56 protein-coding genes, 1 tRNA gene, 1 other RNA gene and 1 pseudogene (1 of these 59 cut by a window edge) are annotated in these 55,426 nt (G+C 56.2%); 31 read left to right on the plus strand and 28 right to left on the minus strand.

The features are described from left to right. Window positions 1–200 precede the first annotated feature (200 nt). Entirely contained in the window at window positions 201–542 is a 342-nt protein-coding gene (locus tag FFB58_RS16740; RefSeq protein ID WP_138370478.1) for a DUF1971 domain-containing protein, read from the plus strand. Between the two features lie 219 nt (window positions 543–761). Here the strand turns inward: FFB58_RS16740 and FFB58_RS16745 are convergent. Together FFB58_RS16745 and FFB58_RS16750 are read right to left on the minus strand one after the other, a co-directional pair. Beyond that, window positions 762–837 (minus strand) — tRNA-Phe (locus FFB58_RS16745). 95 nt (window positions 838–932) lie between these two features. Next, complete coding sequence (locus FFB58_RS16750) at window positions 933–1,643, minus strand: DUF554 domain-containing protein (protein WP_039029786.1); 711 nt, start codon at window positions 1,641–1,643, stop codon at window positions 933–935. Window positions 1,644–2,041: 398 nt separating this feature from the next. Between FFB58_RS16750 and FFB58_RS16755 the strand changes: the two genes are divergently transcribed. Next, window positions 2,042–4,177, plus strand: coding sequence for an ornithine decarboxylase (locus FFB58_RS16755; protein WP_138370479.1), 2,136 nt, complete (start codon window positions 2,042–2,044; stop codon window positions 4,175–4,177). A gap of 38 nt (window positions 4,178–4,215) precedes the next feature. On the opposite strand, the gene FFB58_RS16760 is transcribed toward FFB58_RS16755, so the two are convergent. The 4 genes from FFB58_RS16760 to mutY form a co-directional block, all read right to left on the minus strand. Next, on the minus strand, window positions 4,216–5,472 hold the full coding sequence (locus FFB58_RS16760) for a nucleoside permease (protein ID WP_138370480.1): 1,257 nt from the start codon (window positions 5,470–5,472) through the stop codon (window positions 4,216–4,218). 236 nt (window positions 5,473–5,708) lie between these two features. Continuing rightward, complete coding sequence (gene mltC, locus FFB58_RS16765) at window positions 5,709–6,788, minus strand: membrane-bound lytic murein transglycosylase MltC (protein WP_039030108.1); 1,080 nt, start codon at window positions 6,786–6,788, stop codon at window positions 5,709–5,711. Between the two features lie 83 nt (window positions 6,789–6,871). Further along, window positions 6,872–7,144 carry an oxidative damage protection protein gene (locus tag FFB58_RS16770; RefSeq protein WP_039029789.1) on the minus strand — a complete coding sequence of 91 codons (273 nt, stop codon included), beginning with the start codon at window positions 7,142–7,144 and terminating at the stop codon, window positions 6,872–6,874. 25 nt (window positions 7,145–7,169) lie between these two features. Continuing rightward, window positions 7,170–8,222 (minus strand): A/G-specific adenine glycosylase, encoded by a 1,053-nt coding sequence (gene mutY, locus FFB58_RS16775; protein WP_138370481.1) that lies wholly within the window; start codon window positions 8,220–8,222, stop codon window positions 7,170–7,172. A gap of 144 nt (window positions 8,223–8,366) precedes the next feature. Here mutY and trmB point away from each other — a divergent pair, with 144 nt between their 5' ends. Genes trmB through FFB58_RS16790 form a run of 3 tightly spaced genes read left to right on the plus strand, consistent with a single transcriptional unit; the run spans window position 8,367 to window position 10,184 of the window. Continuing rightward, window positions 8,367–9,086 carry a tRNA (guanosine(46)-N7)-methyltransferase TrmB gene (trmB, locus tag FFB58_RS16780; RefSeq protein ID WP_039029791.1) on the plus strand — a complete coding sequence of 240 codons (720 nt, stop codon included), beginning with the start codon at window positions 8,367–8,369 and terminating at the stop codon, window positions 9,084–9,086. Then, complete coding sequence (locus tag FFB58_RS16785; RefSeq protein ID WP_039029792.1) at window positions 9,086–9,412, plus strand: YggL family protein; 327 nt, start codon at window positions 9,086–9,088, stop codon at window positions 9,410–9,412. Before trmB ends, FFB58_RS16785 begins: the two co-directional genes overlap by 1 nt. Window positions 9,413–9,464: 52 nt before the next feature. Then, window positions 9,465–10,184: a DUF2884 domain-containing protein gene (locus FFB58_RS16790; protein ID WP_138370482.1), complete on the plus strand. Its 720-nt coding sequence runs from the start codon at window positions 9,465–9,467 to the stop codon at window positions 10,182–10,184. An 81-nt stretch (window positions 10,185–10,265) separates the two neighbouring features. Here the strand turns inward: FFB58_RS16790 and FFB58_RS16795 are convergent, their stop codons facing one another. From FFB58_RS16795 to FFB58_RS16820, 6 genes are all read right to left on the minus strand, one after another. Next, window positions 10,266–10,604 carry an endonuclease domain-containing protein gene (locus FFB58_RS16795; protein ID WP_138370483.1) on the minus strand — a complete coding sequence of 113 codons (339 nt, stop codon included), beginning with the start codon at window positions 10,602–10,604 and terminating at the stop codon, window positions 10,266–10,268. A gap of 63 nt (window positions 10,605–10,667) precedes the next feature. Continuing rightward, window positions 10,668–11,810, minus strand: coding sequence for a radical SAM family heme chaperone HemW (gene hemW / locus FFB58_RS16800; protein WP_138370484.1), 1,143 nt, complete (start codon window positions 11,808–11,810; stop codon window positions 10,668–10,670). After that, window positions 11,803–12,396: an XTP/dITP diphosphatase gene (locus tag FFB58_RS16805; protein WP_138370485.1), complete on the minus strand. Its 594-nt coding sequence runs from the start codon at window positions 12,394–12,396 to the stop codon at window positions 11,803–11,805. Before FFB58_RS16805 ends, hemW begins: the two co-directional genes overlap by 8 nt. Window positions 12,397–12,399: 3 nt before the next feature. After that, window positions 12,400–12,696, minus strand: a complete 297-nt coding sequence (gene yggU / locus FFB58_RS16810) for a DUF167 family protein YggU (RefSeq protein WP_039029797.1) — start codon at window positions 12,694–12,696, stop codon at window positions 12,400–12,402. After that, window positions 12,693–13,259, minus strand: a complete 567-nt coding sequence (locus FFB58_RS16815; RefSeq protein WP_039029798.1) for a YggT family protein — start codon at window positions 13,257–13,259, stop codon at window positions 12,693–12,695. Before FFB58_RS16815 ends, yggU begins: the two co-directional genes overlap by 4 nt. Window positions 13,260–13,280: 21 nt before the next feature. Then, window positions 13,281–13,982 (minus strand): YggS family pyridoxal phosphate-dependent enzyme, encoded by a 702-nt coding sequence (locus tag FFB58_RS16820; protein ID WP_138370486.1) that lies wholly within the window; start codon window positions 13,980–13,982, stop codon window positions 13,281–13,283. A 17-nt stretch (window positions 13,983–13,999) separates the two neighbouring features. On the opposite strand from FFB58_RS16820, the gene FFB58_RS16825 reads away from it, so the two are divergent. Together FFB58_RS16825 and FFB58_RS16830 are read left to right on the plus strand one after the other, a co-directional pair. After that, entirely contained in the window at window positions 14,000–14,977 is a 978-nt protein-coding gene (locus tag FFB58_RS16825) for a type IV pilus twitching motility protein PilT (RefSeq protein WP_138370487.1), read from the plus strand. A gap of 93 nt (window positions 14,978–15,070) precedes the next feature. Beyond that, the gene (locus tag FFB58_RS16830; RefSeq protein ID WP_138370488.1) at window positions 15,071–15,760 is read left to right on the plus strand and encodes an IclR family transcriptional regulator; all 690 of its coding nucleotides are present in this window, start codon (window positions 15,071–15,073) and stop codon (window positions 15,758–15,760) included. 40 nt (window positions 15,761–15,800) lie between these two features. Here FFB58_RS16830 and ruvX read toward each other — a convergent pair whose 3' ends face one another. The 8 genes from ruvX to metK all read right to left on the minus strand — a co-directional run bounded on the left by ruvX (window position 15,801) and on the right by metK (window position 22,933). Continuing rightward, window positions 15,801–16,217, minus strand: a complete 417-nt coding sequence (gene ruvX / locus FFB58_RS16835) for a Holliday junction resolvase RuvX (RefSeq protein ID WP_103792614.1) — start codon at window positions 16,215–16,217, stop codon at window positions 15,801–15,803. Beyond that, window positions 16,217–16,777 carry a YqgE/AlgH family protein gene (locus tag FFB58_RS16840; protein WP_039029803.1) on the minus strand — a complete coding sequence of 187 codons (561 nt, stop codon included), beginning with the start codon at window positions 16,775–16,777 and terminating at the stop codon, window positions 16,217–16,219. Before FFB58_RS16840 ends, ruvX begins: the two co-directional genes overlap by 1 nt. A 211-nt stretch (window positions 16,778–16,988) precedes the next feature. Next, a complete protein-coding gene (gshB, locus tag FFB58_RS16845; RefSeq protein WP_138370489.1) occupies window positions 16,989–17,936 on the minus strand; it encodes a glutathione synthase in 948 nt (315 codons plus the stop codon). 19 nt (window positions 17,937–17,955) lie between these two features. Next, window positions 17,956–18,687, minus strand: a complete 732-nt coding sequence (rsmE, locus tag FFB58_RS16850) for a 16S rRNA (uracil(1498)-N(3))-methyltransferase (protein ID WP_138370490.1) — start codon at window positions 18,685–18,687, stop codon at window positions 17,956–17,958. A 114-nt stretch (window positions 18,688–18,801) separates the two neighbouring features. Beyond that, window positions 18,802–19,509, minus strand: a complete 708-nt coding sequence (gene endA / locus FFB58_RS16855) for a deoxyribonuclease I (RefSeq protein WP_039029805.1) — start codon at window positions 19,507–19,509, stop codon at window positions 18,802–18,804. A gap of 94 nt (window positions 19,510–19,603) precedes the next feature. Then, window positions 19,604–20,101 (minus strand): SprT family zinc-dependent metalloprotease, encoded by a 498-nt coding sequence (locus FFB58_RS16860; protein ID WP_138370491.1) that lies wholly within the window; start codon window positions 20,099–20,101, stop codon window positions 19,604–19,606. 71 nt (window positions 20,102–20,172) lie between these two features. Next, on the minus strand, window positions 20,173–21,570 hold the full coding sequence (locus FFB58_RS16865) for a sugar porter family MFS transporter (RefSeq protein WP_138370492.1): 1,398 nt from the start codon (window positions 21,568–21,570) through the stop codon (window positions 20,173–20,175). A gap of 208 nt (window positions 21,571–21,778) precedes the next feature. Continuing rightward, window positions 21,779–22,933: a methionine adenosyltransferase gene (gene metK, locus FFB58_RS16870; RefSeq protein ID WP_032613918.1), complete on the minus strand. Its 1,155-nt coding sequence runs from the start codon at window positions 22,931–22,933 to the stop codon at window positions 21,779–21,781. A gap of 137 nt (window positions 22,934–23,070) precedes the next feature. On the opposite strand from metK, the gene FFB58_RS16875 reads away from it, so the two are divergent. From FFB58_RS16875 to speB, 5 genes and pseudogenes are all read left to right on the plus strand, one after another. Continuing rightward, entirely contained in the window at window positions 23,071–23,286 is a 216-nt protein-coding gene (locus FFB58_RS16875) for a hypothetical protein (protein WP_138370493.1), read from the plus strand. Between the two features lie 103 nt (window positions 23,287–23,389). Then, window positions 23,390–23,506, plus strand: a pseudogene (locus FFB58_RS23090) (hypothetical protein); the annotation flags it as partial. An 87-nt stretch (window positions 23,507–23,593) separates the two neighbouring features. Further along, window positions 23,594–23,725: an acid stress response protein YqgB gene (gene yqgB, locus FFB58_RS16880; RefSeq protein WP_138370494.1), complete on the plus strand. Its 132-nt coding sequence runs from the start codon at window positions 23,594–23,596 to the stop codon at window positions 23,723–23,725. 8 nt (window positions 23,726–23,733) lie between these two features. Then, window positions 23,734–25,710 carry a biosynthetic arginine decarboxylase gene (speA, locus tag FFB58_RS16885; protein ID WP_138370495.1) on the plus strand — a complete coding sequence of 659 codons (1,977 nt, stop codon included), beginning with the start codon at window positions 23,734–23,736 and terminating at the stop codon, window positions 25,708–25,710. Window positions 25,711–25,970: 260 nt separating this feature from the next. Further along, on the plus strand, window positions 25,971–26,891 hold the full coding sequence (gene speB / locus FFB58_RS16895) for an agmatinase (protein WP_006811917.1): 921 nt from the start codon (window positions 25,971–25,973) through the stop codon (window positions 26,889–26,891). 44 nt (window positions 26,892–26,935) lie between these two features. Here speB and FFB58_RS16900 read toward each other — a convergent pair whose 3' ends face one another. After that, complete coding sequence (locus FFB58_RS16900; RefSeq protein ID WP_039029810.1) at window positions 26,936–27,694, minus strand: M48 family metallopeptidase; 759 nt, start codon at window positions 27,692–27,694, stop codon at window positions 26,936–26,938. A 279-nt stretch (window positions 27,695–27,973) separates the two neighbouring features. Here FFB58_RS16900 and tkt point away from each other — a divergent pair, with 279 nt between their 5' ends. The 7 genes from tkt (at window position 27,974) to FFB58_RS16935 (ending at window position 36,421) form a co-directional block, all read left to right on the plus strand. Continuing rightward, complete coding sequence (gene tkt / locus FFB58_RS16905; protein ID WP_039029811.1) at window positions 27,974–29,965, plus strand: transketolase; 1,992 nt, start codon at window positions 27,974–27,976, stop codon at window positions 29,963–29,965. A 357-nt stretch (window positions 29,966–30,322) separates the two neighbouring features. Next, complete coding sequence (epd, locus tag FFB58_RS16910) at window positions 30,323–31,342, plus strand: erythrose-4-phosphate dehydrogenase (RefSeq protein WP_039029812.1); 1,020 nt, start codon at window positions 30,323–30,325, stop codon at window positions 31,340–31,342. 49 nt (window positions 31,343–31,391) lie between these two features. Continuing rightward, window positions 31,392–32,555 (plus strand): phosphoglycerate kinase, encoded by a 1,164-nt coding sequence (gene pgk, locus FFB58_RS16915; RefSeq protein WP_039029813.1) that lies wholly within the window; start codon window positions 31,392–31,394, stop codon window positions 32,553–32,555. 89 nt (window positions 32,556–32,644) lie between these two features. Next, complete coding sequence (fbaA, locus tag FFB58_RS16920; RefSeq protein ID WP_039029814.1) at window positions 32,645–33,724, plus strand: class II fructose-bisphosphate aldolase; 1,080 nt, start codon at window positions 32,645–32,647, stop codon at window positions 33,722–33,724. A gap of 188 nt (window positions 33,725–33,912) precedes the next feature. After that, window positions 33,913–34,770 carry a small-conductance mechanosensitive channel MscS gene (mscS, locus tag FFB58_RS16925; protein WP_138370496.1) on the plus strand — a complete coding sequence of 286 codons (858 nt, stop codon included), beginning with the start codon at window positions 33,913–33,915 and terminating at the stop codon, window positions 34,768–34,770. A 140-nt stretch (window positions 34,771–34,910) separates the two neighbouring features. Beyond that, a complete protein-coding gene (argO, locus tag FFB58_RS16930) occupies window positions 34,911–35,546 on the plus strand; it encodes an arginine exporter ArgO (protein WP_138370497.1) in 636 nt (211 codons plus the stop codon). Window positions 35,547–35,638: 92 nt separating this feature from the next. After that, window positions 35,639–36,421 carry an oxidative stress defense protein gene (locus FFB58_RS16935; RefSeq protein WP_138370498.1) on the plus strand — a complete coding sequence of 261 codons (783 nt, stop codon included), beginning with the start codon at window positions 35,639–35,641 and terminating at the stop codon, window positions 36,419–36,421. A 60-nt stretch (window positions 36,422–36,481) separates the two neighbouring features. Here the strand turns inward: FFB58_RS16935 and argP are convergent, their stop codons facing one another. After that, window positions 36,482–37,375 (minus strand): DNA-binding transcriptional regulator ArgP, encoded by an 894-nt coding sequence (gene argP / locus FFB58_RS16940; protein ID WP_039029817.1) that lies wholly within the window; start codon window positions 37,373–37,375, stop codon window positions 36,482–36,484. A 150-nt stretch (window positions 37,376–37,525) separates the two neighbouring features. Here argP and rpiA point away from each other — a divergent pair, with 150 nt between their 5' ends. Then, complete coding sequence (gene rpiA / locus FFB58_RS16945; RefSeq protein ID WP_138370607.1) at window positions 37,526–38,185, plus strand: ribose-5-phosphate isomerase RpiA; 660 nt, start codon at window positions 37,526–37,528, stop codon at window positions 38,183–38,185. 267 nt (window positions 38,186–38,452) lie between these two features. After that, on the plus strand, window positions 38,453–39,685 hold the full coding sequence (serA, locus tag FFB58_RS16950; protein WP_039029818.1) for a phosphoglycerate dehydrogenase: 1,233 nt from the start codon (window positions 38,453–38,455) through the stop codon (window positions 39,683–39,685). A gap of 92 nt (window positions 39,686–39,777) precedes the next feature. Here the strand turns inward: serA and FFB58_RS16955 are convergent, their stop codons facing one another. From FFB58_RS16955 to zapA, 3 genes are all read right to left on the minus strand, one after another. Continuing rightward, entirely contained in the window at window positions 39,778–40,377 is a 600-nt protein-coding gene (locus FFB58_RS16955) for a 5-formyltetrahydrofolate cyclo-ligase (protein ID WP_138370499.1), read from the minus strand. A 25-nt stretch (window positions 40,378–40,402) separates the two neighbouring features. Continuing rightward, window positions 40,403–40,586, minus strand: a non-coding RNA gene (gene ssrS / locus FFB58_RS16960) — 6S RNA. Between the two features lie 41 nt (window positions 40,587–40,627). Continuing rightward, window positions 40,628–40,957 (minus strand): cell division protein ZapA, encoded by a 330-nt coding sequence (gene zapA / locus FFB58_RS16965; RefSeq protein ID WP_039029820.1) that lies wholly within the window; start codon window positions 40,955–40,957, stop codon window positions 40,628–40,630. Between the two features lie 167 nt (window positions 40,958–41,124). On the opposite strand from zapA, the gene FFB58_RS16970 reads away from it, so the two are divergent. The 8 genes from FFB58_RS16970 to FFB58_RS17005 all read left to right on the plus strand — a co-directional run bounded on the left by FFB58_RS16970 (window position 41,125) and on the right by FFB58_RS17005 (window position 51,172). After that, window positions 41,125–41,703: a YecA family protein gene (locus FFB58_RS16970; RefSeq protein WP_138370500.1), complete on the plus strand. Its 579-nt coding sequence runs from the start codon at window positions 41,125–41,127 to the stop codon at window positions 41,701–41,703. A gap of 21 nt (window positions 41,704–41,724) precedes the next feature. Then, window positions 41,725–43,038: a Xaa-Pro aminopeptidase gene (pepP, locus tag FFB58_RS16975; protein WP_138370501.1), complete on the plus strand. Its 1,314-nt coding sequence runs from the start codon at window positions 41,725–41,727 to the stop codon at window positions 43,036–43,038. Further along, window positions 43,035–44,213: a 2-octaprenyl-6-methoxyphenyl hydroxylase gene (gene ubiH, locus FFB58_RS16980; RefSeq protein WP_138370502.1), complete on the plus strand. Its 1,179-nt coding sequence runs from the start codon at window positions 43,035–43,037 to the stop codon at window positions 44,211–44,213. The genes pepP and ubiH overlap by 4 nt, the downstream gene beginning before the upstream one ends. Window positions 44,214–44,225: 12 nt before the next feature. After that, complete coding sequence (gene ubiI / locus FFB58_RS16985; protein WP_138370503.1) at window positions 44,226–45,428, plus strand: FAD-dependent 2-octaprenylphenol hydroxylase; 1,203 nt, start codon at window positions 44,226–44,228, stop codon at window positions 45,426–45,428. A gap of 428 nt (window positions 45,429–45,856) precedes the next feature. Beyond that, window positions 45,857–46,951, plus strand: coding sequence for a glycine cleavage system aminomethyltransferase GcvT (gene gcvT / locus FFB58_RS16990; RefSeq protein WP_039029825.1), 1,095 nt, complete (start codon window positions 45,857–45,859; stop codon window positions 46,949–46,951). A gap of 23 nt (window positions 46,952–46,974) precedes the next feature. Next, entirely contained in the window at window positions 46,975–47,364 is a 390-nt protein-coding gene (gcvH, locus tag FFB58_RS16995) for a glycine cleavage system protein GcvH (RefSeq protein WP_039029826.1), read from the plus strand. 123 nt (window positions 47,365–47,487) lie between these two features. Beyond that, window positions 47,488–50,361 (plus strand): aminomethyl-transferring glycine dehydrogenase, encoded by a 2,874-nt coding sequence (gene gcvP / locus FFB58_RS17000; RefSeq protein ID WP_138370504.1) that lies wholly within the window; start codon window positions 47,488–47,490, stop codon window positions 50,359–50,361. Between the two features lie 67 nt (window positions 50,362–50,428). Beyond that, window positions 50,429–51,172 carry an SDR family oxidoreductase gene (locus FFB58_RS17005; RefSeq protein WP_138370505.1) on the plus strand — a complete coding sequence of 248 codons (744 nt, stop codon included), beginning with the start codon at window positions 50,429–50,431 and terminating at the stop codon, window positions 51,170–51,172. A gap of 102 nt (window positions 51,173–51,274) precedes the next feature. Here the strand turns inward: FFB58_RS17005 and bglA are convergent, their stop codons facing one another. Together bglA and FFB58_RS17015 are read right to left on the minus strand one after the other, a co-directional pair. After that, entirely contained in the window at window positions 51,275–52,708 is a 1,434-nt protein-coding gene (gene bglA, locus FFB58_RS17010) for a 6-phospho-beta-glucosidase BglA (RefSeq protein ID WP_138370506.1), read from the minus strand. A 114-nt stretch (window positions 52,709–52,822) separates the two neighbouring features. Next, window positions 52,823–53,554: a MurR/RpiR family transcriptional regulator gene (locus tag FFB58_RS17015; RefSeq protein WP_039029830.1), complete on the minus strand. Its 732-nt coding sequence runs from the start codon at window positions 53,552–53,554 to the stop codon at window positions 52,823–52,825. A 52-nt stretch (window positions 53,555–53,606) separates the two neighbouring features. Between FFB58_RS17015 and yqfB the strand changes: the two genes are divergently transcribed. Together yqfB and FFB58_RS17025 are read left to right on the plus strand one after the other, a co-directional pair. Next, on the plus strand, window positions 53,607–53,918 hold the full coding sequence (yqfB, locus tag FFB58_RS17020; RefSeq protein ID WP_039029831.1) for a N(4)-acetylcytidine aminohydrolase: 312 nt from the start codon (window positions 53,607–53,609) through the stop codon (window positions 53,916–53,918). Between the two features lie 165 nt (window positions 53,919–54,083). Then, window positions 54,084–54,743 (plus strand): hemolysin III family protein, encoded by a 660-nt coding sequence (locus tag FFB58_RS17025; protein ID WP_039029832.1) that lies wholly within the window; start codon window positions 54,084–54,086, stop codon window positions 54,741–54,743. 130 nt (window positions 54,744–54,873) lie between these two features. On the opposite strand, the gene ygfZ is transcribed toward FFB58_RS17025, so the two are convergent. Further along, window positions 54,874–55,426, minus strand: partial view of a tRNA-modifying protein YgfZ gene (gene ygfZ, locus FFB58_RS17030; protein WP_039029833.1) — the 3' portion only. 428 nt of this gene lie beyond the right edge of the window; 553 of the gene's 981 nt are visible here — the last part of the coding sequence; its start codon lies beyond the right edge, outside the window — the gene reads right to left on this strand; its stop codon occupies window positions 54,874–54,876.

Raw genomic sequence — 55,426 nt, forward strand, 5'->3', positions numbered from 1 at the left:
CCAAGAGCCCGTCCGCAAGGACGGGCTTTTTGCGTTTGTGCCCGTCCTGCCCGGTGGCGCTGCGCTTACCGGGCCTACAAAAAACAATTCTCTGTCATATATCCTCCATTAATAATAGAAATGAGAGTTATTATCAAATGGGCTTTACAGGCTTATCATAAACATGTAATTTAAATGCATGTTTTAAGTCGGAGGTCATTATGAGCCATCAAAGAATCCCCAAAAACTGGACAATCAAACGTTCAACTCCCTTCTTCACTAAAGATAACGTTCCTGCAGCGCTTCTGAGCCACCACAATACCGCAGCTGGCATCTTTGGGCAGCTTTGTGTGATGGAAGGGACCGTAACCTATTACGGCTTCGCGAACGCAGAGGCAACAGAACCAGAAGTGAAGGTTGTGATTAACGCAGGTAACTTCGCGACCAGCCCACCGCAGTACTGGCACCGTATTGAGATGACGGATGACGCCCAGTTCAATATCAACTTCTGGGCTGAACCGACCTTCTCTGGGGAAGAAGTCTACAGCGCGAAAAAGGCGTAACGCCGTTTGTTAGCGAAGGGCGCTCTTAATCATTGACTGTATAGTGTCTGGACGGCCATAAGAAGCCAGATAGACGCAGGACTGTGTTGCAGAAGTTAAAACCTTCGCAACGCGTATGGGTAGCAAATTTAGGGCCATTAAAGAAGAGTTAATAGAGAGCGATGAAAGTTCGGTTCTGCAAAAGCAAAAACCCGCCTTTTGGGCGGGTTCTTTAAATAGTGGTGCCCGGACTCGGAATCGAACCAAGGACACGGGGATTTTCAATCCCCTGCTCTACCGACTGAGCTATCCGGGCAACGGGGCGCATTAAACCCGATCTACCCTCTGCCGTCAACGATATTTGTTAATTTCGCTACTGACCGCACACTCTGTCGCCATTTCGCTGCAATATCAGGCAAAAAACGCAGTCCACAGGGCAGAGAGCGGCATGGCGATCACCAGCGCAGGCAGCATATTCACCACCGCAAACATCTTGATCCCACAGATCCTCAAACCCGTCGCCAGCAGCAGCAGGCCACCGACGGCGGTGAAGTCAGCCATCATTGCCGGGGTTGTCAGCGGCAGTATCAGCGTGGCGCAGGTTGCCAGGGCGAGTTGGATAAGCAGCATCGGCACGCAGATGGCGGCGACGGCAATACCGAGTGTGGTCGCAAAGATGGTGGCGGTAAAGAAATCGAGAAAGGCTTTCGCGATCAGTATGCTCGGATCGCCGGTCATTCCTTCCTGCATCGAACCAAAAATCCCCGTACCGCTGGCGCAGAACAGAATAATGATGGCCACATAGTTCTGGATAAACGCGTCGTGACCGCCGCCTTTCTGTTTACCCCGCGAGAGCAGATTTTTCGCTCTGCTGACGGCACCATTAATACCCTTCTCCAGATAGCAAAACTCGCCAATCAGCGCTCCAAGCAGCGTTGCCAGCACCATTACCGGCAGGTTGGCGCACTTGATGACCAGCAGAATACCAATACCTAGTGAGGCCAGGCCGAAGATCGAGGGCATGGAGGAGCGAATACGCTCCGGTAATCGCTGGCTCAGCACGGCGCCCAGCACGCCGCCCAGCAGCACCGCACCTGCGTTAATAAATGGTCCAATAACCACTGCGAACTCCTGTTATTTACTCATTGATATTGCATTATTATTACTCTTTTCAGTGAGTAATCGCCAAATGTAATGACGTATTTTGCATAAAGATTCCTTCTTGCACCACCTTATGAAAGGTGACATTATTGCGCGAATTTTCTTCTCTCAGATACGGGGCCGCCCATGAACAGATCTTCTCTCGCTGTGCGAATGGCTGGCCGTATCGACACATCTTATTCTACGCTCACCATGCGGTGAGGGTAACGCAGGCTCACTGCAGGACAACAGTAAAACCAGACGCGTTCTGTTTTTACTGATGTCTGGCGGTCGGAGCTGAACTCCGGTCAGACACATTCGTTGGGCAGGGGGACTCCCTGTCCGGGGCTTTTTCTCGCCTTGCACGGGTATTTGCGCTTATGAAATCAATGAAAATTGCCGTCAGCCGCGAGCTGGCGTCCGCCTTATCCACGCACCGGGAAGTGGTGACGCTGGATAACACAGATTTTACGGATGTGGCGGCAGTCGTCATTACCGTCGCTGACAGTCACAGCGGCATCCTCGCGTTACTGAAACGCACCGGTTTCCATCTGCCTGTCTATATGTTCTCAACAGAGCCTGTAGAAGCCCCTGCGGGTGTCGATGCGGTGATCGACGGCAAAGCGCAGGAGTGGTTAGAGCTGGAAGCCGCCGCCTGTCGCTACGAAGAGAACCTGTTGCCGCCGTTTTTCGACACCCTCACTCAGTACGTGGCGATGGACAACAGCACCTTTGCCTGTCCGGGGCACCAGCACGGCGCGTTCTTTAAGAAGCACCCTGCAGGGCGTCAGTTTTTCGATTTCTTCGGTGAGAACGTCTTTCGTGCCGATATGTGCAACGCCGACGTGAAGCTTGGCGATCTGCTGATCCACGAAGGTTCCGCCAAACATGCGCAAAAGTTCGCGGCGAAAGTGTTTAACGCCGACAAAACCTACTTCGTTCTCAACGGCACCTCGGCCGCCAACAAGGTGGTGACCAATGCGCTGCTGACCCGTGGCGATCTGGTGCTGTTCGACCGCAACAACCATAAGTCCAACCACCATGGCGCCCTGATTCAGGCCGGTGCCACGCCGGTTTATCTCGAAGCGGCGCGCAACCCGTTTGGCTTTATTGGCGGCATTGATGACCGCTGTTTTGACGAGGCCTACCTGCGGGAGCTGATCCGTGAAGTCGCTCCGGAAAAAGCCCGTGAAGCGCGTCCGTTCCGCCTGGCGGTGATCCAGCTCGGCACTTATGACGGCACCATCTATAACGCCCGCCAGGTGATCGACAAGATTGGCCAGCTCTGCGACTACATCCTGTTTGACTCCGCGTGGGTGGGTTACGAGCAGTTTATCCCGATGATGGCGGACAGTTCGCCGCTGCTGCTGGAGCTGAACGCCAACGATCCGGGGATCTTTGTCACCCAGTCGGTGCACAAACAGCAGGCCGGGTTCTCCCAGACTTCGCAGATCCATAAAAAGGATAACCATATCCGCGGCCAGGCGCGTTTCTGCCCGCATAAGCGGCTCAACAACGCCTTCATGATGCACGCCTCTACAAGCCCGTTCTACCCGCTGTTTGCGGCCCTCGACGTGAACGCCAAGATCCACGAAGGGGAGAGCGGGCGTCGGCTGTGGGCAGAGTGCGTTGAGCTGGGCATTGAAGCGCGCAAGGCGATTATTGCCAACTGTAAGATGATTAAGCCGTTTATCCCGCCGGTCGTGGCCGGACGTCCGTGGCAGGATCACCCAACCCACGCGATTGCCAGCGAGCTGCGCTTCTTCAGCTTTGAACCGGGGGCGAAATGGCACGGCTTTGAGGGCTATGCCGACCAGCAATACTTTGTCGACCCCTGTAAACTGCTGCTGACCACGCCGGGCATCGACGCCGAAAGCGGGGAATATACCGATTTTGGTATTCCGGCGACCATTCTGGCGCACTACCTGCGTGAGAAAGGCATTGTCCCGGAGAAGTGCGATCTCAACTCCATTCTCTTCCTGCTGACCCCGGCGGAGAGCGCCGAAAAAATGGCGCAGCTGGTGGCGATGCTGGCCCAGTTTGAGCAGCACATCGAAGACGATACCCCGCTGGCGGATGTTCTGCCGACCATCTGGAACAAATATCCGGTGAGCTACCGCGACTACACGCTGCGCCAGCTCTGCCAGGAGATGCACGATCTGTATGTCAGCTTTGACGTGAAAGATCTGCAGAAGGCGATGTTCCGCAAAGAGAGCCTGCCCACCGTGGTGATGAACCCGCAGGATGCTAACCAGGCCTTTATTCGCGGTAACGTCGAGCTGGTGCGCATTAGCGAAGCCGAAGGGCGCATCGCGGCGGAAGGGGCGCTGCCATACCCGCCGGGCGTGCTGTGCGTGGTGCCGGGTGAACTCTGGGGCGGCGCGGTGCAGCGTTACTTCCTGGCGCTGGAAGAGGGCGTCAATCTGCTGCCCGGTTTTTCACCGGAATTGCAGGGGGTATACAGCGAGAAGGATGCGGACGGGATCAAGCGTTTATACGGCTACGTCCTGAAGTAAAAAAAAATCCCCCTCCGCAGGGAGGGGGACTTAACCGATTAATGCGCGACGGTTTGCGCACCTGTTGGGGTACGAACATGTTTGTACTTGAACAGCACCATGAACGCGAAAGCCAGTACCAGTGAGTAGCCTGCGAAGATCAGCCACACCGGCTGCCAGTTAGTAATACCGTTAGTGGTATACATCTCCACAACCTTGCCGCTCACCACGCCGCCGAGAATACAGCCGAAGCCGTTGGTCATCATCAGGAACATGCCCTGGGCGCTGGCGCGGATTTCCGGACGAACCTCTTTTTCCACGAACACGGAACCGGAGATGTTGAAGAAGTCGAAGGCGCAGCCGTAGACAATCATCGACAGAACCAGCAGCACGGTACCGAAGGCTGACGGGTCACCGTAGGCGAACAGACCAAAGCGCAGCATCCACGCGAAGATACTGATCATCATAACGTTCTTGATGCCATAGCGGCTCAGGAAGAACGGGATGGTCAGGATGAACAGCGTTTCGGAGATCTGGGAAATCGACATCATCACCGAGGCATGTTCAACGATAAAGCTCCCGGAGAACATCGGGTCGTTATCGAAGCTGTGCAGGAAGGTGTTGCCGAACATGTTGGTGATCTGCAGCTCCGCACCCAGCAGCATGGAGAAGATGAAGAAGATCGCCATGCGTTTGTTTTTGAACAGCGCGAAAGCGTCCAGGCCGAGCATGGAGCTCCAGCTCTGGTTTTTCTGCTGGTTAGAGACCGGAATGTGCGGCAGCGTCAGGGTGAACAGCGCCAGCACCAGAGACAGCGCAGCGCCAATATAGAGCTGCATATGGCTCAGTTCGAAGCCTGCGAAGCTCACGCCCCACATCGCCATGATAAAGCCGATGGTGCCCCAGATACGGATCGGTGGGAAGTCGGTCACGATATCCATACCGGCGTTTTTCAGACGGTAGTAGGAGATGGTGTTGATAAGCCCCAGCGTTGGCATATAAGCCAGCGAGTTAAGCAGGATCACCATAAACATCGCCCCTGGCGTGGTGACTTCGGCCGCCATAAACAGCGTACCTGCCCCCACCAGATGACAAAGCGTATAGACCCACTTCGCGCTTATCCATTTGTCCGCCACGATCCCGAGCAGCGTCGGCATCAGGACAGCGGCAATGCCCAAAGAGCTATAGACAGCGCCGATAGAGGCACCGTCGAATTTGAGCGTGACAAACATGTAGGAGCCGAGCGTGGTCAGCCAGCTCCCCCACAGACAGAACTGCAGAAACGACAAGATTTTAAGCTGCAGCTTAAGGTTCATGTTACTTTCCTCACAAGAGAGCGGGCTGTATGTTGGTGTAGAAACATTTGGGTTTTGGATTTGATGCAATTCTATCAGCGAGTGGCGTTATGTTTTGTTACCTCCCGCAAAAAAATGCAATCCACATTAATTTGCAGTTTGGATTGTGATGCAAATAACAATTTCGTATGGATAAGGCGGGCGGTCAGGAATGAAGGATTACCCTCTCCACAACGGAGAGGGTAAAAAAAGTCACACTACTTTCTACGATAGCTCTTCTGAGCCGTATTGACCTTATAGAGGTAGCGGCGGGATTCTGCGGAAGGGTGACGGGTGGTGAGGGTCTGATAAACATCCCCCGGCGACATGCTGTTGATGATGCTCGCCGCCTTGATTTTATCGTTGGAGAAGACGCGCAGCACGCTGCCTGCGCCACCGTTATAGGCGGTGATCACCGCGTAGCGACGCGAGGTCGGGTTATCAATGCCGCCCAGGTAAACGTTATTCAGCATCGCCAGATAGGCGGTGCCGGTATCGATGTTGCTTGCGGGATCGAACAGATAGCTGCGGCTCGGGGTGCCGGAACGCCCCTGCGAGCGGAACACGTCTTTGCCGGCGCTGTGCTGCACAACCTGCATCAGGCCCAGGGCGTCGGAACGGCTTACCGCGTAAGGGTTAAACGACGACTCCGTCTGCATAATCGCCAGGATCAGCGACTCATCCACACCGTATTTACGCGAGGCCTGGCGTACCATCCCGACATATTTATGCGCACGCTTATCGAGGTGGTTCGGCACCAGGTTAATGGTCACGCTGTAGATCACGCGCAGGCCGTTGCTGCGGCTTTTCAGGCGCGTCTGCAGCAGATAGTTGGCAAAGTTGTTGGCGCGGCCTTCCCAGCGGATGGACTGGCCGGTCTGATCCACCACCTGACCATAGAGGAACGGCTCTCTGGAGATAGTGATATCGTCGGTGTCGGAGTAGAGATCGATAGAGCCCGGATCGTCACCCATCAGCAGGGTTTTAACGATCGCCTGACGCAGTCGTCCGGCAGGATCGGTTCCGGCGATGGTCTCGACGGTGATAGTCCCTTCGTCAAAGTTGATGTGGCTGCGGGTCTGGTAGCCGTCGGTGTACTTAACGTAGTCCTTTGGACCGGCGATCAGAACTTCGTTAAAACCCCATATGTTTTCGATGTTATGGGCGAACTGCCCCATCAGAATGTCAAAACCGTTGGTGTCCTTTACCCAGGCTTCGTTATAGCTATCGCCTTTATTACTGGAGGAACACGAAACAAGTAACGGTGCAACAAGAGCAAGCGCTAAAAATTTTTTCATCATTCCGGGAGTGCGTGTTGTGTTTGTTCCGGGGCTGTTTTCGCCGGGCAAGCGTAGCGCCACCCGGCATCAGACGCTGGGTATTATTTTTCTGGCGGCGTATAACCTTCGATGTGCACCTCTTTCCCTTCAAACAGGAAATTGACCATCTCTTCTTCGAGCTGTTTACGGTGTTCAACGTTCATCATATTGAGCTTGCGCTCGTTAATCAGCATGGTTTGCTTGTGCTGCCACTGCGCCCACGCTTCTTTTGAGATCTCGTTATAGATGCGCTTACCCAGATCGCCCGGATAAAGCTGGAAGTCCTGACCTTCTGCTTCACGTTGCAGGAAGGTGCAAAAAATTGTTCTGGCCATACTGATTCCTCTTTGTCGCCCGGAGCTAAACCGTTGCTCCGACACGTAATTGCTGTAACAGGCGCTCTACGGGAGCCGCCAGACCCACTGATGGCGGTTGCGCTAAGTTATACCAGAGAGCGCTGCCTTCATCCATGCACGCCGTGAATGAGGACACGGGAAGCCACATCGGCACAATATCCAGATGGAAATGGCTGAAGGTGTGGCGAAACGCGGTGAGCTGCACAAGAGTATCGGCGCTAATGCCGCGCTGCGCCAGCCAGTCGCGAAGTCCGGCCTCATCCTCAAACTGCGGGAAGCAGAACAGTCCGCCCCATAATCCGCTTGGAGGACGCTGGGCGAGGTACACGGTCTTCTCGTGCTGCATCAGCAGAAAATAGCCGGTACGCTCTGGCAGGGTCTGCTTCGGTTTTTTACCGGGATACTGCGCCCACGACTGGTTAGCATAGGCCACGCACAGATGATTGAGCGGGCAAAGTTCGCATTTAGGTTTCGAGCGGGTGCAGACCATCGCCCCTAAATCCATCATCGCCTGGTTAAAACGTTCAACCCCTCTGGCGGGCGTCACCGCTTCACTGATTTCCCACAGGCGTTTTTCCACCTCTTTTTTGCCCGGCCAGCCGCCAACGGCGTAGCAGCGCGCCAGCACGCGTTTCACGTTGCCGTCGAGAATAGGGAAATGTTTGCCCAGAGAAAGGGAGAGGATCGCCCCGGCGGTGGAGCGACCGACGCCCGGCAGGGCGGCCACTTCATCGAAGGTTTCGGGGAAGATGCCACCGTGCAGCGACACCACCTGCTGGGCGGCTTTGTGCAGATTGCGGGCGCGGGCGTAATAGCCCAGCCCGGTCCACAGATGCAGCACTTCGTCCAGCGGGGCGTTAGCCAGATCGGTGACCGTCGGGAAACGCGCCATAAAGCGCTCAAAATAAGGGATAACCGTCGCGACCTGCGTTTGTTGCAACATCACCTCTGAGAGCCATACTTTGTACGGTGTTTTTTCAGTTTGCCAGGGCAGGGTTTTACGCCCGTATTTGTCGTACCAGTCCAGCACCTGGGCTGAAAATTGAGAGGCTTGCATGGTCTTCGCTTTGCGGTATCAGGGACGCAGATTGCAGCACAGCGGCATGCGGCTGTAAACCGGATCTTTCCCATGCTTGCATCCGGTCATTAACTTTGGATAATGCCCGTTTCCCGAACATTCTCACAAGCAGACTACTCTTTTATGAAAAACGACGTCATATCACCGGAATTCGATGAAAACGGCCGCCCGCTGCGCCGTATTCGCAGCTTTGTCCGCCGTCAGGGGCGCCTGACAAAAGGGCAGCAGCACGCGCTGGATAACTACTGGCCGGTGATGGGCGTTGAGTTCACCGAACAGCCGCTCGACTTTGTTGAACTCTTTGGCCGCGATGCGCCGATTACGCTGGAGATCGGTTTCGGTATGGGCGCTTCGCTGGTCACGATGGCCAAAGCGCGCCCGGAGCAGAACTTCCTCGGTATTGAGGTACACTCACCGGGCGTAGGCGCTTGCCTGGCGACGGCCCATGAAGAGGGCGTCGAGAACCTGCGCGTCATGTGTCACGACGCGGTAGAAGTGCTGCACAAGATGATCCCTGACAATTCTCTAAACATGGTTCAGCTCTTTTTCCCTGACCCATGGCACAAAGCGCGTCATAATAAACGCCGTATCGTTCAGGCACCGTTTGCCGAACTGGTCAAAAGCAAGCTGAAGCTGGGTGGTGTTTTCCACATGGCGACCGACTGGGAACAGTATGCGGAACATATGCTGGAAGTGATGTCAGGTCTCGACGGGTATAAAAACCAGTCGCAGAGCAACGACTATGTGCCGCGTCCTGAATCACGTCCGGTAACCAAATTTGAACAGCGTGGCCATCGTCTTGGTCACGGCGTATGGGACTTAATGTTCGAGAGGGTGAAATAATGGCAAAGAACCGTAGCCGTCGTCTGCGTAAGAAAATGCACATCGACGAGTTTCAGGAAATTGGTTTTTCGGTTGCATGGCGTTTCCCGGAAGGCACCAGCGTAGAAAAAATTGATGAAGACGTGGATGCGTTCATCAATGAAGTGATCGAGCCGAACAAGCTGGCGTTTGACGGCAGCGGCTACCTGGCGTGGGAAGGGTTGATCTGCAAACAGGAGATCGGCCAGTGCACCGAAGAACACCAGGCCATCGTGCGTAAGTGGCTGGAAGACCACAAATTCGAAGAGGTGCGCATCAGCGAACTTTTCGACATTTGGTGGGACTAATAGAGCATCAGGGGCCAGCAATTGCTGGCCCATTTTGTATGAGGGAGAAGATATGATGCGCAAAACGCTGCTCGCTGCGGCTTTAATGACCACGGCTCTGACTGCTCACGCAGAGTACAAATGCGAAGTCACGCCGCGCGACGATGTGATCCTCAGTCCGCAAACCGTGCAGGTAAAAGGTGAGAACGGCAATCTGGTGATCACCCCTGATGGCAACGTGATGTTCAACGGCAAGCAGTACCAGCTCAGCGCCGCCCAACGTGAACAGGCGAAAGATTACCAGGCCGATCTGCGCAGCGCGCTGCCGTGGATCGACGAAGGCGCGCAGACCCGCGTGGAAAAAGGCCGCGTCGCGCTGGATAAGATCATCGCTAAAGAGGTAGGGGAGAGCAGCAACATGCGCTCGCGCCTGACCAAACTGGACGCGCAGTTAAAAGAGCAGATGAACCGCATTATTGAGCATCGTACCGATGGCCTGACGTTCCACTACAAGGCGATCGATCAGGTGCGCGCCGACGGGCAGCAGCTGGTGAACCAGGCGATGGGCGGCATTTTGCAGGACAGCATTAACGAGATGGGTGCCAAAGCGGTGCTGAAGGGCGGCGGCAACCCGCTGCAGGGCGTGCTGGGTAGCCTGGGCGGTCTGCAAACCTCTATTCAGAACGAATGGAAAAACCAGGAAGCGGATTTCCAGAAATTCGGTAAAGACGTGTGTAAACGGGTGGTTTCGCTGGAAGAGAGCCGCAAGGGGCTGGTGGGATCGCTGAAGTAGGTTGGTGCGGTCTGGGCCCCTCACCCCGGCCCTCTCCCCATGGGAGAGGGAGTACGAGTTCCCTCTCCCATGGGGAGAGGGTTAGGGTGAGGGAATCAGGCATTGCAGATGTTGCAGAATAACCATCAATACGCCCTCTTCGTTCGCCCTGAATTCGTTATTCCAGAACCGAATCACACGCCAGCCACGCGAATTCAGATAAGCCGTTCTGCGTAGATCGTACTTTTCATCATCCTGATGCTGTCCACCATCCAGTTCAACAATTAATAGGGCCTTAAAGCACGCAAAATCAACGATGTAAGAACCAACCGGCATCTGGCGGCGAAACTTGAAGCCATAGAAATGCCGTCCCCGAAGTAGATACCAAAGGCGCACCTCTTCTGGCGTCATGTTTATTCGTAGCTGTTTTGATTTTTCCATCCCCACACTCTGCCAGCTTTTCCCTCAGCCAGCAGAACGGGATGCAAAATCCTGAATCAGGCTTCAGGATTCTTCGGCGAGGAATAGCTCGAGAAGGGAGTTTAAGAACAGTTTGCCATGCTCGGTGATCTGCCAGAAATCTGCGCACTCGGTCAGATACCCCTGCGCCAGCGCCTCGTCAATCTGCGGGCGAATCACCGACTCCGCTAACCCGGTATACAGCGTAAACTCCGCGCGCGGTGCGGCTTCCAGCAGGCGGAAGCGGTTCATAAAGAACTCGAACGGCTTATCTGCGGCTTCGACATCATGGCTGCGCTCAAGATAGCGTCCTTCCATATAGCCGCGCGGATGGCGCGTTTTGGCCGTGCGCAGAATACGCCCGTCCGGGAAGGTCACTTTGCCGTGTGCGCCACAGCCAATGCCCAGGTAGTCGCCAAAACGCCAGTAGTTCAGGTTGTGCTGACACTGATAGCCCGGCTTTGCATAGGCCGAGGTTTCGTACTGCTGATAACCGGCGGCGGTCAGCAGTTGGTGGCCCTGCTCGAAAATATCCCACAGCGCGTCATCATCAGGCAGTACCGGGGGGCGCGACCCGAACAGCGTGTTCGGCTCAATGGTCAGCTGATACCACGAGAGGTGCGGCGGATTCAGCTCAATGGCCTGGCGCAGATCGTCCAATGCCTCTGCCAGAGACTGATCCGGCAGGCCGTGCATCAGGTCGAGGTTGAAGCTGCGTAACCCCAGCCCGGTCGCGAGATGGGCGGCGCGCTTCGCCTCATCCGGGCCATGAATTCGGCCCAGACGCTTTAACTTCGGCTCGCTGAAGCTCTGCACGCCAATGGAGATACGGTTCACCCCGGCGCGCTGATACTCCACAAAACGGTCGGCCTCAACCGTTCCCGGATTGGCCTCCATGGTAATTTCTGCATCCGCTGCCAGATTAAGGCGCGCACGCACGCCATCCAGCAGCGTCTGCATCGCCGGGCCAGAGAGCAGGCTCGGCGTACCGCCACCGATAAAAATGGTCTTAACTTCACGTCCCTGCGCGTAAGCGACGTCGGCGTCCAGATCGGCAAGCAGATGCTGAACGTAATCGTCATGAGGCACTTCGCCTTTCAGCGCATGCGAGTTGAAATCGCAGTACGGGCATTTCTGCACGCACCACGGGATATGAATATAAAGACTCAGGGGTGGCAAATTAGCCATTACGTAATGCTTCCAGTAACAGTTTCAGGGCGCGTCCACGGTGGGAGATCGCGCTTTTTTCTTCGCGGGTCAGTTCCGCAGCGGTTTTGCCCTCGGTCGGGACAAAGAAAATCGGGTCATAGCCAAAGCCGCCGCTGCCAGCTGCCTCGCGGGCGATGACACCCGGCCAGCTGCCGTGGCAGACAATCGGCGTTGGGTCTTCGGCATGGCGCATATAGACCAGCACGCAGTGGAACTGTGCCTGGCGCTGTTCGTCCGGTACGTCCTTAAGCGCGTCCAGCAGCTTTTCAAGGTTCTGCTGGTCGCTGGCATCGACGCCGGAATAGCGGGCGGAGTAAATTCCAGGCGCACCGCCAAGCACGTCCACCGCCAGACCGGAGTCGTCGGCAATGGCCGGCAGGCCGGTGACCTGCGCAGCATGGCGCGCCTTCAGAATGGCGTTTTCGATAAACGTCAGGCCGGTCTCTTCGGCAGAGTCCACGCCCAGCTCGGTCTGGGCAACCACGTCCAGACCAAAATCATTTAACAGCGAGGCCAGCTCGCGCACTTTACCGGCGTTACCGGTAGCGAGAACAACTTTTTGCATGTGTTAATCCTGTTGTATCAGTGCCGCGACTTCCGTCGGGATATGTTGCGGATTAAGAATTTTGACCTGCTTGTGGCGTCCCAGTTCACCCTTCTCGATCAGCACATGGCCTTTCGCGACGCGAAACTGCTTAGCCAGATACTTCACCAGGTGGGCATTCGCCTGGCCGTCCACCGGGGGCGCGGTGATGGCGACTTTTACTTCGTCGCCATGCAGCCCGATAATCGAATCACGGCTGGCTTTCGGCTGAATATACAGCCGTAAAACCAGCCCGTCGGCGCAAGTGCTGACCGCACTCATAACGCCATCCACAGCCCCGGCAGCAGCACGTTGCCTGTGGACTGCAGCAGTTCAGCGATACCCATATTGATGACGTACAGCAGCAGCACGAGGATCATCGGGGAGAAGTCGATCCCGCCCATGGCTGGCAGCAGATTACGAATCGGGCGCAGCAGCGGGTCGGCGAGCTGAATCAGGGAGTATTCCACCGGGCTACGGCCCTGGCTTACCCAACTCATGATCGCCATCAGCAGCAGCACCCAGAAAATCAGCAGGCCGATGGTTTTTATCAGGATCAACACCGCTGCGATCCAGATGATCGGCTGGAAGGTGATGACCATAAACAGCACGATCGCTTTTACCACGCACAGGATCAGCGCAATCAGCAGAGAGGCGCTGTCAATAGGCCCCATCGGCGGGATCACCCGGCGCAGCGGCCCGACAATCGGTTGGGTGACTTTCACGACAAACTGCGAGAAGGGGTTATAAAAATCACAACGGGCCCACTGCATCCAGACGCGTAACAAAAGCACCATCGTATACAGTTCAATGACCGTTGAGAGCAGGAAGGTCAACGTCTTCATGGCGTTCCTCAGGTTTCCTTATTATTGGGTGTAATCGCGCGCGCCGAAAATAGCTGTCCCGATGCGCACCATGGTGCTGCCAGCTGCAATCGCGGCAGCCATATCGTCCGTCATGCCCAGTGAAAGCGTGTCGACCGTTGGGAAGCGTGTTTTAAGCGCCTCAAATGCTACAGCCATTTGCCGGGCTACGGCAAACTGCCTGTCGTAATCTGACTCCGGGGCCGGGATCGCCATTAACCCGCGAAGCGTAAGGCCAGGCATGGCTGCCACCTGTTCCGCCAGCTGATCAAGCGCTTCCAGCGCAATACCGGATTTGCTGTTCTCATCGCTAATATTGATTTGAATCAGCACGTTAAGCGGTGGCATTTCTGCCGGGCGCTGTTCGCTCAGACGGGTGGCGATGCGCAGTCGATCGACGGTATGACACCAGTCGAAATGCTCCGCCACCAGCCGGCTTTTGTTCGACTGCAGGGGCCCAATAAAGTGCCACTGCAGATCCGCGGCGCCTGCTTCCCGGAAGTGGCGAATCTTTTCCACCCCTTCCTGCACGTAATTTTCACCGAACATGCGCTGGCCTGCGTCAATCGCTTCTGCGATGGCGCTCGCAGGTTTGGTTTTACTGACTGCAAGCAACGTAACTTCTTCTGAAGCACGGCCGCAACGCGTTGCTGCGGCTGAGATTTTGTCCCTGACCTGTGCCAGGTTATGCGCAATGTCGTTCATTTTCCGGGGATCATTAAATGGATATGGAAGAAATTGTGGCCCTTAGTGTAAAGCATAACGTGTCGGATCTACACCTGTGCAGTAACGCGCCACCACGCTGGCGGCGGCGCGGGAAAATGGAATTCGCCCCTTTTCCGGGACCGGATGTCGCCATGCTGCTAAAAAGCTGGCTCAGCGATGAGCAGCAGGGAGCCTGGTGCGCCCAGGGACAGGTGGATTTTGCCGTCGCGCTGGAGCACCACCGGCTGCGGGCCAGCGCCTTTGCCCATACGCAAGGCTGTTCGCTGGCGCTGCGGCTGCTTGCAGAGCAGTGTCCGCAGCTGCGAACCCTGGGCACGCCGCGGGCGATACCCGAGCTGCTGACCAACGATAACGGCCTGATTCTGGTGACCGGGGCCACAGGCAGCGGCAAATCCACCACCCTTGCGGCGATGGTCGATTTTCTCAATCACCACAGCGACGGGCATATTCTGACTCTGGAAGATCCGGTGGAGTTTATCCATCAGAGCAAGCGCTGCCTGGTACAGCAGCGGGAGATTGGCCTGCACTGTCCGTCGTTTGCCGACGGGCTACGAGCGGCCCTGCGTGAAGATCCGGATGTGATCCTGCTGGGCGAACTGCGTGACAGCGAGACGATCCGCCTTGCGCTCACCGCCGCCGAAACGGGGCATCTGGTGCTGGCGACCCTGCACACCCGGGGAGCGGCTCAGGCGGTAGAGAGGCTGGTGGATGCCTTCCCCGCTCAGGAAAAAGAGCCGGTACGTAAGCAGCTGGCGGGCAGCCTGCGCGCCGTGCTGGCGCAAAAGCTCGAAAGGGATAACCAGCAGGGTCGCGTCGCGCTGTTTGAGCTGCTGGTGAATACCCCTGCCGCCGCGAATTTGATCCGCGAAGGTAAGACCTGGCAATTGCCCGGCGTGATCCAGACCGGGCAGCAGGCGGGCATGCAGAATTTCGATCAGAGCCTTGCCGAGCGCCGGGCGCAGGGGCGGCTGTAATGCGTTAGCGGCAGCAGAGAATGGCTTCGCGGCCTTGTTTCCTTCGGTACGGGCGCTAAAATCGACTTTCTGATTGCACTGATTGAAGCGGCTATGTCATCACAACCGAACCAAAGTCTTATCGACGGCATTCGCTGTCTGCAGTATCTGGTTTCCAGCGGCCGCGCCATCGGCTGCCGTGAACTCGCACGACTGATGGGGATTAACACCACCCGTGTTAACCGTTTGCTGATGACGATGGCCTCCATTGGCCTGACCATGCAGGACGATCATCGTCGCTATCTTCCAGGTCCTGGCATTCATGCCCTGGCGGCGCAGTCCATCCGTGGCTCTGAGCTCTTCTCACGTGCGCTGCCCCGGCTGGAGCGCCATGCGCCGCGCGACATCGTGGTGGCGCTGGGGGTTTTGTGGGAAGACCAGGTTATCTATATCTGGCACTCCGTTCCCGGCAGCCAGACCAGCCAGGCGCTGGCCGGTTTCCACATGCTGCCTGCCTGGCAATCGGTGATTGGCATGTCGCTGCTGGCGAGCGAAACGGATGAAGCGCTAATCCCTCGCTTTACGCCCGAGCAGTGGCAAAACCTGGCCCCACATGTGGCCCAGCAGCGCGAGCAGGGGCATGTGATCTGGCATCACGACGACGGTGAAGTGTCGATGGCGCTACCCGTGGGCGCGCATCATGCCGCGCTGGCGTTTGCCGGTATGTGGAATATTGAAGATGCGAGCGTCCGGACGCGTCTTACTGAACTGACCGCGCTCAACGCCACGCTGCTGGCGGAATAAACGTGATTTGCCCGGGGAACCGGGCAAAGGGAAGGGGGGATCAGTAACCCTGCTCGAAGAAACTTTCGAGGATAATCACGGCGGAGGCGGAATCGACGCTGCCTTTGTTAAGTGCGCGGAAACCGCCATGCTCAAACAGACCGGCGCGGGCTTCTACCGTGCTTAACCGTTCGTCGTGCAGCTTGATCGCCACCCCAAAACGGCCATGAATTTTATTGGCAAAATTGCGCGCCCGGGCAGTTAATGGCTGTTCGGTGCCATCCATATTCAGCGGTAAGCCGACAATGACGACATCCGGCTGCCACTCTTTCAGCAGTCGTTCAATCAGGTTCCAGTCCGGGGTGCCGTTTTGCGCTTTCAGCGCCGTCAATGGGCGAGCGGTGCCGGTAATGCGCTGGCCGATTGCCACGCCGATACTTTTGGTGCCGAAATCAAAGGCGAGAAGCGTGCCGCTCATCAGGCATGCCCCGCTACGCCAGGCATGGTCTGGATATCAATGCCAATCAGCTTAGCCGCATCACGCCAGCGATCGGCGATCGGGGTTTTAAACAGAATGTTCAAATCTGCCGGGGCGGTGAGCCAGGCATTATCCAGGATCTCCTGCTCAAGCTGACCTTTTTCCCATGAGGAGTAACCGAGCGCCACCAGCACATCGGCAGGCTGCTTTTCTGTGCCCAGCGTCTCCAGCACGTCACGGGAGGTGGTCACAACGGTATTGTCAGAGATACGGATGCTGGAGGAAAAACCTGGCGGCGTATGCAGGATAAAGCCGCGATCTTCTGCCAGCGGGCCACCGAGCATTACCGGTTTGTCGAGACGAATTTCAGGCACACGTTCGTCCTGGGAAATTTTCAATTTTTCCAGAATGCCTTCAACAGAAAGATTTTCCAGCGGTTTATTGATGATAATCCCCATCGCGCCTTCTTCGCTGTACTCGCAGATATAAACGACGGAACGGCGGAAAATCGGGTCCTGGAGAGCAGGCATGGCAATAAGAAAGTGATGCTGTAAATTCATTGTCAGAGGTTCTGTTTCCTGGTTTAAAAAGCGACAGCACCCAGTATGCGGACAAAACCCGATACTGTCACTATACACTTCGCCCTTCACGCTGCCTCTGCGTTGGCTGCGCCTTCGGACCCCAGTCACATAGTTGTCTATGCTCCTGGGGATCCTCAGGCTTGCCGTCTTGATGCAACATGAATGGCTGTGTGTATAAATATGGGAGCTATTACTGCTTCAGCCGTTTTTCGATGGCATCCATCAGCATGCCGGTAATAGATACCGGGAACTCAGCTTCGATTTCACGAATGCAGGTCGGGCTGGTGACGTTCACTTCCGTCAGGCGGTCGCCAATGATGTCGAGACCCACAAAGATCAGCCCCTTGGCTTTTAACAGCGGACCCACGCGGCGGGCAATTTCCCAGTCGCTTTCGGTCAGCGGACGCGGTTCGCCACGACCCCCGGCCGCCAGGTTACCACGGGTTTCGCCGCCCTGCGGAATACGCGCCAGGCAGTAAGGCACCGGCTCGCCGTCCACCACCAGCACGCGCTTGTCGCCGTCGACAATAGCCGGAATATAGTTCTGCGCCATGCAGTAGCGGGTGCCATGCTCGGTCAGAGTCTCGGCGATAACGCCCAGGTTCGGGTCACCCTCTTTGACGCGGAAGATTGAGGCGCCGCCCATGCCGTCCAGCGGCTTCAGGATGATATCGCCGTGTTTCTGCCAGAAGGCTTTCAACTGGGCTTTGTTGCGCGTCACCAGCGTCTCTGGCGTCAGGTCGGAGAACCAGGCGGTGTATAGCTTCTCGTTACAGTCACGCAGGCTCTGCGGTTTGTTAACGATTAGCGTACCTTTCTCTTCTGCGCGCTCAAGAATATAGGTGCAGTAGATGTATTCGGTGTCGAACGGCGGATCTTTACGCATCAGGATGACGTCGAGTTCGGCCAGGGGCAGATCCTGCTCGGAACCGAACTCATACCATTTATCGTAATTCTGCTCGACGTTGACGATGCGGGTGCGGGCCCGCGCTTCGCCGTTAATCAGATACAGGTCGCTCATCTCCATATAGTGGAGCTGGTAGCCGCGACGTTGCGCTTCCAGCAGCATAGCGAAGCTGGAATCTTTCTTGATATTGATGCTTGTGATGGGATCCATCACGATGCCGAGCTTGATCATTGTCTTCTCCGTTAATGCTTCAACCTAAATCGCCAAAACGCACCTGCAGGGCAGTGATGGCGGTTAGCGCGGTGGTCTCAGTACGCAGAACGCGGGGTCCCAACAGAATATCAGTAAACTGGTAGCGTGCGGTCATGGCGATCTCATCCGCCGACAGGCCGCCTTCCGGGCCAATCAACAAGCGCACGCGCTCAACCGGCAGCGGCAGGGTGTTGATGCTGGCGCTGGCGCGGGGGTGAAGGTTGAGCTTCAGACCCTGCTCCTCTTCGGCACACCAGGCTTCAAGATCCATCGCCGGGCGGATCTCCGGGACGCGATTGCGGCCACACTGCTCACAGGCGGCAATGGCGATTTTTTGCCACTGCTGGAGCTTCTTATTCAGACGTTCAGCATCCAGTTTAACGCCGCAGCGCTCAGAAAAAAGTGGCGTAATGAGGCTTACACCCAGTTCGATCGATTTCTGGATAGTGAATTCCATTTTTTCGCCGCGCGACATCACCTGGCCTAAATGGATATGCAGCGGAGATTCGCGATCGTCGATTTCGCCACGCACGATGCTGACGTGCACGCTTTTCTTATCGGCGCGGATGATATTCGCGTCAAAAACCTGGTTTGAACCATCAAACAGCTGAATGGCCTGGCCTGTACCCATGCGCAGCACGCGGCCCACGTGGTTGGCGGCCTCTTCAGACAGGGCAATCTCGCTGCCTGCGGCGATCGGTTCAGGGTGATAAATACGGGGAACGCGCATAGTCAAAGAATTCCATAAATAGCAGGACCCGGCTCGGTCTATGCCCTCTCCCCTATGGGGAGAGGGTCAGGGTGAGGGGTATACACTTAAAGAAACAGTTGCCGCTAGTGTAGGTTAGCTCTTTTGCGCCTGGCAAGCGCGCTGGACGTAAGGGTTGTGATTCCCCTGCACTTTGGCAATGCGCTCGTCGCGCTCGCACTCCCAGGCGGTCACCGGATAGAGTTTATCCCAGGCGTTGAAGAGCTGGGTTTGCTGGCGGGAGAGGTTGAGGTTATAGCGATCGCGCATATAGAAGTAGGTACGGGCGATGCTGCCGCGCGCGCGGGCCGGGGGCTCGGCCAGCTTCTCTTTGAAATCGACCTTCATCGCACACTGGCCGTACTGGCCTTCGCCGCCGTTCCACTGGCTGTACATAAAGTTGCCGCGATCGCCATTCACCTCGCCCACGGCGGGCTGCAGGTTATGCATGTCGCTCTCAATCTGGCGATAAACCGGGTCTTTGGCGCAGTTTTTGCGTCCGCCATCCTGCCAGCACTGGCGCTGGTGGCCGAACTGCCAGGCCGGAACCACATGTTCCCATTCAATGCGGCTGGCGCGGTTTTCATTTTTACGCACTTTGTAGCCGCAGGACGCCAGGTCCACGACCCCTTTTTTGCCCTGCCAGTTAATTTTGCAGCCACAGTAAAAATCACCCGCGACGTCAGCATTGACCTTCACGCCTGCGGCTTTTGCCTGAGAAAAACTGTTGATACCTTCGGCCAGCGCATGGCCTGAGAACGCCGTCGTCAGAAACGCGACCGCGAGAGAGAAATTACGGGACATCGTCAACTCCGTGTCAAAACGAGCCCGCAACGTAACGAAAGTTGTTCTTATATGCAATCAGGCAGATCAGGAATGTTCCTGATAGTTCTGCCGCTTACCCGGCAATAAGCGGTTCACCGCATTTCACGCAGCGGTAGGTGGCTTCGCCGCGCACGACACGGTTATGACGACGCACCGTGAGCTGGTGCTGCTGACACTGGCAGCGGTAGGGGAACGTATTGCGGCGAACGGAATCAAGCTCGAACTGGTGGGTCCGACGAGCAGGCACGCCCAGCACCGCTTCCATCATCCATTTCCACTCTTTGCCGTGCGGCGCCACGCGGCCAAAGTGCTTCCACACCAGCAGATGCGCCAGCTCGTGCGGTACCACTTCGTCGATAAAGGCCTGCTGGTTTTCCAGCATTAAAACGGGGTTGAGGCGGATCTCATACGTATCCAGCCAGGCGGTTCCTGCTGCGGTGCCGCGCTGCTGCCAGACCAGCTTAGGTTCAGGGTAGTTCCGGCCGAGCTTCAGGTTGGCCTGGGCCAGTTTGTCGCGCAGGCTGCGCATGGCGGCTTGCTGAAGCGCAATGGGGAGACGGGGTGTTTTCATAGGGGCAGAGCATAAAACGTGCGGCGGGGCGGTGCAAGGGGCTTCCTCCGCGAGGGAGGAAGCCGGAAGGATCAGTCGTGAGCGCCAATTTCGCGCAGGGGACGACCTTTCATCAGGTTGCGTTCGATATGTTCCAGCGAAACGTGTTTAGTTTCAGGAACCAGCCACAGGGTCAGGACGATAAACAGCAGGTTCAGACCGCCGTACACCCAGAAGGTGTTGGCGTTACCCAGCGTATCGAGCATGGTCAGGAAGGTTGCGCCGACAATCATGTTGGCGATCCAGTTAGTGGCGGTGGAGCAGGTAATACCGAAGTCGCGGCCTTTCAGCGGCTGGATCTCAGAGCAGAGCACCCAGATCAGCGGGCCTGCGCTCATCGCAAAACCAACGATAAACATCAGCAGCATCCCCACGGCCACGTACTGCAGGGTCGGCGAGTTGATACCCACATGCAGCATGGTGCCCAGCACGCCCATGCCGACGGCCATCACCAGGAAGCCCAGTGTCAGGGTCGGTTTACGGCCCCAGCGATCCACCAGACCGATGGCGATAAAGGTTGCCAGCACGTTGGTCAGGCCGACAATCACGGTGCCCCACATCTGCTGGGTAGTGTTGCTGTAACCCGCCAGCTCAAAGATTTTCGGCGCGTAATACATGATGACGTTCATCCCGGTGAACTGCTGCATGATCTGCAGCAATACGCCAAGGAACACCGCCCGACGGAAGTTGCTGTTCTCTTTAAACAGCGCCCAGCCGCTCTGTTTTACCTGCAGGCTTTCGCGGATCTCTTCCAGCTCACGCTTCGCTTCGGCACTGGTGTCGCGCAGGCGCAGCAGTACCCTTTCCGCATCGTTAAAGCGGCGTTTGGCGGCAAACCAGCGCGGGCTGTCAGGCAGGAAGAAGACGCCAATCAGCAGCAGCACCGCCGGGATAATGATCACCCCCAGCATCCAGCGCCATGCGCCGCTGTAGCTGAAGGCGGTGTCAGAAAGATAGGCCCCGAGAATACCGATAGTGATCATCAGCTGGTACATGGAGATCATGCTGCCGCGGATTTTCTCCGGCGCAATCTCCGACAGGTACAGCGGCGCGGTATAAGAGGCCACACCCACCGCCAGGCCCAGCAGCACGCGGGAGGCAATCAGCACTTCCACGTTCGGTGCCGCGGCGGAAAAGAGCGAGCCGGCGACAAACAGGATCGCGCCAATCATCAGGCTCTTTTTACGCCCGAGCTTAAAGGAGAGCCAGCCGCTGCCGACCGCCCCGACCGCCGCCCCGAACATCATTGAGCTCACCACCCACTCCTGGGTGTGGGAACTGATCTGGAATTCATCGGTAATGAACGGCAGGGCACCGGCAATTACGCCGATATCCAGACCAAACAGTAATCCTGCCAGTGCTGCGAGGAAGCAGACGAAGAATGTCATCGTCTTATTGGACGTCCGCCCCTTTTTTTTATTATCAGGCATCAAGCCCTCCGGTTAGTTTTATGTTTTTTGAATGTAAAGATTTGAATGGGATACTGTAAAAGTATGTGAGAGGGGCGAGACAAACAAAGAGAGTATTCCGAAAGGGCTGCGCTTTTATCGCGGTGAGAGCGTTTTCAGACAGGGGTAATGGGGCAGAAAAACAAAAAGGCCAGCACGCGGCTGGCCTCATTAAAGCTTTGTCAGTCGATTATTTCAGACCGGCAGCTTCACGCAGCTGAGCGGCTTTGTCGGTTTTTTCCCATGGGAAATGTTCGCGACCAAAGTGACCGTAAGCAGCGGTTTCTTTGTAGATCGGGTGCAGCAGATCCAGCATCTGAATCAGGCCGTATGGACGCAGGTCGAAGAACTCGCGTACCAGCAGGGTCAGCTGCTCGGTTGCCACTTTTTCGGTACCGAAGGTTTCAACCATGATAGAGGTGGGTTCTGCCACGCCGATGGCGTAGGAAACCTGGATTTCACAGCGGTCAGCCAGGCCAGCCGCAACGATGTTTTTCGCAACATAACGTGCCGCGTAGGCTGCAGAACGGTCAACCTTAGACGGATCCTTACCGGAGAATGCGCCGCCACCGTGACGCGCCATGCCGCCGTAGGTATCAACGATGATCTTACGACCGGTCAGACCGCAGTCGCCCATTGGTCCACCGATAACAAAGCGGCCCGTTGGGTTGATGAAGTATTTGGTAGAAGCGTTCAGCCACTCGGTTGGCAGAACCGGCTTGATGATCTCTTCCATCACTGCTTCCTGCAGGGATTTCTGGTCGATATCTTCAGCGTGCTGAGTAGAGAGAACTACCGCGTCGATGCCGACAATTTTGCCGTCGTCGTACTGGAAGGTGACCTGGCTTTTCGCATCCGGACGCAGCCACGGCAGGGTGCCGTTTTTACGCACTTCAGCCTGACGCTGCACCAGACGGTGAGCATAGGTGATTGGCGCTGGCATCAGCACGTCGGTTTCGTTGGTCGCGTAGCCAAACATCAGGCCCTGGTCGCCCGCGCCCTGTTCCAGCGGATCGGCACGGTCAACGCCCTGGTTGATGTCCGGGGACTGTTTGCCAATCGCGCTCAGGACGGCGCAAGAGTTGGCATCAAAGCCCATATCAGAATGCACATAGCCGATTTCACGCACGGTGTTACGGGTGATCTCTTCGATATCAACCCATGCACTGGTGGTGATTTCACCGCCAACCATGACCATGCCGGTTTTGACATAGGTTTCACAGGCTACGCGCGCCTTAGGATCCTGCTCGAGGATCGCATCCAGCACCGCATCGGAAATTTGGTCAGCAATTTTATCAGGATGTCCTTCTGATACGGACTCGGACGTAAACAGGTGTTTTGCCATGTTTTAATTTACCTAAGGAGAATTTGTTTAGCTCAAACTGTCGTGTGGGGTAGCCGTGGCAGTATTTTCCACCAGGACTTGCAGACGATGACACTGGCAGTCTGAGTGTTAATCAGTATGGATGGATTAACATCTGGATGGCTATTTTAGGTCACTTCTTCGCCCGATTTCCAGCTTTTTTTGAATGCGTGCCTACGCCCTTGAAAACCCGGCTGGAAATTTTTGCTGACGGTGCTGGCAATGCGCGCATTTATATTTTGCATTTTCCCCGTCTTGTCGGTATAAAACGCGGCGCGCGGCTCATACAAAAAAGCACACGACGTTTCTTCGTGTCGCCACTTCCAGCCGGGTAAAGCAGTGAACTTTTAGCTTTAACTTGTCGCGGGTTTAATCAGGCTTGCGTGGAGGTGATACGAGATAATGAACCGTCGTTTTCCGCTAATTCAGTTCTGCCTTTCAGGCCGGAACATGTTCCCCGCCATTCGCATTTCTAATCTGCAAACCTGCCGATGTTATACCCATCTCGGCGCTTCTCAGGATTCAAGGGCTGGCACTACGCTTTGTGAAGACTGAACAAGGGCGCTCTTGTAAATACAAGAGTTTTCTCGTGGTTTCGCCGGACCTTGTCATACAGAGTTCGGATACGTGTTTTACAATGATATGAATAAGAAACCGGTCGCACGCCCCGGCTTTCAGCATTCTGTGCTGAAAAGCGGGTCGGATAATGGGTTGTTATCGCAGATTGACGCTGCGATAGTAGTCAACTGTTTTACACTGAATAGTAAGAGTTGAGGTTCGCTATGTCTGACGACATGTCTTTTGTTTCGCCTTCGTCAGCGGGCGAACAGGGTGTACTACGTTCTATGCAGGAGGTTGCGATGAGCTCCCAGGAAGCCAGCAAGATGCTGCGCACTTACAATATTGCCTGGTGGGGCAATAACTACTACGACGTCAACGAACTGGGCCACATCAGCGTTTGCCCGGATCCTGACGTACCGGAAGCGCGCGTCGATCTCGCCAAACTGGTGAAAGCACGTGAAGCGCAGGGGCAGCGTCTGCCTGCTCTGTTCTGCTTCCCGCAGATCCTGCAACACCGTCTGCGTTCCATTAACGCCGCCTTTAAGCGCGCGCGTGAATCCTACGGCTACAACGGCGACTACTTCCTGGTCTATCCGATCAAGGTTAACCAGCATCGTCGAGTAATCGAATCCTTAATTCATTCTGGCGAACCGCTGGGACTGGAAGCCGGTTCTAAAGCGGAGCTGATGGCGGTACTGGCACATGCCGGAATGACCCGCTCGGTGATCGTCTGTAACGGCTATAAAGACCGTGAATACATTCGCCTGGCACTGATCGGTGAGAAGATGGGCCACAAGGTCTATCTGGTCATTGAGAAGATGTCTGAGATCGCCATCGTGCTGGAAGAGGCCGAGCGCCTGAACGTTGTGCCGCGCCTCGGCGTACGTGCGCGTCTGGCGTCCCAGGGCTCCGGTAAGTGGCAGTCCTCCGGCGGCGAAAAATCCAAATTCGGCCTGGCGGCGAACCAGGTTCTGCAGCTGGTGGAAATCCTGCGCGAACGTGGTCGTCTGGACAGCATTCAGCTCCTTCACTTCCACCTCGGCTCGCAGATGGCCAACATTCGCGACATCGCCACCGGCGTGCGTGAGTCGGCCCGTTTCTACGTTGAGCTGCACAAGCTGGGCGTGAACATTCAGTGCTTCGACGTGGGCGGCGGTCTGGGCGTGGACTATGAAGGTACGCGCTCGCAGTCCGACTGCTCCGTAAACTATGGCCTGAACGAATACGCGAACAACATCATCTGGGCGATTGGCGATGCCTGTGAAGAGCACGGCCTGCCGCACCCGACGGTAATTACCGAATCCGGGCGTGCGGTGACCGCACACCACACGGTGCTGGTCTCCAACATCATCGGCGTTGAGCGTAGCGAAATCAGCGAAGCGACGCCGCCAGCGGATGATGCCCCACGTTCTCTGCAAAGCATGTGGGAAACCTGGCAGGAGATGCACGAGCCGGGCACCCGCCGCTCGCTGCGCGAATGGCTGCACGACAGCCAGATGGATCTGCATGATATTCATATCGGCTATTCATCCGGGACGTTCAGCCTGCAGGAGCGCGCCTGGGCGGAGCAGCTGTATCTGAACATGTGTCACGAAGTGCAGAAACAGCTCGATCCGAGCAACCGCGCGCACCGTCCGATTATCGACGAGCTGCAGGAGCGTATGGCGGACAAGATGTACGTCAACTTCTCGCTGTTCCAGTCAATGCCGGATGCCTGGGGTATCGATCAGCTGTTCCCGGTTCTGCCACTGGAAGGGCTGAACCAGGTGCCTGAGCGCCGCGCGGTGCTGCTGGATATCACCTGTGACTCCGACGGGGCTATCGACCACTACATTGACGGTGACGGTATCGCCACCACCATGCCAATGCCGGAGTACGATCCGGATAACCCACCAATGCTGGGCTTCTTTATGGTTGGCGCCTATCAGGAGATCCTCGGCAACATGCACAACCTGTTCGGGGATACCGAAGCGGTTGACGTGTTTGTCTTCCCTGACGGCAACGTGGAAGTGGAACTCTCTGACGAGGGCGACACAGTGGCGGACATGCTCCAGTACGTTCAGCTCGATCCGAACAAGCTGCTGACCCAGTTCCGCGATCAGGTGAAAAAGACCGATCTGGACGACACGTTGCAGAAACAGTTCCTGGAAGAGTTTGAAGCCGGTCTGTACGGTTACACTTACCTGGAAGACGAGTAACGCCTGTGCCCGGTGGCGCTGCGCTTACCGGGCCTACAAAGCCGCGACACGTAGGCCGGATAAGGCGAAGCCGCCATCCGGCGATAAAATTTCGCCGGAATTGCGTTTGCTATACTCACTTGAACCCGTATGAAATAGCGGCGATAATCCGCCGCAACAGGCACTATTCGAATCAATCCCTTCCTCGTCGGGTTTAACGACGCGGAGGGGATTTTTTTTCATCTATTTTTAATGCACCGACGTTATAAAGAGGTCAGGACATGAGCACTTTAGGGCATCAGTACGATAATTCTCTGGTATCTAACGCTTTTGGTTTTTTACGCCTTCCGATGAACTTCCAGCCGTACGACAGCGACGCGGACTGGGTGATCACCGGGGTGCCATTTGATATGGCGACGTCCGGCCGTGCCGGTGGCCGTCATGGCCCGGCGGCGATCCGTCAGGTCTCCACCAACCTGGCCTGGGAGCACAATCGCTTCCCGTGGAACTTCGACATGCGCGAGCGCCTGAACGTGGTTGACTGCGGTGACCTGGTGTACGCCTTTGGTGATGCGCGTGAAATGAGTGAAAAACTGCAGGCCCACGCAGAAAAACTGCTGGCAGCCGGCAAGCGCATGCTCTCTTTCGGTGGTGACCATTTCGTGACCCTGCCCCTGCTGCGCGCCCATGCGAAGCACTTCGGCAAAATGGCGCTGGTGCATTTCGATGCCCATACCGACACCTACGCGAACGGCTGCGAATTCGACCACGGCACCATGTTCTACACCGCGCCGAACGAAGGCCTGATCGATCCGAACCACTCCGTGCAGATTGGTATTCGTACCGAGTTCGATAAAGACAACGGCTTCACCGTGCTGGACGCCGGTCAGGTGAACGATCGCGGCGTGGACGATATTCTGGCCCAGGTGAAACAGATCGTCGGCGATATGCCGGTCTACCTGACCTTCGACATCGACTGCCTGGATCCGGCCTTTGCCCCGGGTACTGGTACCCCGGTGATCGGCGGCCTGACCTCTGACCGCGCCATCAAACTGGTGCGCGGCCTGAAGGATCTGAATATCGTCGGCATGGACGTTGTGGAAGTGGCGCCTGCCTATGACCAGTCCGAGATCACTGCCCTGGCCGCAGCGACCCTGGCGCTGGAAATGCTCTACATCCAGGCGGCGAAGAAAGGCGAGTAATAAAGACAGAGGCCGGGACAGATTGCCCGGCCTGTGTATCGATGTTACTTGAGGCCGTCTGCGGACATGCGATCGCGAATATGCTGCGCACGCTCTGCAGAGGCAGGGTGGTCGTCAAACATGGAGCTTTGACGGCCCGCTTCCTGTTGAGCCAGCTTTTCGAAGCTGGTGGCTAAACCTGACGGGTTAATGCCACGTTTGCGCAACAGATCGTATGAGTAGTCATCGGCCTCAGATTCCTGACGCTGGGAGAACTGGGAGTTAACCAGTTTTTCGCCGAGATCGCCAAGCTGCGACTGGGAGAGACTTCCGACAATGCCGCCGGCAGAGGCTGCCGCCACGCGTACGGCGTTAGTGCCGAGCGCGACCTGCATTCCTTTCTTCACGTGGCCGAGGGCAACGTGACCCATTTCGTGGCCGATAACCGCTTCGACTTCGTTGTCGTTCATCATATCCATCAGCCCGCTGTAGACGCGGATACAGCCGTTGGCCATGGCAAAGGCGTTGACGTCTTTGGCCATGTACACCTTGTAGTTCACCGGCTGGCCATTAATGTTGTCGCCGAGGGCCGAAGCAATCTTATTCAGACGCTGAGCGTAGGTGCTGTCAGCAGGCGCGATGGTCGCTTTACCGTCCATCTCCTTACAGGCCTCATCGCTTAACGTTTTCACCTGGGCGTCGGTCAGGGAGTAGGCCTGAAACGCCTCTGCTCCGGAGCTCAACAGGCCGCCAGAATTCATATTTTGACACCCGCTAAGCAGGAGCGTCGTTCCCAGAGCCAGCACTATTGCACGCATTTTCATTATGTTGCTTCCGTACTCGTTAACATTGATAAATTCTGAAAGTTTTGCCGCCCCGGAGAAGGGTGCAGGAGTAATTATAAGGAATTTAAACCCAGCCGGGCGAGAAGATTGCGCAACGTGCGATCGTGTTCCGGAGATTTCTTAAGCGGCAAAAGAATGGTCCATGTACATGCTTTGTCGCTTGGGTTACATTGTTGGCACTTTTTTCTGGCGTAGCCCAAAACGCGCTGTCGTCAAGCCGAAACGGGTATGGCCTTCAACATCCGATCTGGAGTCAAAATGTCCTCACGTAAAGAGCTTGCCAATGCTATTCGTGCGCTGAGCATGGATGCTGTACAAAAAGCTAAATCCGGTCACCCGGGTGCCCCGATGGGTATGGCTGACATTGCCGAAGTGCTGTGGCGTGATTTCCTGAACCACAACCCGCAGAACCCGGCCTGGGCTGACCGCGACCGTTTCGTTCTCTCTAACGGTCACGGCTCCATGCTGATCTACAGCCTGCTGCACCTCACCGGCTACGACCTGCCAATCGACGAGCTGAAAAACTTCCGTCAGTTGCACTCCAAAACCCCGGGTCACCCGGAAGTGGGCTACACCGCAGGTGTAGAAACCACGACCGGCCCGCTGGGCCAGGGTATTGCTAACGCCGTAGGTATGGCGATCGCCGAGAAGACGCTGGCGGCGCAGTTCAACCGTCCGGGCCACGACATTGTTGACCACTTCACCTACGCGTTCCTGGGTGACGGCTGCATGATGGAAGGCATCTCTCACGAAGTGTGCTCCCTGGCAGGTACCCTGAAGCTGGGCAAACTGGTTGCGTTCTACGACGACAACGGCATCTCCATCGACGGCCACGTTGAAGGCTGGTTCACCGACGATACCGCAGCACGTTTCGAAGCCTACGGCTGGCACGTGGTGCGTGGCGTTGACGGCCACGATGCTGAAGCGATTAAACGTGCGGTAGAAGAAGCGCGCGCAGTCACCGACAAACCGTCCCTGCTGATGTGCAAAACTATCATCGGTTTCGGTTCTCCGAACAAAGCCGGTACGCACGACTCTCACGGCGCACCGCTGGGTGATGCTGAGATCGCGCTGACCCGCGAAGCGCTTGGCTGGAAACACCCTGCGTTTGAAATCCCGTCTGACATCTATGCCCAGTGGGATGCAAAAGAAGCCGGTCAGGCAAAAGAAGCGGCCTGGAACGAGAAATTCGCTGCCTATGCGAAAGCCTTCCCACAGGAAGCGGCAGAATTCACCCGTCGTATGAAAGGTGACATGCCGGCAGACTTCGACGCGAAAGCGAACGAGTTCATCGCTAAGCTGCAGGCTAACCCGTCCAAAATCGCCAGCCGTAAAGCGTCCCAGAATGCCATCGAAGCCTTCGGTCCGTGGCTGCCAGAGTTCCTCGGCGGCTCCGCTGACCTTGCGCCTTCTAACCTGACTATCTGGTCCGGCTCTAAAGCGATCAACGAAGATACTGCCGGTAACTACATCCATTACGGCGTGCGTGAGTTCGGTATGACCGCAATCGCCAACGGTATCTCCCTGCACGGTGGTTTCCTGCCGTACACCTCCACCTTCCTGATGTTCGTGGAGTATGCCCGTAACGCGGTGCGTATGGCTGCGCTGATGAAACAGCGTCAGGTGATGGTCTACACCCACGACTCCATCGGTCTGGGCGAAGATGGCCCGACTCACCAGCCGGTTGAGCAGGTTGCCTCTCTGCGTGTGACCCCGAACATGTCCACATGGCGTCCATGTGACCAGGTTGAGTCCGCGGTAGCGTGGAAATATGGCGTTGAGCGTCAGGACGGCCCGACCGCGCTGATCCTCTCCCGTCAGAACCTGGCTCAGCAGGATCGTACCGAAGCACAGCTGGCGAACATCGCCCGCGGTGGTTACGTACTGAAAGACTGCGACGGTCAGCCGCAGGTGATCTTCATCGCAACCGGTTCTGAAGTTGAACTGGCCGTTGCGGCCTGGGATCAGCTGGCAGGCGAAGGCGTGAAAGCGCGCGTGGTGTCCATGCCGTCTACCGATGCCTTCGACAAGCAGGACGCGGCTTACCGTGAATCCGTGCTGCCGAAAGCCGTTTCTGCCCGCGTGGCAATCGAAGCGGGTATCGCTGACTACTGGTTCAAATACGTGGGCCTGAACGGCGCTATCGTCGGTATGACCACCTTCGGTGAGTCTGCTCCGGCTGAGCAGCTGTTCGAAGAGTTCGGCTTCACCGTTGAGAACGTGGTCGCGAAAGCGAAAGAACTGCTGTAATCGCTGTTTTGCCCGGTGGCGCTACGCTTACCGGGCCTACAAATGGCACGAAAACCAGGCCGGGTAATCGCAAGCGAATTACCCGGCTTTTTTGTATGTACTATTCCTCCAGCCTGTAACCAGACCGTTAATTATTCCATTAGAAATGTGACGCAAGTCATATAGCTGGCTTATTGGTCTGGACAGTCATTTCCTTTATTCCGTGTTTCGCTTATTCTGGCTGAAGCGTTTCAGTCGACTAAATGTTCGACAAATGACCAATCAGTTGGAGTTTGTGACAGGCAAGGATTCCCCTCAGAGCGTTGCTGCATTACTCTGTCAGCCACCTCAAGTCAGGGAAAGCTTTGCAGGAGACTTATGACCGTACGCGTAGCGATTAATGGTTTCGGTCGCATCGGACGTAACGTGGTTCGTGCTTTATATGAATCCGGACGCCGGGCGGAAATTACCGTGGTGGCCATCAACGAACTGGCGGATGCCGCAGGCATGGCGCATTTGTTGAAATATGACACCAGCCATGGGCGCTTTGCCTGGGACGTTCGTCAGGAGAGAGAGCAGCTGCTTGTCGGTGATGACGTGATTCGTCTGCTTCATGAGCGGACGATCGACGCATTACCCTGGCGTGAACTGGGCGTTGATGTGGTCCTCGATTGTACCGGCGTCTACGGCAATCGCGAACACGGCGAAGCCCATCTGGCGGCCGGCGCGAAGAAAGTGCTCTTTTCACACCCTGGCAGTAACGACCTCGATGCCACGGTGGTTTACGGCGTCAACCATCATGAGTTGCGCGCGGAACACCGTATCGTCTCCAATGCCTCCTGCACCACCAACTGTATTATTCCGGTCATCAAACTGCTGGACGATGCCTACGGCATTGAGTCGGGTACGGTTACCACCATCCACTCCGCCATGCACGATCAGCAGGTCATTGACGCTTACCACCCGGATCTGCGACGCACTCGCGCGGCGAGTCAGTCGATTATCCCGGTGGACACCAAACTGGCGGCCGGTATTACCCGAATTTTCCCCCAGTTTGAAGACCGTTTTGAAGCCATCGCCGTGCGTGTTCCCACCATCAACGTGACGGCAATCGACCTCAGCGTAACCGTGAAAAAACCGGTAAAAGCCTGTGAGGTCAACCTGTTGCTGCAAAAAGCGGCACAGCAAGCATTTCATGGTATAGTTGACTATACGGAATTACCGTTGGTCTCAGTAGATTTTAACCACGATCCGCATAGCGCCATTGTTGATGGCACGCAAACGCGCGTAAGTGGAGCGCATCTGATCAAAACGCTGGTCTGGTGTGATAATGAATGGGGCTTTGCTAACAGGATGCTCGACACCACGTTAGCTATGGCCGCTCAAGGTTTCAGGTAAGACGCGTATTGCGTCTGCAAAACTTTAAGAATCAACGAGAGGATTCACCATGTCTGTAATTAAGATGACCGATCTGGATCTGGCAGGTAAACGCGTTTTCATCCGTGCGGATCTGAACGTACCGGTTAAAGATGGTAAAGTGACCAGCGACGCGCGTATCCGTGCTTCTCTGCCAACCATCGAACTGGCACTGAAGCAGGGTGCGAAAGTGATGGTAACCTCCCACCTGGGTCGTCCGACTGAAGGCGAGTACAACGAAGAGTTCTCTCTGCTGCCGGTTGTTAATTACCTGAAAGACAAACTGTCCAGCCCGGTACGTCTGGTTAAAGACTACCTGGACGGCGTTGAAGTTGCTGAAGGTGAACTGGTTGTTCTGGAAAACGTTCGCTTCAACAAAGGCGAGAAGAAAGACGACGAAACCCTGTCCAAAAAATACGCTGCGCTGTGCGACGTATTCGTCATGGACGCTTTCGGTACTGCTCACCGCGCGCAGGCTTCCACTCACGGTATCGGCAAATTTGCTGACGTTGCTTGTGCAGGTCCACTGCTGGCAGACGAACTGGAAGCACTGGGTAAAGCACTGAAAGAACCTGCTCGTCCGATGGTTGCTATCGTTGGTGGTTCTAAAGTGTCTACCAAACTGACCGTTCTGGACTCTCTGTCCAAAATCGCTGACCAGCTGATTGTGGGCGGCGGTATCGCCAACACCTTCGTTGCAGCCCAGGGCCACAACGTCGGTAAATCCCTGTACGAAGCAGACCTGGTTGGCGAAGCTAAACGCCTGCTGACTACCTGTGACATCCCGGTTCCAACTGACGTTCGCGTAGCGACCGAGTTCTCTGAAACCGCAACCGCAGAGCTGAAATCTGTTTCTGACATCAAAAATGAAGAGCAGATTCTGGACCTGGGCGACGCCTCTGCAGAGAAACTGGCTGAAATCCTGAAGAATGCAAAAACCATTCTGTGGAACGGTCCGGTTGGCGTGTTCGAATTCCCGAACTTCCGTAAAGGTACTGAAATCGTAGCTAACGCGATTGCAGACAGTGAAGCATTCTCCATTGCTGGCGGCGGTGATACCCTGGCAGCAATCGATCTGTTCGGTATTTCCGACAAGATCTCCTACATCTCCACTGGCGGCGGCGCATTCCTCGAATTCGTGGAAGGCAAAGTTCTGCCAGCAGTAGCCATGCTCGAAGAGCGCGCTAAGAAGTAAGCCATTTTAGGGCAGGGAAACCTGCCCAATTTTCAGCGCGCTTTTAAGAGCTCGCCCCTTTCCAAGGCCGAAGATACAGGACTCGCAACATGTCTAAAATTTTTGATTTCGTAAAACCTGGCGTGATCACTGGTGATGACGTTCAGAAGGTGTTCCAGGTAGCTAAAGAAAACAACTTTGCTCTGCCAGCTGTTAACTGCGTCGGTACCGACTCTATCAACGCCGTACTGGAAGCCGCAGCGAAAGTTAAAGCTCCGGTAATCGTTCAGTTCTCCAACGGTGGCGCTGCGTTCATCGCAGGTAAAGGCGTTAAAACTGACGTTCCTCAGGGCGCAGCAATCCTGGGCGCAATCTCTGGCGCACATCACGTTCACCAGATGGCTGAGCACTACGGTGTTCCGGTTATCCTGCACACTGACCACTGCGCGAAGAAACTGCTGCCGTGGATCGACGGTCTGCTGGACGCGGGCGAAAAACACTTCGCTGCAACCGGTAAGCCACTGTTCTCTTCTCACATGATCGACCTGTCTGAAGAGTCTCTGGAAGAGAACATCGAAATCTGCTCCAAATACCTGGCGCGCATGGCCAAAATGGACATGACTCTTGAAATCGAACTGGGTTGCACCGGTGGCGAAGAAGACGGCGTGGACAACAGCCACATGGACGCTTCTGCTCTGTACACTCAGCCAGAAGACGTTGATTACGCTTACACCGAGCTGAGCAAAATCAGCCCACGTTTCACCATCGCTGCCTCCTTCGGTAACGTACACGGCGTGTACAAACCAGGTAACGTGGTTCTGACGCCAACCATCCTGCGTGATTCTCAGGAATACGTTTCCAAGAAACACAACCTGCCGCACAACAGCCTGAACTTCGTCTTCCACGGCGGTTCCGGTTCTTCTGCCCAGGAAATCAAAGACTCCGTAAGCTACGGCGTAATCAAAATGAACATCGATACCGATACCCAATGGGCGACCTGGGACGGTATCCTGCAGTACTACAAAACTAACGAAGCTTACCTGCAGGGCCAGCTGGGCAACCCGAAAGGCGAAGACCAGCCGAACAAGAAATACTACGATCCACGCGTATGGCTGCGCGCAGCCCAGACCTCTATGGTGACGCGTCTGGAGCAGGCTTTCAAAGAGCTGAACGCGGTTGACGTTCTGTAATTTGAGCTGCTGACAGCATCAGAAGCCCGCGTTAATCGCGGGCTTTTTTTATGTCTTTTCAACTGGCTATCTTGCCTGTTTTTGTGATCTGTTTGGCAAAAGCCAGCCTTTTTGTTTACCCTTTACACACTTGCCACTCCATCAGTGGAATGGCGTATTGTGGTTTTTATGTGCATAAGGAAAGATAAATGGAAGATCTCGGTGTTGTAGATAGCATCAATAACGCTGGCTCCTGGCTGGTGCGTAACCAGGCATTGCTGATCAGCTATGCCGTCAATATTGCTGCGGCTATCGCCATTATCGTGGTGGGAATGATAGTCGCACGTACGGTTGCCAGAGGCGTTAACCGCGTAATGCTCGCGCGTCATATCGATGCAACCGTCGCCGATTTTCTTTCGGCACTGGTGCGCTACGCGATTATCGCTTTCACCCTCATTGCGGCAATGGGGCGCGTGGGTGTCCAGACCGCCTCAGTGATTGCGGTACTGGGTGCCGCCGGTCTGGCCGTGGGGTTGGCATTGCAGGGTTCGCTGGCGAACCTGGCTGCCGGTGTGCTGCTGGTGACCTTCCGTCCATTCCGCTCCGGGGAATATGTCGATCTCGGCGGCACTGCGGGTACGGTGCTGAACGTGCAGATTTTCTCCACCACGCTGCGTTCAGCAGACGGCAAAATTGTCATCGTGCCTAATAAAAAGGTTATCGACGGCAATATCACGAATTTTTCCCGTGAGCCGGTTCGCCGAAATGAGCTCCTTATCGGCGTCGGTTATGACTCCGATACTGAACTGGTGAAAAAGCTGATCACCGATATTATTGAATCCGATGAGCGCATCCTCAAAGATCGGGAAATGACTGTTCGCCTGAACGAGCTTGGCGCATCATCCATTAACTTTGTGGTGCGTATCTGGAGCAACAGCAGCGATTTGCAGAGCGTCTACTGGGATGTGCTGGAGCGCATCAAGCGTGACTTTGACGCCAACGGCATCAGCTTCCCGTATCCGCAGATGGACGTGAACTTCAAGCGTGTGAAAGAACCGGCGGAATAACCTTTCTGCCTGACCCGGTACGCGCAATGCGTGCCGGGTTTAATTAGCTTCTCTTATTGCCAATTAATATTATCCATTTCCTCTTATTATTCTCCCGCAGTATAGTCAGCCCTCAAGACACATTTCTGAGATTAAATTCCATGTTCTCTTTTTATATTCAAGGGCTTATGATTGGCGCAGCGATGATCCTGCCCCTTGGCCCGCAAAACGCCTTCGTCATGAATCAGGGCATTCGCCGTCAGTATCACATCATGATCGCGCTGCTCTGCGCGGTGAGCGATATGCTGCTGATATGCGCCGGGATTTTCGGCGGCAGCGCGTTGCTGATGCAGTCCCCGTGGCTGCTGGCGCTGGTCACCTGGGGTGGCGTAGCCTTTCTGCTCTGGTATGGCTTTGGCGCGTTGAAAACGGCGATGGGCAGCAATATCGAGCTGGCAAGCGCCGAGGTGATGAAGCAGGGGCGCTGGAAAATTATTATCACCATGCTGGCGGTGACCTGGCTTAATCCGCACGTTTATCTGGATACGTTCGTGGTGCTGGGGAGCCTGGGAGGGCAGCTGGACGCTGAGCCGAGACGCTGGTTCGCGCTGGGCACCGTGAGCGCCTCTTTCCTGTGGTTCTTTGGTCTGGCGCTGCTCGCCGCATGGCTGGCACCCCGCCTGCGCACCGCCAAAGCCCAGCGCATTATTAATGGTCTGGTCGGCGTGGTGATGTGGTTTATTGCTTTCCAGCTGGCGAAAGAAGGGATTCATCACATTCGTGAACTATTCTACTAAGCGTTGTCTTATGGACATTCGACCAGCAGCCGCTAAGCTTGCTGGCATGCGCCCTGTTACATGGGCACTCTTCGCAACATGGAGGAATAAAAGTGAAGTTGAATGCAATCGCCCTGGCGGCATTAATGGGTTTTGGCGCAGCATCCGTGCAGGCCAGCGAGCTGCCTGACAGCCCGCACATTGTGACCTCCGGCACCGCAAGCGTGGATGCGGCCCCGGATATCGCGACCTTAGCCATTGAAGTGAACGTGGCGGCAAAAGATGCGGCCACCGCCAAGAAACAGGCAGACGACCGCGTTGCGCAATATCTCTCTTTCCTGGAGCAGAACGGCGTCGGTAAAAAAGATATCAACTCCGCTAATCTGCGTACCCAACCGGATTACGACTATAAGGATGGCAAAAGCATCCTGAAAGGTTACCGCGCGGTACGTACCGTAGAAGTCACGGTGCGTCAGCTGGATAAACTCAACTCCCTGCTGGACGGGGCCCTGAAAGCGGGCCTGAATGAGATCCGTTCGGTGTCACTGGGTGTTGCGCAACCTGAGAAGTATAAAGATGAAGCGCGCAAAGCGGCGATTGATGATGCCGTTCGTCAGGCACAGCAGTTGGCCGCTGGCTTTAACAGCAAGCTGGGCCCGGTTTATAGCGTGCGTTACCACGTCTCTAACTACCAGCCGAGCCCTATGGTGCGCATGATGAAAGCGGAAGCGGCGCCGGTCTCTGCCCAGGATACCTACGAGCAACCTACGATTCAGTTCGACGATCAGGTTGATGTGGTGTTCCAGCTTGAGCCCGCTCAGGGTCAGCAGCAGACTCAGCAGAACCAGCCGGTTCAGCAAAATCAGCAGCAGGATACGGCGACTAAAGCACCGTAAGTCTTGTTTTGATATACAGCGACAAGGCCGGGTCAGCGTTTATGCGACCCGGCTTTTTTATTAGTCCTGACGCAGAACCTTATGACCGTGGGCCAGCAGCGCATCGGTCACGTTGCGCATCATACGGCTTTCCGGCGCGAAGCGGTGCCAGTAGAGCATGCGGCGCTGGTGCAGGCCTGGCGTCAGGTCGATCAGCTCACCGCTCTGCAGCTCTCTTTCAATCTGCAGATGCGGGATCATGCAGCAGGTCGTGCCCTGACGCGCCAGCTGTACGAAGGCTTCGGAGGAGTTAACGATATGGCAGGGAACGCTGCCGGGCGGCAGGTCGAAGTTCTGCTGTAAAAACGCCTGATGCATATCATCAAGATGGTCAAACGCCACGGCAGGGGCTTTGAGCAGGGCCGCGCGGGTAACGCCGTTCGGGAAGTAGCGCTCAGCAAAGGCTTTAGAGCCGACAAACAGGTAGTCCAGCGCCCCCAGCTGATCCACCAGGCAGCTTGGCAGCGCCTGGGGCTGGATACTGACTGCACCTACCACTTCACCACGACGCAGACGCTCCTGGGTACGGGTTTCGTCTTCAACCTGTAAGTTCAGGCGAATAGGCGAATCGGCCAGCACCGGGGCGAGGGCAGGGAGGAGCCAGGTTGCCAGACTGTCGGCGTTGACCGCCAGCGACAGCAGCAGCGGCGTGGAGCCAGTCTGTTCGTCGCCCAGCCACTCATCTTCCAGCAGCTCAACCTGACGCAGCAGCGCCAGCAGCTTTTGTCCCTGTTCGGTAGGACGCGGCGGCACGGTACGAACCAGCAGCGGCTGCCCGAACATGTTCTCAAGCTGTTTGATTCGTTGCGAAACGGCGGACTGGGTAATACACAGCTTCTGTGCTGCGCGTTCGAATCCGCGTTCACGTATAACGGCATCAAGCGCCTGTAATGTTCTGTAGTCCGGACGTTTCATTGCTCTGGCTGACTCCCAAATAATTCAATACTTCGCACTATGACATAAATTTATGTTTGATACAGACGAAATTGGTGACCTCGCAGATCACATGGCGCAGGTGAATGCTCTATAATGCGCGTCACGCAAAATCACCACGGGCAAGAGATCATGACGCAGGATGAACTGAAAAAAGCAGTAGGATGGGCCGCTCTCCAGTATGTACAGCCGGGTACCATTGTCGGCGTGGGCACCGGGTCAACGGCAGCACATTTTATTGATGCGCTGGGCACGATGAAAGGCCAGATTGAGGGCGCAGTTTCCAGCTCCGATGCATCCACGGAAAAGCTGAAAAGCCTGGGCATTACCGTTTTCGATCTGAACGAAGTGGACCGTCTGGGGATTTACGTGGACGGCGCGGATGAGATCAACGGCCATATGCAGATGATCAAAGGCGGCGGCGCGGCGCTGACGCGCGAGAAGATCATCGCCTCTGTCGCGGACAAGTTTATCTGTATCGCCGATGCCTCCAAGCAGGTGGATATCCTCGGCAAATTCCCGCTGCCGGTTGAAGTGATCCCGATGGCGCGTAGCGCGGTTGCCCGTGAGCTGGTCAAGCTGGGCGGACGCCCGGAATACCGTCAGGGCGTGGTGACGGACAACGGGAACGTGATCCTGGACGTGCACGGTCTGGAGATCCTCGACGCCGTCGCGCTGGAAAATGCCATCAATAGCCTGCCAGGCGTGGTAACCGTAGGGTTGTTTGCCAACCGTGGCGCGGATGTCGCGCTGATTGGCACCGCCGATGGCGTCAAAACCATCGTGAAATGATCTGACGGGGGGAACCTCCCCCCGCTAACTTTTTTTGCAAAAGCGATATTCGGTGACTTGTGTCACATTTCTAACCCTCTACTGACGATCCTGCCGCTTTCTCATTTCTCCGCAGCATTTTTCACTGCCAATTGACGCTGTATGACATTTCTTCAGAGTGCCGACGCAAACGTTCATATTGCTGCAATAGTTTTTTTTGATATGTTGGCTGGAGCGGATTCAAATCCAGCACAACAACAGTTCAGACAATCAGACAGGGTCGGGGAAATGGCAAAGGTATCACTGGAGAAAGACAAGATTAAATTTCTGCTGGTCGAAGGGGTGCATCAGAAAGCACTGGATAGCCTTCGTGCGGCGGGTTACACCAACATCGAATTTCACAAAGGTGCGCTGGATACCGAACAGCTGAAAGAGTCGATCCGTGATGCCCATTTCATCGGCCTGCGCTCCCGTACCCATCTGACAGAAGACGTTATTGCGGCGGCAGAAAAACTGGTGGCGATCGGCTGCTTCTGCATCGGCACCAACCAGGTTGACCTTAATGCGGCTGCGAAGCGCGGTATTCCGGTCTTTAACGCGCCATTCTCCAACACTCGTTCCGTGGCGGAGCTGGTCATCGGCGAACTTCTGCTGCTGCTGCGCGGCATCCCTGAAGCCAACGCCAAAGCCCACCGCGGCATCTGGAATAAGCTGGCCTCCGGCTCTTTCGAAGCGCGTGGTAAAAAGCTGGGGATCATCGGTTACGGCCACATCGGTACGCAGCTGGGTATTCTGGCGGAATCGCTGGGGATGCACGTCTTCTTCTACGACATCGAAAGCAAACTGCCGCTGGGTAACGCCACTCAGGTTCAGCATCTCTCCGACCTGCTGAATATGAGCGACGTGGTGAGCCTGCACGTGCCGGAAAACGCCTCCACCAAAAACATGATGGGTGCGGAAGAGCTGGCACTGATGAAGCCGGGCTCACTGCTGATCAACGCCGCGCGCGGTACGGTGGTGGATATCCCGGCCCTGTGTGACGCGCTTAAACGCAAACACCTGGCGGGCGCGGCTATCGACGTCTTCCCGACCGAGCCTGCGACCAACAGCGATCCGTTCACCTCGCCGCTGTGTGAGTTTGACAACGTGATCCTGACGCCACACATCGGTGGCTCTACTCAGGAAGCGCAGGAAAATATCGGTCTGGAAGTGGCCGGTAAGCTGAGCAAATACTCCGACAACGGTTCAACGCTGTCTGCGGTCAACTTCCCGGAAGTATCGCTGCCGCTGCACGGTGGGCGTCGTCTGCTGCACATCCACGAAAACCGTCCGGGCGTGCTGACCGCCATTAACCAAATCTTCGCCGAGCAGGGCGTCAATATTGCCGCGCAGTACCTGCAAACTAACGCGCAGATGGGCTATGTGGTTATCGATATCGAAGCGGATGAGGACGTTGCAGAGAAAGCGCTGCAGGGGATGAAAGCCATTCCGGGCACCATTCGCGCGCGTCTGCTTTACTGAGTTTAGTGCGGCCTGATGCCCTCATCCCGTCCCTCTCCCACGGGGAGAGGGCGCAAAAACTAAAAACGGTAACTGGCGTTACCGTTTTGCTTTTACCTCCACTGCCACAATTTCGACGGTGTCACCACCGCAGGCAGCGGGATATCCCATTTCTCCACCGGTAACTTTTCAACGCCCTGACAATCATGGGCATAGCCCACGGGCTGTAAGCCGTACTGCTGCCAGTTCTGCAGGGTGCGATCGTAAAAACCTCCGCCCATCCCTAAGCGCTGACCGCTTTCATCAAACGCCACCAGCGGCGTCACCAGCACGTCGAGTCGATCCAGCGGCAATACGTCGCGCACGTCCAGTTTCGGTTCTGTGATTTTGAGACGATTTACCACCAGTTCGCTGTGCGGGTGGTAGTGCAGAAACAGCAGATTACCCGGGCTAAAAGGGTGAAGTACCGGCAGATAGACTTTTTTCCCGGTGCGCCAGAGTTCATCGATTAGCGGTTGGGTATCCAGTTCGCCGTCAAAGGAAAGAAACAGGGCCACTGTGTGCGCCATCACCACGGGCGGATACGCCATCATGCGGGCCGCGGCTTGTTGCGCGAAATGGGCTTGTTGTTCAGGCGTTAAGGCTTTGCGCTGCTGACGGATAAACTGACGAATGTGTTGACGGGAAGAGGTAACTTCAGGAAGTTGCGTCATGGTAGTCGCTGGGTAGAAAGGTGAGGGAATCTCCGAGATGCCGCCGCAGGCTGTAACCCTTGAACCCTTGGTTCAAGGTGAATGTGTCGTCATAGTTTTAAGGCTTCTCGGACGAACCGAGCATGCTCACCAACCATGGAGCGCCACATTCTTGTGGTATGAAATATCGGCTCAGGGGACTGGCCCGCATGCGAACATCTCAGAGAAATTTTTCCTTCAGGGTCACTCTACCATAGTAGACCATGAAGTGTTATTCAAAGTTTTGCCCCGGTCTGTCTGTAATGCGACCCTGATCAAGCAATGCCTGTTCAATGGTCTGCTGGAGCATTTTAATACGTTGTTCCATGCTCGCCGCGTATTCGCGGGTCTTCGCTTTTTCCTGAGTCAGCTCATAACTGATGTTCAACGCGGCAATGAAGACCAGCTGCTCAGTATTTGTGACTCTAGTGCGTTCTTTTAAATCTTGCAACCGCTGATTCAAATCATCCGCAGCCTGATTCAAAGCATCCCTTTGTTCAGGCGGACAATTCACTCGCAGCGAACGGCCAAAAATTTGGATATCGACGGGTTGTGCAGACATGCCACCTTCCTGCTGTTTGACTGCGCTGCCTTCACACCCGATTCCGGGGGCTGCGAAGGGGCGACACTATAGCTACCCTGGTGCGCAGATACAAGCCCTATTCTGGTTCACCAGGGTCCAAAGTGGTAGCATACCATGAATATTCCTCCCAATGATGACGAATGCGCATGTCTATACAGAACGAAATGCCTGGCTACAACGACCTTAGCCAGTTACTGAACCAGCAGGGCGTAGGTTTAACGCCGGCTGAAATGCACGGTCTGATCAGCGGGATGCTGTGTGGTGGAAACAGCGACAGCTCATGGCTGCCGCTGGTTCACGACCTGACGAACGAAGGTCTGGCGTTTGGTCACGATCTGGCCCAGGCGTTGCGCAGCATGCATGGCGCAATCAGCGATGCGCTGGAAGATGACGGCTTCCTTTTTCAGCTTTATCTGCCTGATGGCGATGACGTCAGCGTGTTCGATCGCGCCGATGCGCTGGCCGGATGGGTCAACCATTACCTGTTGGGGTTGGGCGTAACGCAGCCTAAGCTTGAGAAGGTGACGGGCGAAGCCGGAGAAGCTATCGACGATCTGCGCAACATTGCGCAGCTGGGCTACGACGAGGACGAAGACCAGGAAGAGCTGGAGATGTCCCTCGAAGAGATCATTGAGTATGTGCGCGTTGCGTCGCTGCTCTGCCACGATACCTTTACGCGGACCCAACCGACTGCGCCGGAAGTGCGCAAACCAACCTTACACTAATAACAACGACTGGAGGGTGTCATGACTCAGCAAGAGTATCTGCGCCGCCGGCAGGCGCTGCTGGCCACAATGCAGCCGGGAAGCGCCGCGCTGATATTTGCCGCACCGGAGGCCACGCGCAGTAACGATAGCGAATATCCGTACCGCCAGAGCAGTGATTTCTGGTACTTCACCGGCTTCAACGAGCCGGAGTCGGTACTGGTGCTGATTAAAAGTGATGACACCCACAACCACAGCGTGCTGTTTAACCGCGTCCGGGATCTGACCGCCGAGATCTGGTTTGGTCGCCGCTTAGGCCAGCAGGCTGCGCCCGAAAAGCTGAGCGTGGATCGTGCGCTGGCGTTCAGCGAGATCAACGAGCAGCTTTACCAACTGCTGAATGGTCTGGATGTGGTCTATCACGCGCAGGGTGAATATGCCTGGGCCGATGAGATCGTTTTTGCCGCGCTGGATAAGCTGCGCAAAGGCTCCCGGCAAAACCTGAAAGCTCCGGCAACCCTTACCGACTGGCGTCCTGCTGTGCACGAGCTGCGCCTGTTTAAATCGGCGGAAGAGCTGGACGTGATGCGCCGTGCAGGCGAAATCAGCGCGCTGGCCCACACCCGGGCGATGCAAAAATGCCGTCCGGGGATGTTCGAATATCAGCTCGAAGGCGAAATTCATCATGAATTCACCCGCCACGGCGCGCGCTACCCGGCCTACAACACGATTGTTGGCGGCGGGGAAAATGGCTGCATTCTGCACTACACCGAAAACGAGTCCGAACTGCGCGATGGCGATCTGGTGCTGATTGATGCCGGTTGCGAATATAAAGGCTATGCCGGGGATATCACCCGCACCTTCCCGGTGAACGGCAAATTCACACCTGCCCAACGCGCCATTTACGACATCGTCCTGCACTCGCTGGACACCGCCCTGATGCTGTTCCGCCCGGGCACCTCCATTCAGGAAGTCACCGGCGAAGTGGTGCGCATCATGATTAGCGGCCTGGTGGAGCTGGGTATTCTGCACGGCGATGTCGAACAGCTGATTACCGAAAACGCGCACCGTCCCTTCTTTATGCATGGCCTGAGCCACTGGCTGGGGCTGGATGTGCATGATGTGGGTGTCTACGGCCCGGAACGTTCCCGCGTGCTGGAGCCGGGCATGGTGCTGACCGTTGAGCCGGGACTCTATATCGCCCCGGATGCCGATGTGCCTGCGGAGTATCGCGGGATCGGCATTCGTATCGAAGATGACATTGTCATCACCGAAACCGGCAACGAGAACCTGACCGCTTCGGTGGTGAAAAATGCCGACGAGATTGAGGCGCTGATGGCGGCGGCACGCCCATGAGCATCATCATCGTTGGCGGAGGCATGACGGGAGCTACGCTTGCGCTGGCGATCTCCTCCCTGACCCAGGGCAAACTTCCGGTTCATCTGGTCGAGGCCATTGCGCCACAGTCGACCGGTCATCCGGGATTTGACGGACGCGCTATCGCCCTGGCGCAGGGCACCTGTCAGCAGCTGGCACGCAGCGGCATCTGGCAGGCCATAGCCGACTGCGCCACGGCCATCGAAACCGTTCATGTCAGCGACCGGGGCCATGCCGGCTTTGTTACCCTTGAGGCGCAGGATTACCGTATTGATGCGCTGGGGCAGGTGGTTGAGCTGTACGACGTGGGCCTGCGCCTGTTCCGTCTGTTAAAAGAGGCCCCAGGCGTAACCCTGCACTGCCCCGCGCGCGTGGAGCGCTTTACCCGCAGCGAAGACGCGGTGAGCGTCACCCTGGATGACGGCACGACGCTTGACGGACAGCTGCTGGTGGCCGCCGACGGTTCCCGTTCGGCACTCGGCCAGCAGTGTGGGATCCAGTGGCAACAGCAGCCTTACCATCAGCTGGCGGTGATTGCCAACGTCGCCACCGCCGAGCCGCACCGGGGGCGCGCCTTTGAACGTTTTACTCAGCACGGCCCGCTGGCCATGCTGCCGATGTCCCAGGGGCGCAGTTCGCTGGTCTGGTGCCATCCCCTGGAGAGTGCGGATGAGGTGCAGAGCTGGTCTGATGAACGCTTCTGCACCGAACTGCAAAAAGCCTTTGGCTGGCGGCTGGGACGTATCACCCATGCCGGCAAGCGGGCGTTTTATCCCCTGGCGTTAACCACGGCGTCGCAGTCTGTCTCCCATCGCGTCGCGCTGGTGGGCAATGCGGCCCAGACGTTACACCCCATCGCCGGGCAGGGCTTTAATCTCGGACTGCGCGATGTCATGACCCTGGCCGAAACGCTGGCCCAGGCGTTTGCGCAACAGCAGGATTGCGGTGCCTACCCGGTCTTATGCCATTACCAGAAACGACGCCAGGCCGATAAAGAGGCCACCATCGGCGTAACCGATGGGCTGGTGCATCTGTTTGCCAATCGCTGGGCACCGCTGGTGGCGGGCCGTAACGCAGGGTTGATGGCGATGGAACTATTCATTCCGGCACGAGATGTGCTGGCACAGAGGACGCTTGGTTGGGTCGCTCGCTAAGGAGTAAACAAAGTGCAGAATGTTGATGTCGCCATTGTCGGTGGCGGAATGGTAGGACTGGCGTTGGCCTGCGGCTTGCAGGGCAGCGGTCTGCGCGTGGCGGTGCTGGAGCAGAAGCAGCCGCAGCCTGTCGCTCCCGACGCGCCGCCTGAGCTACGCGTCTCGGCGATCAACGCCGCCAGTGAAAAGCTGCTGACCCGCGTCGGCGTCTGGTCGGAGATTATCGCCCAACGCGCCAGCTGTTATCACGGGATGGAAGTGTGGGATAAAGACAGCTTCGGGCATATCGCGTTTGATGACGAGAGCATGGGCTACAGCCATCTCGGGCATATCATTGAAAATGCGGTCATCCACCATGCTCTGTGGCAGAAAGCGCAGCAGTGCAGCGATGTTACGCTGATTGCGCCTGCTGCGCTGCAGCAGGTCGCCTGGGGTGAAAACGACGCCTTTATTACCCTGCAAAGCGGAGACATGCTCACCGCTCGCCTGGTGGTGGGGGCCGATGGCGCAAACTCCTGGCTGCGAAATAAAGCCGACATTCCGCTAACGTACTGGGACTATCGCCACCATGCGCTGGTCGCCACTATTCGCACGGCGGAGCCGCATCAGGCCGTGGCCCGGCAGATCTTCCACAATGACGGCATTCTGGCCTTCCTGCCGCTCAGCGATCCGCATCTCTGTTCGATCGTCTGGTCCCTGGCGCCCGAGAAGGCCCAGCAGATGCAGGAGGCGTCAGCCGAGGAGTTCAATCAGGCTTTGTGCGTGGCGTTTGATAACCGGCTGGGGCTGTGCTCCGTGGAAAGCGAGCGTCAGGTATTCCCGTTGACCGGCCGCTATGCGCGCCAGTTTGCCGCGCATCGTCTGGCGCTGGTGGGCGACGCGGCGCATACCATTCATCCGCTGGCCGGGCAGGGCGTAAACCTGGGCTTTATGGATGCCGCCGAACTGGTGGACGAACTGCGCCGACTGCATCGCGAAGGCAAGGATATTGGTCAGCACCTTTATCTGCGTCGCTACGAGCGCAGCCGCAAACACAGCGCGGCAATGATGCTGGCAGGTATGCAGGGGTTCCGCGAACTGTTTGCCGGGGCGAACCCGGCGAAAAAACTGCTGCGCGACCTCGGCCTGAAACTGGCTGATACCCTTCCAGGCGTTAAACCTCAACTTCTGCGTCAGGCGATGGGGCTTAACGATCTGCCGGACTGGCTTCAGTAAACCAGACCCCCATCACACTTTCTTCCCCCGGCCTGTGGGCCGGGAAATTCCCCTCGTTTGAAATAATCTAATTTCACTGACTTTTTCGCATTAGATTATCTAATCTGGCTGTTTTTATGTTACGGAAATTCCGCGCGTTTTTCCGCAGTAAATATCATCCTGTGCTCAACTCCAGGCTGTTGACTTTGCTTTTGTGCGGAACGTTTCGCATTTTTATAGTGAATAACTCTGTACGCTTTGTTGGCTTTTTTGACCATAAGCTAATGTGATGACCCATTTTGCCTTATGGTTAACCACCGTTTTCGGTGGTAAGTTCAGAGGAAAGAGAACGTTTGCGTCGGCGTCCGGGAGCGATGCCGATGCCGGGTTTTGTGGTGATTTTTTCACCTTGAAACGCAAGACAGCCCTGCTCATTCAACGAGGATAAGATGGCTCAACAGACGCCTTTGTACGAACAACACACCCTGTGCGGTGCACGCATGGTCGATTTCCATGGCTGGATGATGCCGCTGCATTATGGTTCGCAGATTGATGAGCATCATGCGGTGCGCACCGATGCCGGTATGTTCGACGTCTCTCACATGACCATTGTCGATCTCCACGGCAGCCGCACCCGGGAGTTTTTACGCTATCTGCTGGCAAACGACGTGGCTAAGCTCACAAAGCCGGGTAAAGCGCTCTACTCCGGCATGCTGAATGCCTCCGGCGGCGTGATTGACGACCTGATTGTCTATTACCTCTCTGATGATTTCTTCCGCCTCGTTGTTAACTCCGCCACCCGCGAAAAAGACCTCTCCTGGATCACCCAACACGCAGAACCCTTCGCCATCGACATTACCGTGCGTGACGATCTGTCGCTGATCGCGGTGCAGGGCCCAAACGCGCAGGCAAAAGCGGCCTCCCTGTTCAGCGATGAGCAGCGTCAGGCCACCGAAGGCATGAAGCCGTTCTTTGGCGTGCAGACGGGCGATCTGTTTGTGGCGACCACCGGCTACACCGGTGAAGCGGGCTATGAAATTGCGATGCCGAACGAAAAAGCGGCCGATTTCTGGCGTGCGCTGGTGGAAGCGGGCGTTAAACCGGCGGGGCTCGGCGCGCGCGATACGCTGCGTCTGGAAGCCGGTATGAATTTATACGGTCAGGAGATGGACGAAGGCGTCTCTCCGCTGGCGGCCAACATGGGCTGGACCATCGCCTGGGAACCTGCCGATCGCGACTTTATCGGCCGTGAAGCGCTGGAAATGCAGCGCGAGAAGGGCACCGAACAGCTGGTTGGCCTGGTGATGACCGAAAAAGGCGTCCTGCGCGGCGAGCTGCCGGTACGTTTCACCGATGCGAACGGCAACCACTGCGAAGGCATTATCACCAGCGGCACCTTCTCTCCGACGCTGGGTTACAGTATTGCTCTGGCGCGTGTTCCGGCGGGCATTGGCGAGACTGCCGTGGTGCAGATCCGCAACCGCGAAATGCCGGTCCGCGTGACCAAACCGATTTTTGTTCGCGCCGGTAAACCGGTCGCCTAATTATTTTTATCAGGAGAAATTCAATGAGCAATGTGCCAGCAGAACTGAAATACAGCAAAGAACATGAGTGGCTGCGCAAAGAAGCCGACGGCACTTATACCGTTGGGATCACCGAACATGCTCAGGAGCTGTTAGGTGACATGGTCTTTGTGGATCTGCCGGAAGTGGGCGCGACCGTCACCGCAGGCGACGACTGCGCGGTAGCCGAGTCCGTAAAAGCGGCATCTGACATCTATGCTCCGGTCGGCGGCGAAATCGTGGCGGTTAACGACGCGCTGAGCGACTCACCGGAGCTGGTCAACAGCGAGCCTTACGGCGAAGGCTGGATCTTCAAAATCAAAGCCAGCGACGAAGCGGAAGTTGCCGCCCTGCTGGATGCAACAGCCTATGAAGCACTGTTAGAAGACGAATAAGCGTTTTCTCCCTCTCCCATTCAGGGAGAGGCGAGACAACGTAGGCCCGGTAAGCGTTAGCGCCACCGGGTAACAGAGTTACAGACAACTACGATTCACTGCACGTTTCAGGAACCATCGCTCATGACACAGACTTTAAGCCAGCTTGAAAACCGTGGCGCCTTCATTGAACGTCACATTGGGCCGGATGCTCAGCAACAGCAGGAGATGCTGAAGACGGTTGGCGCGGATTCGCTCAACGCCTTGATCGGCCAGATTGTGCCAAAGGATATTCAGCTCGCCACGCCGCCGCAGGTGGGGGAATCGACCACTGAATACGCCGCGCTGGCGGAACTGAAAGGCATTGCCAGCCTGAACAAGCGCTTTAAGTCTTACATTGGCATGGGCTACACCAACGTGCAGTTACCGCCGGTGATCCTGCGTAACATGCTGGAAAACCCGGGCTGGTACACGGCCTATACCCCTTATCAGCCGGAAGTGTCTCAGGGGCGTCTGGAAGCGCTGCTCAATTTCCAGCAGGTCACGCTGGATCTGACCGGTCTCGACATCGCCTCGGCTTCGCTGCTGGATGAAGCCACCGCCGCTGCAGAAGCCATGGCCATGGCAAAACGCGTCAGCAAGCTGAAGGGCGCAAACCGCTTCTTCGTCGCGGCCGACGTTCACCCGCAAACCCTGGACGTGGTGCGTACCCGTGCAGAGACGTTTGGCTTTGAGGTGATCGTTGATGATGCCGATAAAGTGCTGGATCACCAGGATGTGTTCGGCGTGCTGTTGCAGCAGGTTGGCACCACCGGTGAAGTGCATGACTACAGCACGCTGATTGCCGGGCTGAAAGCGCGCAAAGTTGTCGTCAGCGTGGCGGCCGATTTCATGGCGCTGGTGCTGTTAACCGCGCCGGGCAAGCAGGGTGCGGACATCGTCTTCGGCTCTGCGCAGCGCTTCGGCGTGCCGATGGGTTACGGCGGTCCTCACGCGGCCTTCTTCGCCGCAAAAGATGAATTCAAGCGCTCCATGCCAGGTCGTATTATCGGCGTATCGAAAGATGCGGCCGGTAACACCGCCCTGCGCATGGCGATGCAGACTCGCGAGCAGCACATCCGCCGTGAGAAAGCGAACTCCAATATCTGTACCTCTCAGGTACTGCTGGCCAACATCGCCAGCCTGTATGCCGTCTATCATGGCCCGGCTGGCCTTAAGCGTATCGCCGGCCGTATTCATCGCCTGGCCGATATTCTGGCCTGCGGCCTGCAGCAGAAAGGTCAAAAACTGCGTCACGCGCACTTCTTCGACACCCTGTGCGTTGAAGTGGCCGACAAAGCGAACGTGCTGGCACGCGCTGAAGCAGCTGAGATCAACCTGCGCAGCGACATCCTGAATGCGGTCAGCATCACCCTGGATGAAACCACCACCCGTGACGATGTGCAGGTGCTGTTCAACGTCCTCCTAGGTGACGACCACGGCCTGAATGTGGACGCGCTCGATAAAGAGGTGGCGCACGACAGCCGCTCCATCCAGCAGAGCATGCTGCGTGACGATGCGATCCTGACCCATCCGGTCTTTAACCGCTACCACAGCGAAACCGAGATGATGCGCTATATGCACTCCCTGGAGCGTAAAGATCTGGCCCTGAACCAGGCGATGATCCCGCTGGGCTCCTGCACCATGAAGCTGAACGCCGCTGCCGAGATGATCCCCATCACCTGGCCGGAATTCGCTGAGCTGCACCCGTTCTGCCCGGCTGACCAGGCGGAAGGTTATCATCAGATGATCAACCAGCTCTCAGACTGGCTGGTAAAACTGACCGGCTATGACGCACTCTGCATGCAGCCAAACTCCGGCGCACAGGGTGAATACGCGGGCCTGCTGGCCATCCGCCACTACCACGAGAGCCGCAACGAAGGCCATCGCGATATCTGCCTGATCCCAAGTTCTGCCCACGGCACCAACCCGGCATCGGCCCAGATGGCAGGGATGGAAGTGGTGGTTGTGGCCTGCGATAAGAACGGTAACATCGACCTGGCCGACCTGCGTGCGAAAGCGGAACAGACCGGCGATAAGCTCTCCTGCATCATGGTCACTTATCCGTCCACCCACGGCGTGTATGAAGAGACCATCCGTGAAGTGTGCGAGATCGTGCATCAGTATGGCGGCCAGGTTTACCTCGATGGCGCCAACATGAACGCCCAGGTGGGCATCACCACCCCAGGCTTTATCGGCGCGGACGTGTCGCACCTGAACCTGCACAAAACCTTCTGCATTCCGCACGGCGGTGGCGGCCCGGGCATGGGTCCAATCGGCGTGAAAGCGCACCTGGCACCGTTCGTACCGGGTCACAGCGTGGTGCAGATCGAAGGCATGCTCACCCGTCAGGGCGCAGTCTCTGCGGCACCGTTCGGTAGCGCGTCCATTCTGCCAATCAGCTGGATGTATATCCGCATGATGGGCGCAGAAGGGCTGAAGCAGGCAAGCCAGGTGGCGATCCTGAACGCCAACTATATCGCTACGCGTCTGAAGTCTGCCTATCCGATACTCTATACCGGCCGTGACGGTCGCGTGGCGCACGAATGTATTCTCGATATTCGTCCGCTGAAAGAGCAGACCGGCATCAGCGAGCTGGACATTGCCAAGCGTCTGATCGACTACGGCTTCCACGCCCCGACCATGTCGTTCCCTGTTGCAGGTACGCTGATGGTGGAACCAACCGAGTCTGAAAGCAAAGCCGAACTGGACCGCTTTATCGACGCGATGCTGGCGATCCGCATGGAGATCGATCGCGTTCAGGATGGCGAATGGACGCTGGAAGATAACCCGCTGGTGAACGCTCCGCACACCCAGCACGAGCTGGTGGCTGAGTGGAACCACGGTTACTCCCGCGAGCTGGCGGTCTTCCCGGCAGGCGTTGCTAACAAGTACTGGCCGACCGTGAAGCGTCTTGATGACGTCTACGGCGACCGTAACCTGTTCTGCTCCTGCGTGCCGATGAGCGAATACCAGTAACTCTCTGCCATACTCTAGGCCGGGTAAGCGCAAGCGTCACCCGGCTTTTTTTATCCGGAGGTTGTAGATGGCAATAGCATTAGTAACCGGCGCCAGCCGCGGGATCGGCAAAGCGACGGCGCTTCAACTGGCACGTGAAGGCTACACCGTAGCGGTGAATTATCACCACAACATCAAAGCCGCCACCGATGTGATCAATCAGATTGTCGAAGAGGGCGGCAAGGCCTTTGCCCTGCGCGCGGACATCAGCGACGAGGCCCAGGTTATGGCCATGTTCGAAAGCCTCGACCGCGAAGGCGAGCCCCTCACCGCCCTGGTCAACAACGCCGGTATTCTGTTCGAGCAGAGCACCATCGAAAATCTCTCCGCCGAGCGGATTAACCGCGTGCTGGCCACCAACGTGACCGGGTATTTCCTCTGCTGTCGTGAAGCGGTGAAACGCATGGCGCTGAAGCACGGCGGGAAAGGCGGGGCGATCGTCAATGTGTCGTCTGCGGCCTCGCGACTCGGCGCGCCGGGGGAATATGTGGATTATGCAGCATCGAAAGGGGCCGTGGACTCCCTCACGACCGGGCTGTCGCTGGAAGTGGCGGCGCAGGGTATCCGCGTGAACTGCGTACGTCCGGGGCTGATTTATACCGAAATTCATGCCTCCGGCGGTGAACCCGGGCGCGTGGATCGGGTGAAGTTGATGCTGCCGATGCAGCGCGGCGGTCAGCCGGAAGAGGTGGCGCAGGCGATTGTCTGGCTGCTGAGCGAGAAAGCCTCGTACGTGACGGGGAGTTTTATTGAGTTAGCGGGCGGGAAATAAATTACCCCTCACCCTAACCCTCTCCCCATAGGGGAGAGGGTACTGCTCGGTGCGGTCTTTTCTCCCTCGCCCCTTTGGGGAGAGGGCGGGGTGAGGGGATAATTAAAGCGTCTCGCCGTTGCTGGCAATGACCTCTTTGTACCAGTTAAAGCTCTTTTTGCGTGAACGGGACATGTCGCCGGTGCCGTCGTCGTGCTTGTTCACATAGATAAAGCCGTAGCGTTTGCTGTACTGGCCGGTGGTAAACGATACGCAGTCGATGCAGCCCCACGGGGTGTAGCCCATCAGATCCACGCCGTCGTAAGTGACCGCTTTTATCATCTCTTCCACGTGCGCGCGCAGGTAGTCGATGCGGTAGTCATCGTTGATGCTGCCGTCTTCTTCCACTTTATCGTAGGCACCAAAACCGTTTTCCACGATAAACAGCGGCTTCTGATAGCGCTCATACAGTTCACACAGGGCGTAACGCAGGCCCACCGGGTCAATCTGCCAGCCCCAGTCAGATGCTTTAACGTGCGGGTTCGGCACGCTGCCTTCGAAGCCGGAGATCGCATCCCCGGTGCCGCCTTCGGCTTTCACCGCGTTGGTCATGTAATAGCTGAAGCCGAGATAATCACAGGTGCCTTCACGCAGGATCTGCTCGTCGCCCGCTTCCATATTGATGGTGAAGCCGCGACGTTCCCACTCGTTCAGCACGTAGAACGGGTAGTAACCGCGCAGCTGCACGTCGGTAAAGACATAACGCTCGCGCATTGATTCCTGAGCAAACATCACGTCTTCTGGTTTGCAGGAGAACGGATAGAGCGCCACCATCGCCAGCATACAGCCGACTTTCATCTCCGGGTTGATGCGGCGAGCCGCTTTCACCGCCAGGGCGCTGGCCACGAACTGGTGATGCAGCACCTGGTACATGGTCTCTTCCGGGTTTTGATGCTCGGTATAGACCACGCCGGAGCAACAGTAGCCGAACAGCGGCGCGCGCCAGTTACGCTGGTTGTTGATTTCGTTGAAGGTCATCCAGTACTTGACCTTGCTCTTGTAGCGCTCAAACACCACTTCGGCGAAGTTAACGAAGAAATCCACCACCTTACGGTTGGTCCAGCCGCCGTATTCCTGCACCAGATACAGCGGCATTTCGAAGTGGGAGAGGGTGATCACCGGCTCGATGTTGTACTTCAGCAGCTCATCGAACATGTCATCGTAGAACTTCAGCCCCTCTTCGTTAGGCTGGGTTTCATCACCTTTCGGGAAGATGCGGGTCCATGCGATGGAGGTGCGGAAGCACTTGAAGCCCATCTCGGCAAACAGCTTGATGTCTTCTTTATAGTGGCCGTGGAAGTCGATGGCTTCGTGATTCGGGTAGTATTTACCCTCAACCACTTCCTGGGTGATTTCACGCGGTACGCCGTGCGCGCCGCCGGTCAGCACGTCGCAAATGCTCGGGCCTTTGCCGCCTTTGTTCCAGCCGCCTTCAACCTGATGCGCCGCAACCGCGCCGCCCCACAAAAAGTCTTTTGGTAAGGTGAGTTTTTTCATCTTTGCTAATCTCATTTATTACTATTGTTTTTGAGTCTAACAAAGGGAAATAAAAAGTCACGATATAACAATTCGCCGGAATTGTAATTTGTCACACCGAAAAAACAGGGTGTTTTATTCTGTTAATTTCTTCGCCAGTTTACGTCCCAGCGATTCGAGAATATAAACGACCGGAATTTGGGTAGTAATATCGTACACGCCGCCAATACGCGTTTGCGGCACGTGCCAGGAGAGATTGAAATCCGCTAATTTAGCCAGACGCGAGTGCTCGTGGCTGGTGATAGAGAGCACCTTGCAGTGATGCAGACTGAACTGGCTGGCGAAGCGCAGGATCTCTTCGGTTTCGCCCGAGACCGAGAGCACAATAGCCAGCGCGTTTTTCGCCATATCATTAGTGACCGGGAAATAAGGATCGTCGATATGGTTGCTGAATTTTCCAATATTGGAAAAGAAACGCGCGCCATATTTCGCCAGCGAGCCGGACGTACCTGCCCCGACAAAGATAATACGCTCGGAGGATAATATAATTTCCACCGCTTCATTTAATAGCGCGTCAAATTCGTCGTTATTTACACTCTTGAAAAAACTGATAATCTCACTGGCGCCAAAATTAGCCTGCTGCGGTTCGTTCTGCTCAAGATATAATTTAAACCGCACGCGGAATTCAGAGTAGCCATCGCAGTTCAGCTTGCGGCAAAAGCGCAGCACGGTGGTGGTGGACACTCCCGCCGCATCCGCCAGTTCGCGTATGGTCATGTACATCACCCGATCGCGGTTTTTGATGACGGTGTTGTAGACCATCATCTCCAGATTATTGAGACTGGCAATGGCGGAATGGGAGAACATGCTCACAGTGGCTAAACTCACTCATCAGACTTCATCTTCAGGGAATAATAACATGCAGCCAAACGACATTACTTTTTTTCAGCGTTTTCAGGATGACATTCTGGCCGGACGTAAAACCATCACCATTCGCGATGAAAGCGAATCACATTTCAGCGCGGGTGACGTGCTGCGGGTAGGGCGCTATGAGGATGACGGCTATTTTTGCACCATCGAAGTCACAGCAACCTCGACGGTAACGCTTGATACATTAACGGAAAATCATGCTCAGCAGGAGAACATGACCCTGGACGAACTGAAGGGGGTGATTACAGAAATTTACCCTGACCAGCAACAGTTTTATGTTATTGATTTTAAATGTCTTTGAGGTTTGATGTGAACGCCCGTTAGCTGAAATAATCACTCAAACCTATGATTGTCATAAATAAAGTTTTAGACGATATTTATTTTAGCTAACAGGTGTTCACTGGAATCATTCTCAGTTAGCATAGTCAGCGATGCACTATTCACTTTTGTTTTCCCGGAGTTATCTATGGTTAGCAAACCATTAACCACACAGGGATATTCGCTGGCTGAGGAAATAGCCAACAGTATTAGTCACGGAGTCGGCCTGGTGTTTGGCATTGTCGGGCTGGTGTTGCTGCTGGTTCAGGCCGTCGACACCAATGCCAGCGCGCTGGCGATCACCAGTTACAGCCTGTATGGCGGGAGTATGATCCTGCTGTTCCTGGCGTCCACTCTTTACCATGCCATTCCTCATCAGCGGGCCAAGATCTGGCTGAAAAAATTCGACCACTGCGCCATCTATCTGCTGATTGCCGGAACCTATACGCCATTTTTGCTGGTCGGGCTGGATTCGCCGCTGGCGCGTGGGTTGATGATTGTTATCTGGAGCCTGGCCCTGCTGGGGATCCTGTTTAAACTCACTATCGCGCACCGCTTTAAGGTCCTGTCGCTGGTGACTTACCTGACGATGGGCTGGCTGTCGCTGATAGTGGTCTATCAGCTGGCAGTAAAACTGGCGGCGGGCGGCGTGACGCTGCTGGCGGTGGGTGGCGTGGTCTATTCGCTGGGGGTCATTTTTTACGTCTGTAAGCGCATCCCCTATAACCACGCGATCTGGCACGGGTTTGTGCTGGGCGGCAGCGTGTGCCATTTCCTGGCGATCTATTTGTACGTCGGGCAGGTTTGATTGTAATGTGCGGCCTGATGCCCTCACCCCGACCCTCTCCCACAGGGAGAGGGAGCAAACATAAAAAACGGTAACCTTGGGTTACCGTTTTGCTTTTACCTTCGCCACCCGGCATCCGGCACTAACAGCATTACTCTTCCAGCGAATACGGCAACGGCTCGATGCTCAGAGTGTTCACATCCTCGCGCACGCGGAACACGCTGTCCGGCTCCATATCGTTATTCATCACGGCCTGAACCAGCAGGCGACCATCGTCGAGCTGAACGGCAGCCAGCACGGTGCCGGTACGACGCCAGTTTTCACCCATTTTCAGTTCCAGATCTTCACCGGCTTCCGGTACGCGGCTGGCTTTACCCGCCAGATACCACAGGGCGCGTTTGTTGGCGCCGCGGAACTTCGCGCGTGCCACCATCTCCTGGCCGGTGTAGCAGCCTTTTTTAAAGCTGATACCGCCAAGCGCCTGCAGGTTGGTCGCCTGGGGAATAAACTGCCCGCTGTTGGCGGCGTCGATCACCGGGATGCCCGCTTCAATGTTCAGCGACAGCCACTGCTGGCTGTTATTCAGCTGCGCTTCGCCACGCAGGGCCTGGGTCACGCGCTCGGCGGTGGCGACATCGGTCACCAACAAGAAGCGCTCTGCCGGATGTTCAAACCACAGCAGGGAGGTGACCCCGTCGGTGGTC

Source organism: Enterobacter sp. MF024 (assembly GCF_005843915.1).
Classification (GTDB): domain Bacteria; phylum Pseudomonadota; class Gammaproteobacteria; order Enterobacterales; family Enterobacteriaceae; genus Enterobacter; species Enterobacter barmai.

What these genes read in the sequence shown, in the direction of transcription:
- FFB58_RS16740 (WP_138370478.1), top strand. Translation starts at nt 201, where the DNA reads ATGAGCCATCAAAGAATCCCCAAAAACTGGACAATCAAACGTTCAACT.
- FFB58_RS16755 (WP_138370479.1), top strand. Translation starts at nt 2,042, where the DNA reads ATGAAATCAATGAAAATTGCCGTCAGCCGCGAGCTGGCGTCCGCCTTA.
- FFB58_RS16760 (WP_138370480.1), bottom strand. Translation starts at nt 5,472, where the DNA reads ATGAACCTTAAGCTGCAGCTTAAAATCTTGTCGTTTCTGCAGTTCTGT.
- mltC (WP_039030108.1), bottom strand. Translation starts at nt 6,788, where the DNA reads ATGAAAAAATTTTTAGCGCTTGCTCTTGTTGCACCGTTACTTGTTTCG.
- FFB58_RS16770 (WP_039029789.1), bottom strand. Translation starts at nt 7,144, where the DNA reads ATGGCCAGAACAATTTTTTGCACCTTCCTGCAACGTGAAGCAGAAGGT.
- mutY (WP_138370481.1), bottom strand. Translation starts at nt 8,222, where the DNA reads ATGCAAGCCTCTCAATTTTCAGCCCAGGTGCTGGACTGGTACGACAAA.
- trmB (WP_039029791.1), top strand. Translation starts at nt 8,367, where the DNA reads ATGAAAAACGACGTCATATCACCGGAATTCGATGAAAACGGCCGCCCG.
- FFB58_RS16785 (WP_039029792.1), top strand. Translation starts at nt 9,086, where the DNA reads ATGGCAAAGAACCGTAGCCGTCGTCTGCGTAAGAAAATGCACATCGAC.
- FFB58_RS16790 (WP_138370482.1), top strand. Translation starts at nt 9,465, where the DNA reads ATGATGCGCAAAACGCTGCTCGCTGCGGCTTTAATGACCACGGCTCTG.
- FFB58_RS16795 (WP_138370483.1), bottom strand. Translation starts at nt 10,604, where the DNA reads ATGGAAAAATCAAAACAGCTACGAATAAACATGACGCCAGAAGAGGTG.
- hemW (WP_138370484.1), bottom strand. Translation starts at nt 11,810, where the DNA reads ATGGCTAATTTGCCACCCCTGAGTCTTTATATTCATATCCCGTGGTGC.
- FFB58_RS16805 (WP_138370485.1), bottom strand. Translation starts at nt 12,396, where the DNA reads ATGCAAAAAGTTGTTCTCGCTACCGGTAACGCCGGTAAAGTGCGCGAG.
- yggU (WP_039029797.1), bottom strand. Translation starts at nt 12,696, where the DNA reads ATGAGTGCGGTCAGCACTTGCGCCGACGGGCTGGTTTTACGGCTGTAT.
- FFB58_RS16815 (WP_039029798.1), bottom strand. Translation starts at nt 13,259, where the DNA reads ATGAAGACGTTGACCTTCCTGCTCTCAACGGTCATTGAACTGTATACG.
- FFB58_RS16820 (WP_138370486.1), bottom strand. Translation starts at nt 13,982, where the DNA reads ATGAACGACATTGCGCATAACCTGGCACAGGTCAGGGACAAAATCTCA.
- FFB58_RS16825 (WP_138370487.1), top strand. Translation starts at nt 14,000, where the DNA reads ATGGATATGGAAGAAATTGTGGCCCTTAGTGTAAAGCATAACGTGTCG.
- FFB58_RS16830 (WP_138370488.1), top strand. Translation starts at nt 15,071, where the DNA reads ATGTCATCACAACCGAACCAAAGTCTTATCGACGGCATTCGCTGTCTG.
- ruvX (WP_103792614.1), bottom strand. Translation starts at nt 16,217, where the DNA reads ATGAGCGGCACGCTTCTCGCCTTTGATTTCGGCACCAAAAGTATCGGC.
- FFB58_RS16840 (WP_039029803.1), bottom strand. Translation starts at nt 16,777, where the DNA reads ATGAATTTACAGCATCACTTTCTTATTGCCATGCCTGCTCTCCAGGAC.
- gshB (WP_138370489.1), bottom strand. Translation starts at nt 17,936, where the DNA reads ATGATCAAGCTCGGCATCGTGATGGATCCCATCACAAGCATCAATATC.
- rsmE (WP_138370490.1), bottom strand. Translation starts at nt 18,687, where the DNA reads ATGCGCGTTCCCCGTATTTATCACCCTGAACCGATCGCCGCAGGCAGC.
- endA (WP_039029805.1), bottom strand. Translation starts at nt 19,509, where the DNA reads ATGTCCCGTAATTTCTCTCTCGCGGTCGCGTTTCTGACGACGGCGTTC.
- FFB58_RS16860 (WP_138370491.1), bottom strand. Translation starts at nt 20,101, where the DNA reads ATGAAAACACCCCGTCTCCCCATTGCGCTTCAGCAAGCCGCCATGCGC.
- FFB58_RS16865 (WP_138370492.1), bottom strand. Translation starts at nt 21,570, where the DNA reads ATGCCTGATAATAAAAAAAAGGGGCGGACGTCCAATAAGACGATGACA.
- metK (WP_032613918.1), bottom strand. Translation starts at nt 22,933, where the DNA reads ATGGCAAAACACCTGTTTACGTCCGAGTCCGTATCAGAAGGACATCCT.
- FFB58_RS16875 (WP_138370493.1), top strand. Translation starts at nt 23,071, where the DNA reads ATGGCTATTTTAGGTCACTTCTTCGCCCGATTTCCAGCTTTTTTTGAA.
- yqgB (WP_138370494.1), top strand. Translation starts at nt 23,594, where the DNA reads ATGAATAAGAAACCGGTCGCACGCCCCGGCTTTCAGCATTCTGTGCTG.
- speA (WP_138370495.1), top strand. Translation starts at nt 23,734, where the DNA reads ATGTCTGACGACATGTCTTTTGTTTCGCCTTCGTCAGCGGGCGAACAG.
- speB (WP_006811917.1), top strand. Translation starts at nt 25,971, where the DNA reads ATGAGCACTTTAGGGCATCAGTACGATAATTCTCTGGTATCTAACGCT.
- FFB58_RS16900 (WP_039029810.1), bottom strand. Translation starts at nt 27,694, where the DNA reads ATGAAAATGCGTGCAATAGTGCTGGCTCTGGGAACGACGCTCCTGCTT.
- tkt (WP_039029811.1), top strand. Translation starts at nt 27,974, where the DNA reads ATGTCCTCACGTAAAGAGCTTGCCAATGCTATTCGTGCGCTGAGCATG.
- epd (WP_039029812.1), top strand. Translation starts at nt 30,323, where the DNA reads ATGACCGTACGCGTAGCGATTAATGGTTTCGGTCGCATCGGACGTAAC.
- pgk (WP_039029813.1), top strand. Translation starts at nt 31,392, where the DNA reads ATGTCTGTAATTAAGATGACCGATCTGGATCTGGCAGGTAAACGCGTT.
- fbaA (WP_039029814.1), top strand. Translation starts at nt 32,645, where the DNA reads ATGTCTAAAATTTTTGATTTCGTAAAACCTGGCGTGATCACTGGTGAT.
- mscS (WP_138370496.1), top strand. Translation starts at nt 33,913, where the DNA reads ATGGAAGATCTCGGTGTTGTAGATAGCATCAATAACGCTGGCTCCTGG.
- argO (WP_138370497.1), top strand. Translation starts at nt 34,911, where the DNA reads ATGTTCTCTTTTTATATTCAAGGGCTTATGATTGGCGCAGCGATGATC.
- argP (WP_039029817.1), bottom strand. Translation starts at nt 37,375, where the DNA reads ATGAAACGTCCGGACTACAGAACATTACAGGCGCTTGATGCCGTTATA.
- rpiA (WP_138370607.1), top strand. Translation starts at nt 37,526, where the DNA reads ATGACGCAGGATGAACTGAAAAAAGCAGTAGGATGGGCCGCTCTCCAG.
- serA (WP_039029818.1), top strand. Translation starts at nt 38,453, where the DNA reads ATGGCAAAGGTATCACTGGAGAAAGACAAGATTAAATTTCTGCTGGTC.
- FFB58_RS16955 (WP_138370499.1), bottom strand. Translation starts at nt 40,377, where the DNA reads ATGACGCAACTTCCTGAAGTTACCTCTTCCCGTCAACACATTCGTCAG.
- zapA (WP_039029820.1), bottom strand. Translation starts at nt 40,957, where the DNA reads ATGTCTGCACAACCCGTCGATATCCAAATTTTTGGCCGTTCGCTGCGA.
- FFB58_RS16970 (WP_138370500.1), top strand. Translation starts at nt 41,125, where the DNA reads ATGTCTATACAGAACGAAATGCCTGGCTACAACGACCTTAGCCAGTTA.
- pepP (WP_138370501.1), top strand. Translation starts at nt 41,725, where the DNA reads ATGACTCAGCAAGAGTATCTGCGCCGCCGGCAGGCGCTGCTGGCCACA.
- ubiH (WP_138370502.1), top strand. Translation starts at nt 43,035, where the DNA reads ATGAGCATCATCATCGTTGGCGGAGGCATGACGGGAGCTACGCTTGCG.
- gcvT (WP_039029825.1), top strand. Translation starts at nt 45,857, where the DNA reads ATGGCTCAACAGACGCCTTTGTACGAACAACACACCCTGTGCGGTGCA.
- gcvH (WP_039029826.1), top strand. Translation starts at nt 46,975, where the DNA reads ATGAGCAATGTGCCAGCAGAACTGAAATACAGCAAAGAACATGAGTGG.
- gcvP (WP_138370504.1), top strand. Translation starts at nt 47,488, where the DNA reads ATGACACAGACTTTAAGCCAGCTTGAAAACCGTGGCGCCTTCATTGAA.
- FFB58_RS17005 (WP_138370505.1), top strand. Translation starts at nt 50,429, where the DNA reads ATGGCAATAGCATTAGTAACCGGCGCCAGCCGCGGGATCGGCAAAGCG.
- bglA (WP_138370506.1), bottom strand. Translation starts at nt 52,708, where the DNA reads ATGAAAAAACTCACCTTACCAAAAGACTTTTTGTGGGGCGGCGCGGTT.
- FFB58_RS17015 (WP_039029830.1), bottom strand. Translation starts at nt 53,554, where the DNA reads ATGTTCTCCCATTCCGCCATTGCCAGTCTCAATAATCTGGAGATGATG.
- yqfB (WP_039029831.1), top strand. Translation starts at nt 53,607, where the DNA reads ATGCAGCCAAACGACATTACTTTTTTTCAGCGTTTTCAGGATGACATT.
- FFB58_RS17025 (WP_039029832.1), top strand. Translation starts at nt 54,084, where the DNA reads ATGGTTAGCAAACCATTAACCACACAGGGATATTCGCTGGCTGAGGAA.